Consider the following 57671-nt stretch of genomic DNA (forward strand, 5'->3'; position numbering starts at 1 on the left):
TAGCTATGCAACAACACAGCTCATGAATCCATAGACAAGCGAAAGCTACGCCAGCGAAAGCACAGAAATTCATAAGTCCATAGACAAGCGGCAGAAACGCCAGCGATAGCCAACAAATCCAAAAATCTATAGCCAAACGACCCCACGCCAGCGATAACTGACAAAAGCAACAGCCCTTGGCCAAACGGCAAACCGCCACTTACAGCAAAAAATCAAGCTACTTTTCAGGCTAGAATAAAAAAGCTTCCACGAAGTCTCCATCAGCTAAGCCCAAGACTTAAATCCTATTTAAACGTCTGTAAGTACGCTAAGGCCTTCTCCACATCACCAGGCGTATCAATCCCAATGGTCTCCAACTCCGTCACAGCCGTGACAATCGTAAACCCGTGTTCCAGCCATCTAAGCTGCTCCAGCGACTCTGCTTTCTCCAGGGCCGAAGGCTGTAGCTGCGTCAATTCTGCCAGCACCGCGCGGCGGTAGCCGTAGATGCCGATGTGTTTGTAGAACGGGTGCTGCCCCAGCCAGGCCTGCTGCTCCACGCCCCGGAGGTACGGAATAGGATGCCGGCTGAAGTAAAGGGCCTGCTGCTGCGCGCCGATCACTACCTTGGGGCTGTTGGGGTTAAACAGTTCCTCCTCCGACTGTACCGGTTTAATGAGCGTGGCAATCTGCGCCTGGGGTTGGGCAAAGCAGCCGATAACCTTGTTTATCTGCTCGGGCTGGATAAAAGGCTCATCGCCCTGGATGTTCACCACCACGTCAAAAGCCTCCGGAAGTTGGGAACATGCCTCCTGGCACCGGTCGGTGCCGCTTTGGTGGTGCGGGGCGGTCATCACCACCTTGCCCCCAAACGCCAGCACGTGCTGGTAGATGCGTTCATCATCGGTAGCCACTACTACCTCCTGAAGCTGGGCCTGTTGGGCTTGCGCATACACCCGCTCAATCATGGATTTCCCGTCTAGCATCACCAGCGGCTTGCCAGGGAAACGGGTTGAGGCGAAACGGGCAGGAATGATACCAACGGCTTTCATAGGGCAAAGGAGTGAGGTGGAGAATAGATTGCTTGGGGTACTTTTGATTGCGCGGTAAAGGTATTTAATTTTCAGATGTACGGGGCAAAACCCATCAACCCGCACCCCCGATTTTAGGCTGTTTTGCAGGAAATGCTTTAGAAACGTAAGGTGTGCCAATCAGCAACGATAGGCTTACTTACGCGGATGGCCCGCTAAAAAGGAGCGACCGGGTTGGGTGGCTTCGCGTAAAAGCAGCAAGTATCGTATCTATCGTTCACCTAACCTGATTGCGCAGATGCAGCCCATAGGAAAGTTTTTGGTAGTGCTGGGAGTACTCATAGCCGTTGTTGGCCTGGTGATCTGGCTGGCTGGTCCCCGGTTAGACTGGTTTGGCCGTTTGCCCGGCGATGTGCGGGTAGAACGCCCGGGGTTCAAGGTCTTCGCCCCGTTCACCACCATGCTGCTGCTTAGCCTGCTGCTCAGTTTGGTGCTTTGGGTTATCCGGCGTTTCTTTGGGTAGTTGTTTGCCCTTAACCTTCTTCCACCAACGCCTGCCCGGGCCGGAGCCGTGGGGTTCTTGTTCCGGCGCTCTGGTGGCTTGTGCCTGCTATGTTCTTTCTGCTGTCTAAACTGCTCCAGTACCTCATTTCCCCCTTGCTGTGGATCATAGCCCTGCTTGTTTTGGGGCTGGTTTTCAAAAATCCCGCTAAAAAGCGGAAGGCCTACGCGGCCGGCATCCTGCTGCTCCTGTTCTTCACCAATCCGTTCCTGGTCAACGAGGCCTGGCTGGCCTGGGAGCCCGCGCCGGTCTTAATGCGGCAAGTGCAACAGTATGACGCGGTCATTGTGCTCACCGGCGTCACAGAGCCCAACAAATCGCCGCACGACCGGGTGCATTACGGCGAAGGGGCCGAGCGCATCCTGGACGCCATCCAGCTCTACAAAATGGGCAAGCTGCAGAAGATCATCATCTCGGGCGGGTCGGGGGCCATCAAAGACGTAGCCAGGACCGAAGCCCGCCACCTGCAGCAAACGGCCCTGTACGCAGGGGTTCCCCGGCACGCTATTCTGCTGGAGGAGCGCAGCCGCAACACCCGCGAGAACGCCTTGTTTACCAAAGAGCTGCTGGGCACCCAACCGCAGGGCCAAAGGCTGCTGCTCATTACCTCGGCGTTTCACCTGCGGCGGGCCCAGGGTTGCTTTGAGAAAGCCGGCCTGCCGGTAGACCCCTTTCCCGCCGATTTCCAGACGCACGACCGCAGCTTCTACCCCGATGATCTGCTCATCCCCGATGCGGAGGCCCTCTGGAAGTGGTCGCGCCTGATCCATGAGTGGGTGGGCTACCTCACCTACAAGGTGTTGGGCTACGCCTGAGGCCTGCCCTGCCAAAGACCGCTAACCTGTTGGGGTTAGTTGCGTAGAATACGGAGTTTCGGGTGGGCCTTGAATGGTGAAAACTCTCAAAACAATCGGCCCACGGGCTTGTTATGAGTAACGCAAAGCCCCGAAACGGCGAGTTCCCCCGGCTTAGTCTCCACGGCTTGCGCTGCAATGTGTATGCCTTAACGCCTATATTTGTTGGATACAACCTCACATCTTTCATCGGAAGAGAAGCTGGTGGCCCAGTTGCGGGCCCAGGACCAGAAAGCAATCACTCTTCTCTATCGCAACTACTCGGCCGCGCTGTACGGGGTCATCCTTCGTATTGTCAAGCAGGAAGAGGTAGCCGAGGACGTGTTGCAGGAAAGCTTCGTGAAAATCTGGTCTGCTTTCTCCACCTATGATGAGCAGAAGGGTCGCCTGTTCACCTGGATGCTCAACATCGCCCGCAATCTGGCCATTGACAAAATCCGCTCCAAGCAGTACCGCGTAAGTTCCAGGACACAGCCCATGGAGAATACCGTTACGCGCCACCTGGAGAGCAGCGAGGGAATCAGGCCAGACCACATAGGCGTGCAGGAAATGACCGAACAATTGAACCCAGATCAAAAAGTAATCATAGATTTGATGTACTTTAACGGATTCACGCAGAGCGAAGTGGCCGAGGAGCTGAATATCCCGCTGGGTACGGTGAAAACCCGCGCCCGCATGGCCCTTAAATTCTTGAGCAAACTAATTAAATAGCGTTGAACATACAGGAGTACATAGACTCAGGAGTGCTGGAACTCTACGCGGCTGGTGGGCTAACCCCCGCCGAAAGCGCAGAGGTAGACCAGATGGCCGCGCAACATCCGCAGGTGCGCCTGGCGCTGGAGGAGTGCCTGCGCGCCATGGAGGCGTATGCCTTAACCCACGCCAAAGCCCCGCGCCCTGAACTGGAAGACCATATCATCCGGCAGATGGAGGCCGTGACAGCCCCGCGCCCGGAAACAGCGCATCCGCAAGGGCGGGTGCTGCCCTTTGATTCCCCCGTGGCGGGGCCCACCAACCTGCAGCCTGCCAACCGCTGGTGGCAGATGGCGGCGGCGGTTTTGCTGGTGCTGAGCGTGGGTGCCAATGTGTTCCTGTACAGCACCCTGCAGAACACCCGCTCTGCGCTGGCCCTGGCCCGCCAGGACTCTCGCCAGTATGCCCTGCAGGTGCACCAACTGGAGCAGCGCAACCTTCAGTCAGAGAATTTGCTGGGCGTGCTCCGTAACCCCAATACGCTGGCCGTGCCGCTGAAAGGCGTGGAGCAGCACCCCGGGGCCCAGGCCACCGTGTTCTGGAACCAAGAGACCAAGGAAGTGTACTTTGACGCCTCTGGCCTGCCCCAGGCGCCCACCGGCCGGCAGTACCAGCTTTGGGCCCTGGCGAAGGGCAAACCCGTGGATGCCGGCCTGGTGAAACCGGCCGACAGCACCCTGCAGCGCATGAAAACCGTGGCCGAAGCTCAGGCTTTTGCCGTGACCCTGGAGCCCGAGGGCGGCAGCGTGAACCCTACCCTGGAGCAGATGTACGTGATGGGTACCAGCCCTGGCAGGTAACAGGCCTCAGGGAAGAAGGCCGGCCTGAGGTTCGTTTTAGCTCGGTTTTCCTGAAAAGTGCCCCAAAACAGACTTTCCATCCGCCCCGGGCGTTATCTCCTGGAAACCTGCGGGACGAACTTACTTTTGCGCCCGCGTGTTCTTCCGCCGGCGTTTGCCAGCCAAAGCGATCTACATGAAAAAATACCTAGACCAATCTACCCTGGACTTTATCCGGGACCTGCGCGAGAACAACCACCGGGAGTGGTTTGAGAAGAACCGCAACCGGTACGAGGCCGCCCGCCAGGACTTTATCCTTTTCCTCAAAACCCTGCTGCAGGGCGCCGTGCAGTTTGAGCCGGCCCTGGAAGGGCAGGAGGCCAAAGACCTGCTGTTCCGCATTTACCGCGACGTGCGGTTCTCCAAAGACAAGCGGCCCTACAAAGAGCACATCTGCGCGTACATGGCCGAAGGCGGCCGCAAGACCATCAACCCGGGCTTCTACCTGCACATCAGCCCCAACGACGGGTCTTTCCTGGCCGGTGGTGTCTGGATGCCGCCCGCCCCGGAGCTGAAGGCTATCCGCCAGGAAATTGATTACAATTACGAGGAGCTGAAGGCAATCCTGAACGCCCCGGCGTTCAAGAAGTACTACGGCGGCCTGAGCGGGGAGAAGCTCAAAACCAACCCCAAAGGCTACGACGGCGAGAACCCGGCCATTGACCTGCTTCGGCATAAAAGCTGGAACACCACCTACCTGCTCCCCGATGACGTGGTAACCAGTGAACGCCTCTACGACGAGTGCCTGGGAGCCATGAAGGCCGTAAAGCCGCTCAACGACTTCTTCCTGCGCCCCATGCAGGACCTGAAGGCCGAAGAAGTGTAAGCGTTTCTGGCTGGTTTTCCTTAAAACGGCCCTAAAACCCACCAGGGCAAAGCGCCTCCTTTCTTAAAAGGGAGGCGCTTTGTTTTTACGGCGGTCCTGGCAGCGATCTCGCAACGACCAGGGGGGCGCTACCCGCCACAACTATGGGATAATTCAGGCCGAAGTGCTAATTTACTGCTAGGCTGAGTTCGCCATAAAGGGGGAAGAGCCACCAAGGTCCGTTGTAGCTTTTGGAACACTTCGGTCTAAAAGCAAGCTCGGGCTACCGGCGGGGGATGGTTGCTGTTCTTAGCTCAAATAATATGTTAAATTAAGCAGCTTGTCTGCATACCAAAGCCATGAGAAAAATCAAAAAGAGTGCGCTGCTGCTGGGGCTAGGGTTGATGGTGGGGAACGCCTGGGGGCAGGCCATGCCCGATACCGAGATCTTCCTGGTGCCGGTGAAAAAGCAGAAGCAAGGCCTGCAGGTAGGAACGCCCCTGAACATCACCCAACGGCCGGGCTATGACAACCAGCCCAGTTTTACCCCAGACGGCAAGTCTATTTTGTACACCTCGCAGCAAGACGGGCAGCAGACCGATATTTACCGGTACTCCCTGGCCAGCAAAAAGACCGAGCAACTAACCGCCACGCCGGAGGCCGAGTACTCGCCTTTGGTGACCCCAGACGGCAAAACCTTCTCCGTGGTGCGCGGCAAAGAGCAGCATCTCTGGCGTTTCCCCCTGCAACCGGGCACCGGTGAACCTGCTGTACTGGTGCAAATGCCCCAGCTGATTGGCTACCATGCCTGGTACAGCCCCGACACCCTGGTGGTGGCCGCCTTTCCCCGCCAGCCGCCAATGGGCATGTACCTGGTGAGGCCCTCGGGCGGAGCGCCGGTGAAACTGGAAGAATCCATTGGCCGCAGCCTGCAGAAGGTGCCCCGCCGGCCGGTCATGAGCTACCTGGTGCCCTTGTCAGACTCCATTGCCCAGATTAAGCAGGTAGACCTGAGGACCGGAGACCAGCAGACCTTGATCCAGGCCCTGCCCGGCAGTCAGGATTTTGCCTGGCTCCCCGATGGAAGGCTCTTGATGGCCCAGGGCGCCAGGCTGTTTACTTACCGGCCGGGCCAGGATCCCCGCTGGGAAGAGTTCGCCGACCTGAGCAAGCATGGCATCAGGAACATTACCCGCTTGGCCGTTAGCCCCGCCGGTACGCATCTGGCGCTGGTGGTTCAGTAAGGGCTGATTCTAGACCGCAGAAGCCGTTTCGGGGCTGAATCTTGAAATTCGGCTCCAAAACGGCTTCTGCTTTTGAACTGCTAGGTTGGGTTAGGGCTGCCGGTAAAGCTGGCCGCCTTTCATCACCAGCCGTATCTGCCGCAGGGCGGAGATGTCTTTGGTGGGGTCTCCGGCTACGGAAATCAGATCCGCCAGCAAGCCTTCTTTTACGTTGCCCAGGCGGTTGTCTAAGTGAAATATCCTGGCGTTGCCGGAGGTGGCGGCCCGGAGTACGTCCAGGGCGGGCATGCCGTAGGCCACCAGCAGTTCCAGCTCGCGGGCATTGTCGCCGTGGGGGAAAACTCCCACGTCACCGCCCACGCTGAGGGGCACCTTGGCGGCCAGGGCTGCCTTGAAACTGGCCCGTTTCTGGATGATGCGGGCGGGCTCGGGGTCTATCCCTTTGCGCCAGCCGTTGTACTGCAGAAGGGCATCGCCGGCGGCCAGGGTGGGGCAGAGGGCCACGCCTTTTCTGGCCATCAGTTTAAACACCTGGGGAGTGCCGCCGTCGCCGTGTTCAATGGTTTCTACCCCCGCCTCTGCCGCGCGGCGCATGCCCTCGGGCGTGCTGGCGTGCGCCACTACCGGTCGGCCGCTGCTGCCGGCAATCTCCACAATCAGTTTCAGCTCGGTCAGGGTAAAGGTGGGCATGGCTTCGCCGTTGGGGCCCCAGCGGTAATCGGCGTAAACCTTGATCAGGTCGGCGCCCTTGCCTATCTGGTCCCGCACCACCCGGGTGATGTTGTCTATGCCATCGGCGGCCTCGGCGCCCTGGGGCACCTCAAACGCGGGGTCAAAGCCTTTGGGTCCGTAGCTGCCCGTGGCAATGATGGCCTTGCCGGCCACCAGCATGCGCGGACCTGGAATAATGCCCTGGTCAATGGCTTGCTTCAGCCCCACATCGGCGTACTCGGCGCCTTCAGAGCCCAGGTCACGCACCGTGGTGAAGCCGGCCAGCAGCGTGTTGCGGGCGTGCACGGTGGCGCGGGCCACGCGCAGGGCATCGGCCTCCTTCAGGACCTGGTCGTTCCAGGAAGTTTCGTTGTAGGGGTGCAGCAGCAGGTGGGCGTGCCCCTCAATTAGCCCCGGTAAGAGTGTTTGGCCGGGCAGGGCAATGGTGCGGGCCCCAGGGGGAACCGATACCCTGGCGGCAGGGCCGGCGGCAGTGATCCTTTCGCCCTGTACCACCACTACCCAGTCCTGGTGCAGGTCCTGGCCGTCAAACACCTGACTTGGCCTGAGCACGTACACCGAGTCTGTTTTAGGGCTGTTTTGCGCGAAACTGCCCCTAAACGGGAAAATACCTACCCAGAGGATACAGAGGAGCTTCCACCCGGTTACCCGAAGGGGGCTAAGGATCTTACCGTACATACCATTCTCCTTTCGCGATGAGTTGCACCTGGCCGCCGACCAGGAGTTCATACTGGTGCTCACCGGTTTTCTGGCCTTTCAGTTTGATGGTGGCATTGCGGTTGATCTCGTAGCCCTGCTCTACCAGCAGCTCTACCGCTTCTGAGGCATAGTACCGGTGTTTGAGCAGGTAGGCCAGCAGGCAGCCGTTGGCGCTGCCGGTGGCGGCATCTTCAATAAGGCGGCCGTTCTCCAGGGCCAGCATGCGCGCGTTGAGCTGATGCTCGGGGGCGTAGGTTTGGGGGCAGAAGAAGTAAAAGGCCACCGAAAGCCCATCTGCGCGTTGCGTTTTGTACAGGCCGTGCTTTTCCAGGAAGGCTTGCACCTGCTGTGGCTCGGCTTGGAGTTGCCGCACCTGCGCCAGGCTCTGGAGCGGGATAAGGAGGAAGGGCAGCCCGGTGGACACTTCCTGCACGGGAAAGTGGGGGTGCAGGGCCGCCGGGGGAAGGTGAAAAAGGGCCGCCAGTTCCTCTTTGGGCAAGGGTTCCCCGAACGTTGGGTTGATCTGCCGCATGGACAGAAAGTGGGGGGAAGTGCCTTCATACCCAATAGACACCGGAATCTGGCCTACTTTTAACCGCAGGTTTACCTCAGCCACAGGCTCCCGCACCAGGAACTGCTGAATGACGAAGGCGGTACCCAGGGTAGGATGCCCCGCGAAGGGAACCTCGTACTCCACGGTGAAATACCGGGCCTCAAAGCCTGCTGGAGTAGGTTGGTCTTCAAGAATGAAGGAGGACTCAGCGAAGCCAATCTCCTGGGCAATCTGCTGCATCTGGTGGGTGGAAAGCCCCTGGGCCTGCCGGAAAACGGCCAACTGATTTCCCTTGTAGGGAGCATTGGCAAATACATCTACAATATAGAACGGTAAGGTGTGCATGCCCAAAAGATAGCAAGTATCTGGCACATGCGCGGCGTTGGGCAGCGGCCAGGCCGAAGTTTTGCAGGCTCGGGTTTGAAGCAGGTGCCTTCTCTAGGGGCCGGAAGGTACGCTGTGGGAGGCAGCGGGGCAGGGGGAAGTCAGCAGCAGGGATCCGGGGTGGCCTCAGTCAATGGATATGTCACTGTATCTGGCTTGCACAAACATGAACACGCCGTACCCAATCAGACCCAGGGAAACGATGCCCAGGAGCAGGTCACCGAAGGGGGAGGTCTGCAGAAAAGTAAAGGCTCCTTTGGTGCCTTCTGCCTCCTGGGGGCGCTGCAGCCACGCTGCCCGTACAAACAAAAAACCAATAATGCTGAACACAATTCCGCGGGAGGCAAACCCCGCTTGGCCGGCTCTTTTTAATAAATTAAACTGTCCGGCAGGTAAATGCCTGACCTCTTTCATGAAGGAACCAGTGATGGCCTTTTTTAACTGGTAGGCTCCGTTTCCAATGGTAATTAAGCCTATCAAGATGGCCAGATACTTGCCCATTGGTTTGTCCAGTAGTTCGGCTATTACCATTTTCTCTTTGCTGCCTCCACTGGTATTTCCCCCATTGCCCATGCCAATTCTGAGGGCCAGAAACGCCAACGAACCATACAATAATCCGCTGAACGCATAGGCCACTCTTCTGCCAATGCCCTTCGCCGAAGTTCCTTTTTGTTCGGTGTCTTTTATAGCCTGAATCAATCTCCATACGCTATAGCCTGCTAGTCCTGCCGCTAAAATTCCCAGCAGGAAACCACCCCCGGGTAGTTCTTTCACTTGTACGAGCGCCTCTGAATTAGAGGATTTCTGTCCGCCTAACCCAAACGCAGCCATGGCGGTTAACACGCCCACCAAAATATATACCACGCCCTTGGCTACGTACCCGGCCTTTGCAAATGATTCAATTCTACGCTTATTCTGTTGATCCATGAGTTGGTTATAACGGGTGCTTTTATCCAGATAGATTGAGCTCTTGTTGTATGTTGTGCTTGAACGGATATGTGGTAGTCTTGTTAAAATAAATGGCTAGTTAATGGATTTTGTATCTTTGGTTCTGGCTCGCTTTTAGCACGTTTGAAATTGATGTTAAAACTAGAGTAATTGTTGACCTGTTTTCAGAATTAAATATTTAAGCAAAAACAAAAGCCAGATAACTTATATAGAACAAGGAGATTGATAAAAATATTAGCATTGGGGTGTGCCATCATGCTCTCACTTACCAGCTAGCCAACTCAACCTGCTTGGGCATGTGTAAACTCTGCTTGAAGCTCCCTTTAAGGTAAAGTCATATAATCAACTGAAGACCTTTATTGTATTGCAGTCTATGATAAATTCTGCTTTAAGATAAATCTAAAGGAAGCTTAGGTTTTGGATGGTGCATGAAACTGAATGACTTTTTCCTGTTGGTTGAGACCTACCGAAGGTGTAGAAGACCCATACACGGACATGCTTAGGTAATACGAAGTTTGTAAGGGATAGGTTTACTTTGTTTGACGGGTATAAGTTTTAGCAGTTATGAAAAGCATTTTTACTGTATTTCTGGTAAATGTGCCATAAAGCTTGGTGGTGATTTGTTATGTTATAGGTGTTATTTTGATGCATATATGTTGAATGGAACAGAACGTTTATGAGCTTCTTTTTACAATTTTGTTGTAATTATTAAAACAATATATAGTTAAGTGTTTGTAAAAACACGGATATTGAACCAATACTTGTATGAAAATAAGTTGATGTGTTAGTAGATTGAATAAAGTGTATGGCTTGTTGGATTACTAGTATGTTAATATAAGAGACTCCTTTTTGTGCATGGTTGAGTTATGAGAATGAAATAGTGATTTGAATCGAAATTAGAATAACAAGGATTCTATTTTATGCATGGTTACCCTTAATTAAGTAATGCTTCCTGTATTTGGTTGGATTAAGTATAATGATATATAGTTTGTTGTGATTGATTGTATTTTCTTAATGAAGTGGTGAAAATTATTTGAAATATCAATTGCTGTTTTATGAACTAGATAGTAGTGTTTGTTCCTTATTGTAAGGATTAATGTTTTATGTATGTGTTAAGTAATTATGAATTTTGAGTTGATATAATGTTAAGATGGGAAATTGAATAATTGTGTACGTGGTGAAGGTAAGCTTAGTTGATGCTTCTAATTTCTGGTAGGGTTTTGTGCTTATGTTTTGGATGTGATTCAAAATTAAATCAGTGTAAATTAGGCCTGAGAATCTCAATTTAGTAGATATAAAAAGTAATATAGTTTACCATTGTAAGTCGCCTAGGTTGGCTAATTTAATGCGGTATGAATAGTTACCTCGTAATACATATTCAGGGAAAGTAATGGGGGGACGAGCGTACGACTGGGCCGGCCAGTCTCAAAAGGCGGAAAAGTTTTGAAAAGCATTTGCAGAAAATAAAAGGATGCAATACATTTGTACCACCAATAAGGAAAAGCCTTGTTTGGAAACTGCGCACGTGGTGAAACTGGTAGACACGCCATCTTGAGGGGGTGGTGCCCTACGGGCGTGGGAGTTCGAATCTCCCCGCGCGCACTTAGTTGTGTTTGAAGCCTTGTAACTTTATGAGTTGCAAGGCTTTTTTCTTTTAGGTCCGTAATGCGCTCACTAGGGGTTTGCCTCAGAAATACATTAGAAGAATCTTTTTGCAACTCTCTCTAGCGTTTAGCCGCTAGTTTATCCTGGCAATAACGCTCTTACTAAAGGGGAAATGCCTAGCAGGACAAATGGGAGAGGGAGCTATTGGTTGGTGCCTGGTGAAGTTGAGTGTTTGTTCCTGGATGCCAACATTGCTTGGAAAAGCATGCACTATAGGCTTAAACTGCCCTAATCCAACCTAACCTGTCCCCATCCCTGTGGGGCGTTCGGTACCTTTTGCTACTTGCTAAGTTAAACTCCATTATCGGGTCTTTTAAGTTTGCCGGAGGACTACGGTAATTATTGTGGTAGGCGTTATGGTGTATGAAGATTAGCGCATGGTACCAGATATGAGCAGAGGGCGTTCTTAGCATCATGGAAAGGTCAAGGATACCTATTTCTGGGTATAGCCTGCGGGGCAGAATAGCTATATCTTTGGAGCCTTTACAATCACTCCTAATTGTATTTCTATGAATAATCGCTTCTACTCCCTCAAGTGCTTTTGCCTTGCTGTCTTGGCAGGCTTTACGTTTGTCTCCTGCTCTGACGACGACGAAGAAGAGGTTTCCCCTAACACCGATAACAAGGTGGTCTATAACGGAACGACCTACTCTATGAAAAGTGGTTTGGTGGAAGATTATGGTCCTAGTGACAATCACTATAACTATGACTTCTATATAACTGACGGAACAATCACAACCAGCAACAACGATTTTGAAGTAGTAAATAGCAAAATTGTATTGTTTGCGGAACTCTTGTCACCAGGTACTTCAGAATTCAAAACCGGCACTTTCAGCTTCGTTCAGAACTATAATGATGCGGGGAACGAGAATAAGCATGTATTTGAAGATGCCCTTGTTGTGACAGACACCAACAATGACAATATCTTAGATGAGCAGGATGAGGAGTTAGGAGTGACCGGCGGAACCGTAAAGGTGTCGGGAGGTAACAACAGAAACTATACCGTAGAATTTGATGTAACCCTTGAAAACGGGAAGACCGCGAAAGGGGGGTATTCTGGTACCTTTACTTACCGAGACGAGAGAGATTAGAAATCATTACTAAAGGAAAGCCCCACCTGCTCACAGCAGGTGGGGCTTTCCTTTAGGGTATTACCCAGTAGAGGCTGTAGACCTGAAATTCAAACAGCCTTGACAATAGAAGCGCCATTTTCAATATAGCCGCTCTAGTTAGGGAGAAGAAACATGAGGGTTCACCCTATTTTTAGGCTGATTTCGCAAAAAGAAGCCTAAAACAGGCGCCGCCCCCTACACGTCCAAAGATTACCTGAACGGGTTTTCGGGCTTTACCAGCAGCACTTTCTCGCGCTCCACAATCACCGACCCAGGGGCCGCACCTTTGGCCTTCCTGACGTACTTTTTAGGCGTGTACAGCACCGGACAGAGGCTGTCATTCCGGCGCTTGGAGTAAAAGGCCGCCAGTTGGGCGGCGGCCTCCAGTACCGGCGCAGGGAACGCTTTGCCCGCCTGATACTTAATAACCACGTGCGAGCCGGGCACATCCTTGGCGTGCAGCCAGAGGTCGTCTTTGTGGGTATGCTTCAGGGTGAGCTTGTCGTTGGCCTTCGAATTTTTGCCCACCAGGATCTTGAAGCCCATCAGCTCAAACGTGTGGTAGGGGAGATCTACCTGCGTCACCGCCTGGCTGGGGGCGTTCTGCTTCAGGAACGTCCTGAGTTGTGGGGCCGTCTCTATGCTTTCCAGTTGCTGAAGCAGGGCGCTCAGGCGGGTAACCTCCTGCTCCTTGCGGGCGGCCCTTTCTTCTAAGAGCCGGTGCTCAATCTTCTGGTTCTTGGCTTTCTTGTACAGCCGCTCGGCCGTTTTCTGGGGCGTTTCGGTAGATTTGAGCGAAACCAGCCGGTGGGTGTCATGGTAGAAGTCATACAGCTCCACCTCTTTGCTGCCCGGCGGGATATTGGTCAGGTTGGCCATGATGATATCCGCGGTTTGGGCGTAGGGCGTGCCGTGGTCCCACTTTTCCAGCTGTTCCTGTATTTGCCACCAGATCTTCTGCGCGCCGTCCAGTTGCTTGCTGAGTTGCCGGTGAACGGCGGAGTAGTTCTTCTGAAAGTACTCCTGCGCCCTGTACTGCGGCACAAAGGCATTCAGCGCCGAGATAGGATCGGCCCACGTTTCCTGGATTTCCCCCACGGGCAGCAGAGAAAGCCGGAACTGTTTGTGGAGATAAGTGAGGTAATAGGCGGTGGGGTTTTCCAGCAGGGCTACCATCTCCTGCACCTGTTCCCACTGTTCCTCCGGCGAGAGCGTGTCATAGCCCTTCTCCTGCAGGTAAAGCCCCGGCACCTCGCCCAGGGTGGGCAGCAGTTTCCGGAGATTTTGGGGCTGCTCCAGAAACAGCTCCTTGTCCAGTAGAACATCTCTGTCCATCTGCCGGTAATCCAGCTCCAGGTCCTTGGAAAGCTTCCGGTGGAAGAGCTCGGTGGCTTCGCCGTCCACAAACAAGACCACGTTGGAGCGGTTACCGAACAGCTTGAACAGCAAGACCCGTTCCTGGGTGAACCTGATGTAAAAGCTGCGCTCCTGCCGGTGGGCCCTTACTTCCAGCACTTGCTGGTGCAGCAGGTCGGGGAAAAGGTCTACCGAGTTTTGTTTGGCCCTGTGGAACGTTCTGGGAAACTGCAGGCTGGAAAACGTAGACGTCTGGATGGCCTTCAGGTAAAATTCTTCCTCCCCCTTGTAGAAAGCCAGCATGAGCTCATCCTTTTCCTGGCTGAAGGCAGCCTGCAGGGTGTAGCCCCGCAGGTGGCTGTCCAGTTGCCGGGCCAGCTGACGAAGAAAATAGTAATTCTGGTGCACGGTTATAGCGTAAGGACAAGCCCGTCATATGCCAGGCTCACATTGGGCGGTAATTCTTTCTCCACCTCCTGGTGCCGGCCCAGCAGGTGACTGATGTGGGTGAGATACGCCTGCTCCGGTGCAATCTCCTCCAGCACCGCCAGGGCCTCAGACAAGGAAAAGTGGGAGATGTGCGGCTCTTTGCGCAGCGCGTTCAGGACCACCACCTTTGAGCCTTTGATCTTCTCCAGCTCTGCCTCTGAGATAAAGTTGGCATCGGTGATGTAGGTGAAATCCCCAATCCTGAACCCGAACACCGGCAGGCGGTGGTGCAGCACCTGGATGGGCGTCACGGAAATGCCGTGCACCTCAAAGGGCTGGTTCTGGATGGGGTTTAGTTCTACCTTGGGTACGCCCGGGTAAGTGGTGTTGGTGAAGATATAGCTGAACTCCTGCTGTAACTGGGTAAGCACGCGCGGGTCGGCGTACAGGGGCATGTCTATGTGCTGCAGGAAGTTGAAGGCCCTAATGTCGTCTAAGCCGGCGGTGTGGTCTTTGTGCTCATGGGTGAACAAGACCGCGTCTAACCGCTTTACCCGCTCGCGCAGCATCTGCTGCCTGAAATCAGGCCCCGAGTCAATGACCAGGGTTTTGCCCGCCGCTTCCACCAGAATGGAGACCCTGAGCCGTTTATCCCTGAAATCCAAGGAACGGCACACCTCACATTCGCACCCAATGACGGGTACGCCTTGTGAGGTGCCTGTTCCTAAGAATGTGATTTTCACGCAGAGGTTATGGTTTGGTCTTTAATGGCCAGGTACAGTTCCTGGCTTTCGGGGCGCAGGGCCTCGGGGTTAATGTCAACCGCCCGCAGAATCTCCACCAGGCAATTGATTCTTCCCTCCAGGGGGAAGTATTTGTTCACTACCGCTACTTTGGTGTCCTTCAAGATGCAGAAGCCCGACTTGAAAGTCCCTTTCTCGTACCGCAGCATATACTCAGACTCCGCAAAAATATCTTCTAACCGGTTTAAAAAGGGCCGGGTGTACTTCAGCTGCATACTACAGAAAAATTATAATCTTAGCGCACGTACTCTTTTACGGTCTGCACCAACATGTCAAAATCCAGCGGTTTGGGCAGGTACGCGTTAATGCCCGCTTCTTTGAATTGTTCTAGAGTGTAGTTGTTGGCATTGCCCGTAACGGCAATGATAGGAATCTGGGAGATCTGCGGGTCTTCGTTGGCCCTGATCTCTTTGGTGCATTCCATCCCGTTCTTCACCGGAATGTTCAGGTCCATCAAGATAGCGTCAATCTTCTGGTCCTGCACTTTCTTGAGAACTTCCCCGCCGTTTTTAGCCGACACTACTTTGTAGTTCTGAAGTTCTAAAATTTTCTTGGTGAGGTTCAGAATTACTGAGCTATCCTCTGCAATTAAAATGGTTTTAGGCTCGGCCATGGTCAGTTCGATAAAATTTTATTTCGATAGTTTGCTCTAAAATTAGTAAAACTTGCTTCTAAATCAGAAAAGGTGGCGGTAACAAATGTTAATTTACCTTTTAATATGTCATGTTCCAGCTCTTTGGCGATGGTAGAAACCGTGTCAAGGCCCAAGGTGGAGGCAGTACCCTTGATTTGATGCAGTGTACCTAAAATACCCTCATAATGTTGTGCGGCTACTTCTTTTTTAGCCTCGGCCAGCAGTTCAGAGGTCTCTTCCTCAAACTCTACGTAGAGCTGCAGCGCAAAGTCATCGCCCCCAAGACTCCTCAGTTGGTCCACTACGTTCATGTCCAGCGAAAACTCCCGTTTGCCAGCTGAAGTCTGGGGGGTAGGCGAGGCGGCAGTTTCCTGGGCGGGGGCTTCCGCCGTTGAGACCACCGTGGTGGTGCCGTTGCCAAACCACTTCAAGATTCGGCTGTGCAGGTCGGTGATCTTCACCGGTTTGGAGATGTAGTCGTCCAGTCCTTTCCCAATGAATTTTTCCGCATCGTCTTTCATGGAGTAGGCGGTCATGGCGATGATGGGCGGACAATTCTCTGCCAGGCGCTTCTTCAGTTCCTGTGTAGCGGTAACCCCGTCCATCTCGGGCATCTGGATGTCCATGAAAATTAAGTCGTAGTCCTGCTGGCAGGCTTTGTCAATGGCCTCATACCCGTTAGAGGCCACATCGGCGTAGCAACCCATGCGCTCCAGCAGCTTCACGGCCACTTTCTGGTTGATCTGGTTGTCATCTACCAGCAGCAGCTTGGGGGCGGGGTTAAAGGACCCAATAGCTTCCTGCTCCTTGGCCGCATGCAGCTGCTCGTGAATCTGCTGGATGTTGTCGGCCTCGCGGCAATGGATGGTGAACCAGAAAGTGCTTCCCTTGCCCGGCACCGACTCTACCCCAATCTCGCCGCCCAGCAGTTCGCTCAGTTGCTTGGAGATTGCCAGCCCCAGGCCAGTACCGCCAAACGTCTTGGAAGAGGAGTTGTCCAACTGTGTGAAATTGGTGAAGAGCAGCTGAATGTCTTCCTCGCTGATGCCAATGCCCGAGTCGTTCACCCTGAACATGAGCAGCGGCTGGCCTTCGTTGCCTTTCACGGGGCTTACCTCCAGGCTTACCGCGCCCTCGTTGGTGAACTTGATGGCGTTGGAGGTAAGGTTAGACAGTACCTGCAACAAACGGGTTTCGTCGGTGATGATGTAGCGGGGCGTTTCCGGGGCAATGGTGTAGGTAAAGGTGAGGTCTTTCTGCTGGGCCCGGTTGGCAAACAGCGAGTGGATCTTCTCCAGCGCGTAGAACAGGTCAATGCCGGTCTCATGCAGCTGCAGCTTGCCCGCCTGTATCTTGGAAAGGTCAAGGATGTCGTTGAGGATGTCCAGCAGGGCGTCTGAGGACTTGCGCAGCGTATCAATGTAGTCTAGCTGCTCGTCATTGCCCGCCGAGTGGTACAGCAGGTCAATCATGCCAATGATGCCGTTCATGGGCGTGCGCAGCTCATGGCTCATGTTGGCCAGGAACTGGTTTTTGACCTGCAGGGAGTTTTCGGCTACTTCCTTGGCCCTGATGAGTTCGCGCTGGGTGTCCTTCAGCTCGGTGATGTCGCGGCAGATGCCTTCAATGGCCACAGGTTGCTGGTCGGCGTTCAGGATCAGGCGCGAGTTCATGAGCACCTCAATCTCCTGGTTCTGGCTGGTGCGCAGGGTGGTCTCAAAGTTGCGCACGCTCTTGCGCTCAAAGAGCATGCGCAGCAGGGCGTCTCTGTCTTGCGGGTACACATACAGCTGGCTCACGTTCATGCCCATGGCCTCGCTCTGGGAGTAGCCCAGCACTTCCTGCACCGAGGGGCTGATCAGCTGGAAGTCTCCCTCAATGCCGGTCTTGTAGTACAGGTCCTGGAACGATTCAAAGATCTGGCGGAACTTCTCCTCGTTCTCAGCCAGGGCCAGCTGGGAGATTTTCTTGTCGGTGATGTCCAGGGCAATCGCCGAGACGTCCTCAAAGCTGCCGTCTTGCAGGTAAATGGGGTTCAGGAGCACCTCGCGCCACTCGCTGGTGCCGTCGGGGTGGTGCAGCTCAATCTCAAACTGCTGCGGCTGTCCGGCAAAGGCGGCCTCGTAAGTTTCTTTCAGCAATCTCACGTAATCTTCCCGGAAGAACGAGCCCACCAGATCGCTGAGCTTCAGGCCCAGCGTAGGCTGGTTTCCCGTTAAATTCTGAATTTCACCGTAGAAATTCTGATTGAAGGAGGTGAGCTGGTACTGCCGGTTAATGGACCACATTAAGTGGTTTCCACTCTCAAAGATGGCTTGCAGCCGCGCGTTCTGTAGCGTGATCTGCTCTTCGTTGCGTTTCCGCTCAATGGCCAGGGCTACCTGGTTAGAGATAAAGTGCAGGATCTCAATGTCGGTGCTCACGTAAGCCTCGGGGTTTTTGTAATCGCGCACGGCAATCACCCCAATAATGCGCTCGCCAATGGAGAGGGGAGAGGAAAGCATCACCTCCGGCACCACGCCGTTCAGCTCCACCTTGCCTTCGTCTACCAGGCGCATAAAGTCGGCTTTGGTGGCGTACAAAGGCTTGCCGGTCTTAATGATGTACTCGGTCATGCCCATGGAGAAAGGCCGGGGGGCAGCGGGCACGCTGGACAGCTGGTCTACGTAATACACAAAGTTGATGAGGTCTTTCTCCTCATCAAACAGCGCGATGTAGAAGTTGTGGGTCTCAATGATCTTGCTCAGCTCGCGGTGGATGGCGCTGTACAAAGAGGGTAAATCTTTGGAGCTGATGGCCAGGTTGGCAATGCTGTAATACACCTTCTGCAGGCGCTCGGCCTTGATGCGGTCGGTGATGTCGTGCAGGATGGCGCGGGTGGCAATGGGCTTGCCGTCTTGCCAACTGCAGTTGATACTGCCAATGAGGTGAATGGGCTTGCCGCTCTTGGTAAGGAAAACCGTCTCAATCTTGTTCACATCTTCGCCTTTGTACAGGTTGCGCAGCTGGTAAATTAGCTTGGCCTTGTAGTAAGGGTGCACAATGTCATTGAGGGTAAGATTCTCAATGTCAAAGTCATTGTAGCCCAGCTTTTCCTTCCAGGCCCGGTTCACGAAGATGAATTTATTGTCGGTGGAAATGTTCTGGATCAGGTCATGGGCGTTGTCAAACAAGTCCTGCAGCCTGATCTTGTTGTCTTTGAGCGCTTCCATGGCAATGCGCTTGTCGGTCATGTCCTTGCCCACGGCGGTGATGCCAATTACCAGGCCCTCGGCGTCCATCTCAAACATGATGTTCCAGCGCAGGATCTTCACCGACTGGGACTTGGTGATCAGGTCCCACTCATAGTAGCTGCGCAGCGATTGGTTCTGCACGGCTTTCTTGATCTCCTGAATGCGCATGGCCCGCTCTTTTTCGGGCACAAACAGGTCATAGTAGTTCTGGCCCACCACCTCCTCGCGTTTGTAGCCGGTGTACTGCAGGAAATAGTCGTTCACGTACACCACCCGCAGGTCCAGGTCCATGCTCACGTAGGCCAGGTTCACCTGGCTCAGGAACGTGCGGAACTGGTGCATGGACTCGCGGAGTACCTCCTGGCGGCGGATCAGGGCCTGGGCTTCTTTGCGCGAGGTGATGTCGCGCACAATGCACTGCACAAAGCTCACGCCCTCCAGCTGGATGGCGCTGAAGCTGATCTCGCTGTCTATGATGGTGCCGTCTGTCTTCTCTATGCGCCACTCCAGGCTACGGGGCTGGCCGTCCAGCACGGTGTTCTCAATGATCTGCAGCGATTTTTCCACCGAGGAGGAGTTGTCGGCCTGCAGGCCGGGCGAGAAGTCGGCCAGGCGCTTGCCAATGATGTGGGGCTTGTCGCAGTCCAGCAAAACCGTGGCCTGGAAGTTACAGTCGGCAATCTGGGTGTTGTTGAGCAGGAAGATGGCGTCGTTGGAAGACTCAAACAAAGTCTTGTATTTGCCTTCTGAGTAATGCAGCTCCTGGCGCAGCTCAAACCGGGACAGGTAAGAGCTTACCTCAAAGGCCACGTGGTTCAGGAACTCGGCCAGCGTGGTGGTCATGTGCTGCGCATCGTCTACCAGCAGCAGCAGGGTGGCCAGGTAGTGCTTGTCGGTGGAGATGGGCAGGGCCAGCAGTTCCCGTTTATTGAACAGATTCTGGAAATTGCGCGAAATCCCCAGAATGGGTCTGTGTTTGCTCTTGTTCTCCAGCTGCTGCAGAAACTCCGGCGAGAGGGCCAGCACGCTTTTTTCCTGCAGCAGGATAGATTCCTGGCCCTTGCTGGTGACCAGCTGCACCATGCGGGTGGCTGGTTGGTACACGTACAGGCCACCGCCGCAGATGGCGGGCAGTTTGATGAGCTCCTGCAACACCACCTGCAGGATGTCCTCGGGAGATTTCAGGTTGGCGAACTGCGGGAACAGGTGGTTCAGGAACTCCTGCTGCTCCTGGCGCTGGCGTCCTTTCTCCAGCTGCAGGGGCGTGTCTTCCACAAATTTGGCCGAGCCCAGCACCACCGCCTGCCCAAAGTACTTGCCGCTCTTGAGGCAAATGGACAGCGGGAAAACGGTATCGTCCTTGGTTTTGAGCCACCAGACAAACTGCTGCGGCTTTCCCTCGGTTAGCTGCTGCACCTGCCGTTTAAAGCCTATCTTTTCGGCATGGTTTAGGTCAAACACCTGAAAAACGCTCCTGCCAATGAGCCGTTCCTTTTCCAGCTGGGCAATCTGCAGGGCCTCTTTGTTAATGTCAATGAACATGCCCCGCTTGTCAAGGATGAAGAGCGCGTCACTGCTTTCCTCAAACAGGCTGCGGTAGCTGGACTCAGACGCAAACATGTCGCCCACGGGCATGACCTCGGCCGTGGCCGACCGCAGCGCGATGTACAGCAGCTCAACCCCATCCTGTTTCACCAGGCTTGATTTGAAATACAGCAGGGTGCTGTCCAGGGTCTTGTCTTTTGACCGGATAAAGCCGCTCACGTTCTTTCTATTCCGCAGCAGGCGCACGTTTCTTTCAAAGGTAGTCTGGTACTCCTCCTCCAGCAGTTCCTTGATGTTGAGGCCCTCCGCGAAGCCGCCGCCCCCGAAGAAAGAGTCCCTGGCCTGTTGGTTGGCCGCCAGCAGCGTACCCTCTGGCAAACAGACAAAGATGCACTTCCGGCTGCCGCTCACATGCTCCGCAAAGTCAATCAAGTGTTCTGCCGCCGCAACCTGCGCTTGCTGTTCTACAGTTGTATTCAATGTTGTCATACCCAGTGAGTCTGCTGTGTCTGGTGATTATTGGCCCGCAGTTTTTAAGACAGTTGGCTGGATTTACCCTATTTTAGCAAAAATAACTTAAAAATCCATTATACAGAAAGGAAGGAGCGGGCTTGACAGCATGGCCCGGGTTCCTTGCCTGGCAGGCAGCAACATGGGCAAATCCATTGTCTTTACGGTTACCACCCACCTGAGCCACGACCAGCGGATGCAGCGGATTGCCGGTACCCTGGCCCAGGCGGGCTTTGACGTGACCCTGGTGGGCCGGGAGTTACCCCATTCGCCCGCCCTGCAGCCGGCCCCCTACAGGCAGCACCGCCTCCGGTGCTTTTTCCTGAAAGGCCCCTTCTTTTACCTGGAGTACAACCTGCGGCTGCTCTGGTGGCTGCTCTTTCAGCCCTACGACCTGATTGGAACCGTAGACGCCGACACGGCCCTGGCCGGGGTTTTCGCGTCCCGCGTACGCAGAAAACCGCTGGTGTATGACGCCCACGAGCTGTTCCCCGAGATGCCCGAAGTGGTGCACCGGCCGCTGGTAAAAAAGGTCTGGGCGTACTGGGAGCGGCAGGCCTTTGCCCAGGCCCAACTGGCCTACACCGTGAGCGAATCCCTGGCCCAGTATTTTCAGGAGCGCTACCGCCGCAAGGTAGGCCTGGTAAGGAACATGCCCCGGCGCCAGACCACTGTCGTTACAGAGGGGCAGGAGCCGCCTTACTTTATTTACCAGGGAGCCCTCAACGAGGGCCGGGGCCTGGAAATTACCCTGGAAGCCCTGCAGCAGGTGCCCGCCCGCCTCATGATCTGCGGGGCAGGCCCTTTAGAAGAGCGGTTGCAGGCCCTTGCCCGGCAACTGGGGGTGGAGGACAAGGTCACGTTCACGGGCAACGTGCTTCCCGCCGAACTGGCCCGGCTCACGGCGGCGGCCCGGGCGGGCATCATGCTGCTGGAGCACCAGGGCCTCAGCTACTACTACTCCCTGGCCAACAAATTCTTTGACTACGTACAAGCTGGTATTCCGCAGGTGTGTGTCTCTTTCCCCGAGTACCAACGGTTCAATGCCCGGCACCGGGTGGCCCTGCTCACTCCCCTACGTGTGGAGGAAGTGCGCGCCGCCCTGCTAACGTTGCTCCACAACCCCGAAACCTACCACCAACTGCGGCAAAACTGCCTGCTGGCCCGCGAAGAATGGTGCTGGGAGCAGGAGGCGCACCGGCTGGTAGACCTTTACGCACAATTTACATGAACAAAAGAAACTTCTTAGTGGTGGTGGTGGGCCCCACGGCCGTGGGCAAAACCGATTTCTGCGTGCAGCTGGCGCGCCACTTCCAGACCCAGATCATCTCCATGGACTCCCGGCAGTTCTTCCGGGAAATGAGCATTGGCACGGCCAAACCCAGCCCCCAGGAGCAGGGTGGCGTGGTGCACCATTTCATTGACTCGCATTCTATTCTGGAAGAGTATAACGCCGGAGCCTTTGAGGCCGATGCCCTGCGCCTGCTCCAGGAATTGTTCCAGACGCACGAGGTGGTCATCGCCACGGGCGGCTCGGGCTTGTACGTGCGGGCGCTGTGCGAAGGCCTGGACGAGATGCCGGAGATCTTGCCCGGCATCCGGGAGGAGCTGACCTGGCGCTTGGCGCAGGAGGGCTTGCCCAGTCTGGTGGCCCAATTGCAGCAACTTGACCCGGAGTACGCCGGTCAGGTAGACCCGCAGAATCCGCAGCGGGTGGTGCGCGCCCTGGAGGTGTGCCTGAGCAGCGGACAGCCTTACTCCAGCTTCAGAACCAAAAGTGCCGAACGGGAGCGGGACTTCCAACTCATAAAAATCGGGCTGAACCGCGACCGGGCTGAACTCTATGACCGCATCAACCAACGCATGGACCTCATGCTGGAGCAGGGGCTGCTGGAAGAAGTGAAGCGCCTGCTGCCCTACCGACAACACCAGGCCCTGCAGACCGTGGGGTACTCTGAGCTGTTTGCGTATCTAGACGGGGCGTACCCTTTTGAGGAGGCGGTGCGGCTGCTTAAGCGCAACAGCCGGCGCTACGCCAAGCGGCAACTCACCTGGTTCACCCGCGACCAGGACATCCGCTGGTTTCACCCGGAGCAGTTTGATGAGGTGCTCGCCTACATCCGGCAGGAAATGGCCCAAAAGGGGTAGTTGCTCCCAACCTCTTCCCATGAAAAAAAGGTGTTTAGGGGCCGTTTTGCAGAAAACGGCCCCTAAACACCTTTCAGGTTCTTAACGGAAGTGGGGAAGCTTACACGCTCAGCACTTCTACCAAACGCAGGAAGCTTTCGCTGATGGGTTTCTTTTTGGTGATGGTGTCATGGAAAGGGGTGTACACCAGCTCACCGTTGATCACGCCCACCATCTCGTTGGTGCGGCCGGCAATCAGGCCCTCTACGGCGGCCATGCCCATCTGGCTGCTCAGCAGGCGGTCGGCGGCGGTGGGGCGGCCCCCGCGCTGCACGTGCCCAATGATGGTTACCTTAGCGTCCATCTGCGGCAGCGCCTCTTTCACCTTGGCGGCAATCTCGGTGGCGCCGCCTTCGTCATCGCCCTCGGCCACAATAATGATGAACGAGGTCTTGGACCGGCGCCAGCCTTGCTGCAGGGTCTCAATCACCTCAGCCATAGACGTGATGGTCTCGGGGATCATCACCATCTCGGCCCCGCCGCCAATGGCGCAGGGCAGGGCAATGTAGCCAGAGTCGCGGCCCATCACCTCCACAAAGAACACGCGCTCGTGGCTGTCGGCGGTGTCTCTGATCTTGTCAATGGCGTCTAGGGCGGTGTTCACGGCGGTGTCATAACCAATGGTATAGTCGGTGCCGTAAAGGTCGTTGTCAATGGTGCCGGGGCAGCCGATGATGGGAATGCCGTACTCCTCGTAGAAAATCTGCGCCCCGGTGAAGGTACCGTTTCCGCCAATGGCCACAATGCCCTCAATCCCGAACTTGGAGATTTGTTCAAAGGCCCGCTTGCGGCCCTCGGGCGTCTGGAACTCCATGCAGCGGGCCGACTTAAGGATGGTGCCGCCCTTCTGGATGATATTGCTCACGGAATGGGAGAACAGCCGGTAGATCTCTCCCTGGATCATGCCGTTGTACCCACGGCCAATTCCGTACACTTCTAATTTATGGTAAACTGCCGTCCGCACCACGGCGCGGATACAGGCATTCATGCCGGGAGCATCTCCCCCAGACGTAAAAACAGCTATTTTCTTCATCTTAACTTCTTATACGGAGCCACAAAGTAATGTAATACCATACAATTCCCAAGTTTTTGTGGCGGCTAGTTCCCGCTGGGCGGGCCCGCTGAATTGCCGGGGGCAATCTCTAAAACAAGGCTTTTTTTAGAAAAACGGCAGAAAAACGGGCGTCCAGAAAAATTTCTATAGTTTTCTGGCAAGGGTGCAGCGAATTCCTGCGGTTTCCGTAAATTATACGGTGCAATTTTCCTTGTGCAACAATTCGTGCAAAGGTAATGCAACCGGGGGAAATTTATCTGATCATCACCAATTCAGTTACTCTATGTTTTCAATTTTTGAGAGTGAGGAGACAAAACGGCTCAAGAGCCATATTGTTAATCTTGGGGCTTTGGCTAAAATTGACGGGCATATTGATGCAGCCGAAATGGAACACATTGTCTCTATTGGCGAGCGCAAGGGCATGCGGGCCCAGGACGTGAAAGCCCTGCTGGCCGACTGCCACAACGTGAAACTGAGCATGCCCAACAATGATCTGGACCGCTTTGACCAGATCTACGACCTGGTGGAGATGATGCTGGCCGATGGCATTGTGGACGACAGCGAGATGGACTTCTGCATTGACATTGCCACCAAGATGGGGTTCAGGAAGGCGGTGGTGGGCGTGTTGGTGAAAAAGATCACCACCGGCGTAAAAGACGGCCTGAGCCGCGAAGAAATCAAGAACGAAGCTATCAGTTTCCTGGAGCTTTAACCCCCAGCGCCTCCCAGTTTTTGCACTCCGGGCGCAGGCCGTTGCCGGCTCGTCCGTTTAAGGGCTACTTTTCAGAGACTTCTGCCAAACCGCGCCGGAGCGGGCCAGCAGCCCTTATGGCCCGGCGCGCCGCCCATCCCAACAAGCTTGCCAGGGAGTACAGATCAGTCTCCCGTCTCAAACTTCCGGAAACCACTCTTTTCCCAGACATAGGTGGCGGTGTAGTTCTCGGCTCCCACTGAGATGCCGTCCTGCGGAATGGTCATGGACTTGCGGGTGGTGTAATCATAGTACTTGCCGTTCTTTTTGGCCAGAGTCAGGTACCTGATGCTGCGTTGTTTGCCTGCAATGTCAAAGAGCTGGTGCCGCTCCAGCAGGTACTCTTTGAAATCATCCTTTTCCTTGATAAACGCATACACAAAGGCGGAGTCCCGCTCCAGCAACTGAATGGCGTAGTCTTTCTGGCGGTCGCCGTTGAAATCAGCCTCCAGGTAGTAGGGGCCCTGCTCTTCGGGGGGCACGCGCTGTATGTCTTGGTCGGTGAGCACGGGCAGTTGCCACAGGCCGTGGGTGCGGTCCAGGTGCACTTCCAGCTCGGCGGGCAGCTGCTGCTTCACGTCAAGGGGCGGGGTGGAGGCGGTGGCGGTGCCGTCTTCGCGCACGTTGGCCACCGAATCCACTACTTCTTCCAGGGAGTCGGCCGTGACCGGCACCACCGCCAGGTCTTCGGGGTCTTTTTTGGGGGAACAACTCAAAAGGGCTAGGCAAAGGCTTACACTCAGAACACGGGTCATACGCATGCTACATGGTTTACCTAGCAGTACGCAATGTTGGGGAGGCCGTTGGCATTGGCGCTGTTTTGGGCCTGTTTTAAGGAAATTAGCTCCAAATCAGGCTTCCAGGGGCCAGAACATGGGCACCAGGAACAGGATGATGAGCACCAGGAGCAGCGTGAGCCCAGAGCCAATCTTGAGGAAGTCCCGGAAGGAGTATTTGCCGGGGCTGTACACCAAAATGCAGGAAGGCTCAAACGGAGTAATGAGCGATACCGAGGCCGAGAGCATGATGGCAATGGCGAAGGTGCGGGGGTTGGCATCTAACTGAACGGCGGTCTGCAGGGCCACCGGCAGCACCACCAGCGCGGCAGCGGCGTTGGACATGGGCTGCGTGAGGAACACCGTGAGCAAGATAAAGCCGGCCAGGATCACCAGAATGCCCATGGGCTCCAGTAGGTCCACAATAAACTGGGCCAGGAACTTGTCTGCGCCTGAATTTTCCATGGCCATGCCAAAGGCCGTCATGCCGCCAATGAGAATGAGCAAGCGCCAGTCAATGACCTGGTAGGCCCGCTCCGTGGAGATGCACTTGAACAGGACGCTGAGCACCGCGGCGCTCAGGAAGCAGATAGACAGCGGCAGCACGTTAAAGCTGCCCAGGGCAATGGCCGCAATAAAGAACACCAGCGTGAGAATGCCTTTGCGCTCTTTGAAGAAAATCGGCTTGAATTCGTCCAATACGGCCAGGTGCTGGTTCATCTTCAGGTACTCCAGCCGTTCGGCGGAGCCCTGCACCAGCAGCAGGTCACCCAGCTGCAGCTGCACGTCACCAATCTTGGTGCGGATGGTTTCGCCCTGGCGCGACACGGCCAGCACCACCAGCCCGAACCGGCGCAGGAACTCTACCTGTTTTACGGTGCGGGTAAGGAGGTCAGACTTGCCGGTGATCAGGATCTCGGCCAGCCTGATGTCACCGCCCACCAGGTCGTCTTCCACAATCACATCGGCCAGGATCTGGATGCCCTTGGTTTCCTTCACCCTGATGAGGTCCTCAATTTCGCCCTCCACCAGCAGCACATCCTGCGGCCGGATGCGGGTGCGGTAATCGGGCAGGAAGTTCTCCTTGTTCCGGATGATGTTGAGGATGCGGAACCCCATCTTGGAAAGGTCTGAGGCGAAGGCGATCTGCCCGATGAGGGGTGAGTCCTCTTCCACCACAATCTCCGTGAGGTAGGTCTTGATGTTGTACTTGGAGGTAAGCCCCTGCGACGTGCTGGCCGGCAGCATGCGCCGCCCAATGGTCATCATGTAGGCAATGCCCACCGCGAAGATGATGAGCCCAATGCCCGAAAACTCAAAGAACCCGAACGGCTCAAACCCGGCCTTGCTCATGTACCCGCTCACGGCCACGTTGGTGGAGGTGCCAATAAGGGTACAGGTGCCGCCCAGAATAGAGGCATAGGCCAGCGGCATGAGGTATTTAGAGCTGCTGGTGCCCATTTTCTTGGCCACGCCCACAATGGGCGTCACAAACAGGGCTGTCACCGTGGTGTTGTTCATGAACGCCGAGATGATGCCCGGAATGACCATGATGAACAGCAGCAAGGCGGTGGGGCGGTGCCCGGTATGGCGCATGAGCCAGTTCACCAGAAAGTCCAGGATGCCCGTGTCTTCCAGCGCCGCGCTGAGCACGAAGATAGAGGCCAGAATGATGATAAAGTCACTGCTGAAACCCGCAAACGCTTCCTCAGGGGTAATGATCTGGGTGCCCGTCAGGATGATGAGCAAGATGAGCGTGATCACATCCACCGAGAGTTTCTCAGAGGCAAACAGCCCAATGGCCACCAGTAGCAGGGTGAGGACTAAGGCAATCTCCATGCAGAAGCGAAGGGTTATGGTGGGGAGTCTATTTCTTTAGGCACGAAAGACCGGGACGGAAGAGCTGCCCGGCTTTGATTCGTGTCTTGTACTGGTAGTGGGGTTAAAAGGTTCAAAAAAATAATGGGGTGCCGTTTTTGCCGGGTTTTGGCAAAAACAGGCTAGAAATGGACTTCTTCGGCAATGGCCGCCAGGATAATGTTGCAGGCCTCGTCAATCTCCTGGAACGTGATGGTGAGCGGCGGGGCCACCCGCATGGAATTGTCACAAAACAGGAACCAATCTGTGAGCACCCCTTTGAGGATGGCCCGGTCAATAATGGCCTTCAACACCTCAAATGAGCCAAACTCCACGGCCATCATGAGGCCCTGGTTCCTGATCTCCTTAATGGCCGGGTGCACCAGGCGCTCCTTGAACCGGGCCGCCTTAGCCGGCACCTGCGCCAGCAACCCTTCCTCCTGGATCACCTGCAGCGTGGCCAGGGAGGCAGCGCAGGAGACCGGGTGCCCCCCAAAGGTGGTGATGTGGCCCAGCATGGGATCATTCTTGAGGGAGTGCATCACCTCCTGGCGCGAGATGAACGCCCCAATGGGCATGCCGCCGCCCATGCCTTTGGCGCAGGTGACAATGTCTGGCACTACCCCAAATTGTTCAAAAGCCCAGAAAGTACCGGTTCTGCCAAAGCCGCTTTGGATTTCGTCCAGAATGAGCAGGGCGCCCACCTGCGTGCAGCGCTCCCGCAGGGCCTGCAGGTACTCCTGGGTGGGTACGCGGACCCCGGCTTCGCCCTGCACGGTTTCCAGGATCACGGCGGCGGTGCGTGCGGTGATCAGTTCCAGGTCCTCAGGCTCGTTGTGCCGGATGTGGCGCACGTCGGGCAGCAGGGGCCTGAACGCCCGCTTGAAGTTTTCTGAGCCGTTCAGGGAAAGGGAGCCCTGGGTTGAGCCGTGGTACGCCCTGTCAAATGCCACCAGCTCAGTGCGGCCGGTAAAGCGCTTGGCCAGCTTGCAGGCGCCTTCCACCGCCTCACTGCCCGAGGAAACAAAGTACACGTTGTCCAGCCCGGCCGGGAGGGTTTGCGCCAGGGCGTGCGCCAGCTGGGCGGGCGGGGCCTGCACAATCTCGCCGTACACCATCAGGTGCAGGTACTTGTCCAGTTGCTCGCGGATGGCCTGCAGCACCCGTGGATGCCGGTGCCCTACGTTGCTCACCCCAATGCCCGAGATCATGTCCAGGTACCGCTCGCCGTTGGGACCGTACATGTACACGCCCTCGGCCCGCTCCACTTCCAGGAGCAGGGGAAAATCGGTGGTCTGGGCTTGGTGCTGCAGAAAGAGTTGGCGGGGTGAGAGCATGTTGTGGTTCGTTGATTCCTCGGCAAAGATACGAAGAATGCCGGTAGCCGTGGACTCCTTTGGGAAGTTCAGGTCAATGGTGTATACCTGTTTCCCTCGCTCGCCTCAGGCGAGTGTGAGCTGTTTTGCGGCGTCCCGCCGCTATGTTGAGAAATTGGGTGGCCTCTGGCCGCTATGTGGAGATTTGAGTACACAGCGGCCAGAGGCCGCACGATAGCTCACACTCGCCAGAGGCGAGCGAGGAAAAAATGGAGGAGGTAGCTAAGGGGGGAAAATAAGCCGTTGTTCTTCCTCAACGCGGCCATAGGCCGCCCAATAACTCACACGCGTCCGAGAGGCCAGCGTGAGAAGGTAGCAACCGTTTTCATCCCCTTTTAGCAGAAACAGCCCCAAAATAAAAAGGGAGACTCGCGTCTCCCTCTCTACACTAAAACCAAAAGGTTACTTGCTGGCGGTTTGCAGGCGTTCCAGCAGTAGTTTCGTGAATTCCCGGTCGGCCCGGTAAAAAGTGGCCAGTTGCCGGGCACTGATGATGCGCAGGTAGCGGTCCATGTATTCTTTGTCCAGGTCCAGCTCGCGCTGCCGAAGGGCCAGGCGGCTCTCCAGCTTGTCCTGGATCTGCTCATCGGTGAGGTTGCTCAGGTTGACGTCGCGGATAGACCGGCTCTTTTGCCTCAGCTCGTTCTTGCGGCTCTCGTGCTCTTTGTACACCGGCCAGAACCGCTGGGCCTGCTCCGTGGTGAACTTCACCTTGTCGGTGATAAAGGCGATTTTGGCGGTTTCAATCTTTTCCATGCGGGCTTTGCGCTCCTCAGGGGTTTCCTTCTTCTGGGCCTGGGCCGCGGAGGCGGTGCCCAGAAGAATCAGAAACAGAAACAAGATTCTAGTGATCTTCATTCTTGGTTTATTAACGGTACTCATACGCCTCTTCCAACAGCTCTTTGCTTTGCTCTTCAGTGAAATCTGAGGAACGCACATCCAGGAACTCCAACGACTGGCGCGGCTTCACGGCGGGCACTTCGGCCAGGTCTGCCGTTTCCAGCTCCACGCGGGTGGTCAGGTACTGGTAAATGTCTTTCTGCGACACCTGCGCCATGACCTCTTCTGAGGATGGGGTGGAGTCAAAGTAGTGGGTAGCCAGGAACGACACCGCAAACACCACCCCCATGGCGGCGCCAGCCACCGCGGTCTTAAACTGCCAGAGCCAGGAGGCCGTTAGGGCCGGTTTGGCGGGGGCATAGGCCGTGCGCTGCATAATGCGCGTGGGCAGGGCGTCAAAGTAACGCTCCGGCACCGCAAAGCCCGGGTCTTTGGGTAGTTCTGTCATGTCAAGCTCCTTTCTCATGTCCATCTGTTGGTTAGATGCGGGATTGCCCCAGAGGTTTAATCTTTTTTTAAATAATCTTCAATTTTTTTTACCGCAATGTGGTAAGAGGCTTTGAGGGCACCCACCGAGGTACCCAGAATCTCAGAGATCTCCTCGTACTTCATTTCATCAAAGTACTTCATGTTAAAGACCAGCCGCTGCTTGTCGGGCAGACGCAAGAGGGCCTTCTGAAGTTTCAGCTGGATCTCGTCGCCGGAGAAAGAATCAGAGGAATCCAGTTTCTCAGAGAGCTCGGCGGCCACGTCGTGGAGGGGCAGGAAAAAGCGTTTCTTTTTGGCGCTCAGGAAGTTGAGGCACTCGTTGGTGGCAATGCGGTAGATCCAGGTGTAGAGCTGGGAATCTTTGCGGAAATTTTCCAGGTGGGTCCACACTTTCACAAACACCTCCTGGGTGAGGTCATCGGCGTCATCATGGTCAATCACCATTTTGCGCACGTGCCAATACACCTTCTGCTGGTATTTGCGCACCAGTTGGTTAAAGGCCAGGTTGCGGGAAGCTGGGTCTTGAAACTTGTCTAAAATCTCTTTGTCTTCCAAGGGAAGTTGGCGGTTCAGAGGTGAGAATAAGGGATTAGTAGACGTTTCTTCAAATTATTACTCTAAAGACAGGGGCAAGCGGAAAATAGCCAGGGTTTTGGGGCCGTTTTACCAGAAACAGCCCCAAAACCTTAGCAATAGTTTTTAAAGTATCAGGGAAACCGATTAGGCCTTACGGGCCATCACGCGCTTCACGGCGTCTACAATGCTCTGCTCATTGAGGCCGTATTTCTCCATGAGTTGCTCGGGGGTACCGCTCTCGCCGAAGGTGTCCTGCACGGCCACAAACTCCTGCGGGGTAGGCAACTGCTGCGCCAGCACCCGGGCCACCGACTCGCCCAGGCCGCCCAGGTAGTTGTGCTCCTCGGCGGTGACCACGCAACCCGTTTTGCGCACCGAGGCCAGGATGGCTTCGGTATCTAACGGCTTAATGGTGTGGATGTTGATGATCTCGGCGTCAATGCCTTGCTCTTCCAGCAGCTTGCCCGCCAGGATGGCTTTCCACACCAGGTGGCCGGTGGCCAGAATGGTCACGTCCTTGCCTTCGTTCAGCAGCAGGGCCTTGCCGATTTCGAATTTCTGGTCGGCGGGGGTGAAGTTAGGCACCACCGGGCGGCCGAAGCGCAGGTACACCGGGCCCTCGTGGTCGGCGATGGCGATGGTGGCCGCTTTGGTCTGGTTAAAGTCACAGGGGTTGATCACCGTCATGTGCGGCAACATCTTCATCATGCCCAGGTCTTCCAAGATCTGGTGCGTGGCACCGTCCTCGCCCAGGGTGAGGCCCGCGTGCGAGGCGCAGATCTTCACGTTCTTGCCCGAGTAGGCCACCGACTGCCGGATCTGGTCATACACGCGGCCGGTGGAGAAATTGGCGAAGGTGCCCGTGAACGGAATCTTGCCGCCAATGGTGAGGCCCGCGGCAATCCCGATCATGTTGGCCTCGGCAATGCCCACCTGGAAGAAGCGCTCGGGAAACTCCTTGATAAAGTCTCCCATTTTGAGGGAGCCTACCAGGTCGGCGCACAGCGCCACCACGTTGGGGTTGGTGCGGCCTAATTCCAGCAAACCGGCCCCAAAACCGGAGCGTGTATCTTTTGATTCTGAGTAAGGAAAATCCTTCATCGTATTAGTTGAAAAGTTTTATCGTAGTGGTCAAATTTGATTTAATACTGAAATCCTTCACGTCGGTGAATTTGCTGCCCTTGGCGGTCTTCATCCGGAACACCACCCGGTAGCGGCCCGGCTGCAGCGGAAGGCTGATCTTGCTGCTGCCCCCGGGCAGGTTCCAGACCCACTGCTGGCGTCCGTCTGCAAACAGCTGGTACACGCTGCCGTAGCCCTGCAGGTCTTGCGTAATGTTCAGGGCCCCGGGCGGCGGAAAGGTCACCTGCGTGGCCTGCCCCGCCCTGATGGTTACCGTTTGCCTGATGCGCGGCAGGGTGAGGAGCTCCACGTCATAGGTGCCGGCCAGGTACTTCTGCTGACTGGGGAACCGCTGGGTCTCCAGGATGTAGGGGCTGCCTTTTTCCCGCACCAGGGCCGTCATGGAGCCGTAGCCCGTGGGCGCATCTTGCCGCAGGTACAGGTAACCCTGGGGCGCCTTCACCCGGAACACGTTGTGCTGGCCCGGCTTGATGTTGAGGTTCTTGAGCTGCACCGCGGGCAAGGTGTTCACCACCAGGTCATACGAGAGCAGGGCGTCAATCTCCAGCGCATCGGGCTTGCCCGTGGCATCCAGGTAGTGCACAAAGTTGTACTCGGGCTGGTCAGTGACGTTGTTCAGGAACGTCATGTTCACATTGGTCTCCACCGGGCGGCCCGCGTCATCCAGGAGCTCCACCGAAACCGTAGTTTTCTTGAGCGCAATGCTGATCACGTTGTCCAGCACCCGCTGGAAGGTCTTGATGTCTGAGGCATTGTAGTACTGCCCCATGCACCCAAACTGCTGCGCATAGCCCGGGTCATCGCCCAGGCCAATGATGAACGGCTTCAGGAACACCCGCTTTTTCTGCAGCGCCAAGGACGTGGCACACGGGTCACCGCCGCAACTCTCCAGGCCATCGGTGATGATGACGATCACGTTACGGGCGTTGGGGTCCCGCGGAAAGTCATTCGCCGATTGTTCCAGCGAGTAGGTGATGGGCGTGTTGCCTTTGGGCGTGATCTGCTGCAGCCGCTTCTTGATGTTGGCCGCATTGTGCGCCGCAAACGGAACCTCCAGCTTGGTGTCTTTGCAGTTCTTCTGGTTCACGGGCGTTTGGTGGCCGTACACGCGCAGGGCAATCTCGAGGTTGGCGTAGGCGTCCAGCGAGTCGGCCATGCGGGCCAGCATGCGTTGGGCCACTTTCCAGCGGTCACTGGTTTCCCAGGTGGCCATCATGGAGCCTGAAGCGTCCAGCAGGAACAGCAGGCGGGTTTTCTTGGGCGGTGGGGCCGGTCTGTTCTGGGCCAGGGCAGGCAGGGCCAGCAAGCCTCCCAGCAGGAGGCAGACCAACCACACACAAACAGACCGCATGCTCTTCATACCGCGCAAAACACCGGGCCAGGGGCCGCCGCCCCCAACCGCCAGCCAGGATTAATAATCGTTGAGGGTTTCTTTCAGTTGCACCAGGGCTTGCTCCAGCTGGGCATCGTTGGGTGCCACGCCGTGCCATTTGTGCGAGCCCATCATGAAGTCCACGCCGTAGCCCATTTGGGTATTCATGAGGATACAGATAGGCTGACCCTGACCGGTGAGCGCTTTGGCCTCGTCCAGCACCGGCACCAGGCTAGCAAAGTTGTTGCCGTTGTCGCAGTTAAGGACTTTCCAGCCGAAGGCCTCAAACTTGGCCCGCAGGTTGCCCAGGCTCATGACCGCGTCAACAGGACCGTCAATCTGCTGGCCGTTGTAGTCTACGGTCCAGATGAGGTTGTCTACTTTGTGGTGGGCGGCGTACATGGCGGCTTCCCATACCTGACCTTCCTCCAACTCGCCGTCGCCGGTGAGCACGTACACCAGTTTATCGTCCTGGTTCAGTTTCTTGGCCTGGGCAGCGCCAATGGCCACCGAGGGGCCCTGACCCAGCGACCCAGACGCGATGCGGATGCCCGGCAAGCCTTCCTCCGTGGCGGGGTGGCCCTGCAGACGCGAGTTGAGTTTGCGGAACGTAGCCAATTCCTTCGGCTCAAAGTAACCGGCTCTGGCCAGCACGCTGTACCACACCGGTGAGATGTGCCCGTTAGACAGGAAGAACAGGTCTTCGCCCACGCCGTTCATGTTGAATTTAGGGTCATGGGTCATCTGCCGGAAGTACAGGGTAACCAGGAACTCGGTGCAGCCCAGCGAGCCGCCCGGGTGGCCGGAGTTTACCGCATGCACCATGCGTACAATGTCACGGCGAACCTGGTGCGCCACGTTCAGCAGTTGATCAGCGTCGTAATTGAATGGGTTCATATGGATGATGTGAAGATTAGACGATGTGAAAATTTGAAAATGGTGATGGCTATTCATTTTTCCTGTTTTTGGGTAATTTTTTTTAAAACAGGCCTAAAAAGAAATGGTGTGACTAAGTAAAGGAGCGAGCGAAGGACCCGATATTCCTTCTTATTTAAGCAGTTGGGCGGTGTGGTTCTTGGTGTCTACCTTGGTGATGAGGTCTTCAATGGTGCCTTGCTCATCAATGACAAAAGTGTAGCGCATGGTGCCCATGTACTTGCGGCCGTACATGCTTTTCTCCTGCCATACGCCGTATTTCTCCACAATTTGCTTGTCGGTATCGGCCAGGAGGGGGAAGGGCAGGTTGAACTTCTGGATGAACTTCTGGTGCGATTTCTCATCGTCTACGCTCACGCCCAGCACCACGTAGCCTTTGGCCAGCAGGGCCTTATGGTTGTCGCGCAGGTTGCAGGCCTGCGCCGTGCAGCCGGGGGTGTCATCTTTGGGGTAGAAGTAAAGCACTACCTTTTTGCCCCGGAAATCGCTCAATTTCACCAGGTGACCGTTCTGGTCTTTCGCCTCAAAGTCTGGGGCAGCATCACCTATCTTTAGCATGTTGTGTTGTGGTTGGTTGTTAGTAAGTAGTTGTGAGTGGTAAGTTATAGGTTGTCAGTCGTGCTTTATTCGTTTTCAGGCTAATTATATGAAAAAAGCCCCAAAGCAAACGGGGAGTTGTCAAGAAACTAACAATTAACAACTGACAACCAACCACTAAGCCCTAGATTTTGGTGGTGTACACGGCTTCGTTGCCCATGGCGTCTTTCACGCGCAGCACCACATCGCCCTTCAAAGGTACGGTTTTATCCAGTTTCTCCGAGGTGAGCATAGAGGCCTTGTGTTCCCACTTGAGGAGCAGCCACTGGCCGTTCACCTCGCAGGACCAGGACGCGATGCCCGACAGGTTGTCGCGGATGCGGAAGCTGATCTGGTTGGCCGATTTGCTGTTGAGCTTGATGGTAGGGGCCACGGTGTCGGTGAGCACTTTGAACTTGCCCAGGTCACGGGCCGAGAACGTGATGGCGTCGCCGTTCCAGGTGCCTCCCAGGAAACCGGCGCCCCGGCCCCAGCCCAGCGCGTACACCGCCGCCTTAGACTTGTCTGGGGGCAGCTTGGAAGGCCTGATGGTGACCTTGGCGGGTTGGAACAGCGTGGTCAAGGGGTTGTTGATGCTGAACACGTCCTGGGCGTCGCGCGAGACCTGCAGGATCAGGGTGTCGTACAGTGATTTTTCGGCGAAGGTGATGTCCAGGTACCGGTTAGAATACAGGTACTCGGTATTGGGCGGCACCAGGTGGCTGAACGGGAAACGGGCTTTGATGCCGGCCACCTCGGCCGAGTCTGGCAGGCCCCCGATCATGTTGTACAGGTACACCGAGCCCGCGCTGGTGGTGTAGGAGGGAATCACAGCGTATTTGTAATTGCCGATGTACAGGTCAAGGTTGCGTGCTTCTTTGGCCGTGTCGGCCACCGTGATCTTCAGAATACTCTCCATTACTTCATGGCCTATCTTGGGGGTGGTTACCTTAGGCTGGGCCAGCACCTTGTAGGCACTGCTTTCGCCCTTGATGAAGAAGCGCACCTGCGACAGGTTCTTGTAAGAATCCACCAGATCGGCCACCACTTCATAGACCTGGCCTTCCTCCACCCTGAAGCGCCCGCGGTTCGCGTCAATCTCGTAAATGGGCAGGGTGTTGCCGTCGGCGACGTACAGCCGCTGGAACGCCCGGTTGTTGAGTTTGAGCACCGGGAAGTTGATGTGCGCCGACACCTGCCGTTGCTTGTCAAAGGGCACCCCGTCAATGTTGTGGCGGTACACGGTTTCGCCGTTGATGCGCAGTTCCATGGCCTGCACGCCGTTGGAGTTGGCGGCGCCGTTGTACTGGTCAATGGCCTGAATCTCCAGCCCCAGCATACCCGCCGCCTGAATGGTATCAGCAATGGTATAGGTGCTGCCTTGCTTTACCGGGGTAAATTCGCGCCGCGCGTACTCGCCCTTCACGCGGGCATCAAGGCTCTGGGGGGTTAAGGCGAAGTTGTACACCGTGGGCGGAATCTGGTCCACCACCTCGGCGAAGCCGTAGCGCAGCGGGTTCAGGAGGTTGTCTTTGGTGTCACGTACCTCAAAGTGCAGGTGTGGGCCGCCAGAGCCGCCTGTGTTGCCGGAGAAAGCGATCACATCGCCCTTCTTCACCGGAAACTGGTTCTCGGTGAAGTACGCGTCCACGTCAAAGGCCTTTTTCTGGTACTGCAGCTGCAGCATGTAGTCGGCCAGGGCCGGGGCGAACTGGCTCAGGTGGGCGTACGTGGTCACCAAGCCGTTGGGGTGCGTCACATAGATGAGGTAGCCGTAGCCGTAGCTGGAAACCTTCACGCGCGAGATATAGCCATCGCCGGCGGCGTACACCGGCAGGCCTATCTTGCCCTCGGTTTTGATGTCAATGCCGCCGTGGAAGTGGTTGGGCCTGATCTCGCCCATGCTGCCCGATAGAAAGTTCTGGGTGCCGGGTTTTATGGGAAATACAAACGGGTTGGCGGCAAACGGGGCCTGCTGGGTGGGCGGCGCCTGGGCGACCGCTAACCCGCTGCTCCCCAGGAAAAAAGCCGCCAGGTACAGGCTGAAACTACTTAACTTCAAAATTCAACAGGGTTTTGTCTTCAATAAACGCCTCTAACCGGTCTCCTATTTTAACGGGGCCTACCCCGGCCGGTGTGCCGGTAAAGATAAGGTCGCCTTTTTTGAGGGTGATGAACCGGGACATATACGCCAGGATGGCGGAAAAGTCATGCAGCATCATGCCGGAATTTCCCTGTTGCTTCAGCTCGCCGTTCACCTTCAGCCCGAAATTGATGTTATCAAAGGCTGGGAACTCCTCTACGGGCAGGAAATCTGAGATAGGGGCGGAGCCGTTGAAGCCCTTGGCCAGGGTCCAGGGCAGGCCTTTGGCTTTGGCTTTGGATTGCAGGTCACGCGCGGTGAAGTCAATGCCAATGCCGATGGCGTCAAAATACTTGGCCGCAAACTTAGGTTGAATGTTCTTGCCTTCCTTGCTGATGCGCAGCACCAGTTCTACCTCGTAATGGATATCTGAGCTGTAGTCTGGGTAGTAGAAAGGCTCATTGTTGCGCAGCACTGCGGTATCGGGCTTGAAGAAAATCACGGGCTCCTCGGGTACCTCGTTTTTCAGCTCGGCAATGTGTTCTGCGTAGTTACGTCCTATGGCTAGTATTTTCATGCTGCTTTTTTGTTTTCAAAGATAGGGCTTTCTCTCTGCCGCCTCAAACCAGAAAAAGGCTTGGGCGCTTAAAAATAAAATTGGCATGGAATTGTATAGATATAAAAATAGATTTGCGCCCGGATGTCCGAAGGCCTGCACTTTGTCTTGCATTCTTCGTATAGGTCAACTGTCCTGTACAGCTGCAAGAGCTCCGGCGGAATCTAGTTTTTGTACCACTTAACCTATCTATGAAAATGAGTAAGTTTAAAAATGCCCTGTTTGCCTTCACCGTTGTGCTGTTGGCGGGGTGTACCACTGTTCCTATCACCGGGCGGCGGCAACTGTCGTTGGTAAGTGACCAGGAAGTGATTGCCATGTCTTTCCAGGCCTATAACGAGACCTTAAAACAAAGCAAATTGTCTACCAACGCCTCCCAGACCGCCATGGTGAAGCGGGTGGGCCAGCGCATTCAGAGCGCGGTGGAGCGCTACATGGCCCAGAACGGCCTTTCTTCTCAACTGGAAGGCTACCAGTGGGAATTCAACCTGATTGACGATCCTAACCAGCAGAACGCGTTTGCCATGGCGGGCGGGAAAACTGCCGTGTACACCGGTATTTTGCCCATTACGCAGAATGAGACCGGACTGGCCGTGGTCATGGGCCACGAGATTGCCCACGCCATTGCCAAGCACTCTAATGAGCGCATCAGCCAGCAGATGGCGCAGCAATACGGCGGGGCCGCCCTCGGGGCCGTGGTAGGCGCCCGGTCTGCCGCGGCCCAGGAGATTGCCAATACCGTCTACGGAATTGGAACCGGCGTAGGCTTACTGAAATACGGCCGCGACCAGGAATCGGAGGCCGATCACTTAGGCCTGATCTTCATGGCCATGGCTGGCTATAACCCCGAGAGTGCCATTTCCTTCTGGGAGCGCATGGCCGCTGCCGGCGGTGGTGGAACCCCTGAGTTCCTGAGCACCCACCCGTCCAACGAAACCCGCATCAACAACATCAGAAAGAACCTGCCTGAGGCGAAGAAATACTACGCAGCCCGTTAAGCCATGAAAGCAAGAACAAAATGGTTTGTGTTCGGTGCCGTTTTAATGGCCCTTTTGCTGAAATCTGATAAGGCCAGGTAAAAGGCCTCTCGCTTTAGTTTCTCACCTGTTTTTTGAAATTTAGGTCCAAAACAGGAACGCCCCTTCTCTTGAAGGGGCGTTCCTGTTTTGGACTTATTGGTTTTATTCATCTAAATGAAGGCTGCCCAGGGTGTCTCACGTGCGTGCTAAAGAAAAATGCATGCATTCAATGCTATATTTAAAAATAAAAATATATTTTAGTACAATACCATTTTAAATTTTCTTGTAAAATAGGCCAGTTTTGGCAGATTTATACGGAAAGTAGCGACTACTTTCCTTTAAGGGTTGTAATCGCCCTGAAACTGTTATAATATTGTGTTTGGATGTAACTCATCACATTCCTAGTGCTTTAAACTTTCCTTTTTAGATGTAAATGTTGCGTTTGTAAAGAAGAAAAGTGTGCCTAGGGTAATTCTATTGCAGTAAAATCAGTGTTTACCAACCTTAGATGGTGTTATTACTAGGTTTTGCTGTGATAAACCCATGTGTGCATTTGACCAACGGCACCATAGAACTTCAAAGAGTTAAGATAGAATGGACCTGAACCTCACTTAAAGCTTACCTCCCGGGCAGATACAAACAACAATTAATTTTAAACATAACTCATACTCTATGCAAATTTCTACTTCTAGTAAGACGCTGGTCACTAAAACCAGTTTGCTCTTTTTGCTTTTGCTATGTTCCTTTTCTTTTGCTGTATTCGGGCAAAATGGTGCGGTTTATTCCTACCATGGGCTTGAGCGGGATTACAGGGATATTTATAAGAATGACAAGTTTCCTGCATTTATCATCGTGGGGGACTTTACAACCTATGGCGGTAAACCACTAAAAGGGGTAGCTGTTTTAGGTAACTCTGCCGTTGATGAGCAACCTGTCTCTGACTTTAATCCCGGAACCGGGTTAAACGGGGCTGGTTATGCCGCCATTGAGTATAAGCAAGGCTTTTTGATTGCGGGTGATTTTACAGCCTATAATGATACCCTGGCAAACAGGTTGGTGGTTGTAAAAGCAAATGGAAGTATAGATAAATCATTCAATGCTGGTTCTGGTGCTAATGGGGCTATCAGAGATGTGGTTATACCCCCAGGTTCTTCTAAGGTCATCCTGGTAGGTGAATTTACTACCTATAATGGCAAGCCTGCCAAAGGGATTGCCCGGATCAACGCAGATGGTAGCCTGGATGAAACGTTTAATTCGGGTGAAGGCGCAAACGGAAGCATTTTCACCATAGAATACATTTCCGGCGAGAAACTTTATATCGGGGGTGACTTTACTTCTTATAATGGTACCAACATTAACCGTATTGCCAGAATAAATTTTGACGGAAGCTTAGATGGAACCTTTGATCCAGCAGGAGGCGCCAATGGACCAGTCTATGTAATAAAATCAGGAGGCGATGGACTGTTTGTAGGAGGTGACTTTACCACATTTAATGGTGAAAGTAGAAACAGATTCGCCAATATAAACAATCTGGGAGCACTGTCAGATAAATACGCAGGCACTGGATTCCAAAGTGCTGTCCGCGCGATCACTAACGGGTACTATACTACGTATGTAGGCGGTCATTTTGGTTTTGCTACCATTGAGGAAGGAGGTTTTGTAGGTAGTGCTGGAGGTCTAGGAGTAGAGTATGATGCAGTATACCAGTTAACTCCTTTTGGCTACTCTGGAGCCAGGGGGGCAGGGAAGCAGCATGGAAGCGCCTTCTTTGGCGTAATGGAAAGCGGTTTTTCTATTGAGCTAGACCAGGTTAGCCCATCTGTTGTAAAACCCGGAGATAAAGTTAAAGTCTGGATCTCATACGGAGGTCCTGCTGGACCAAACAATTATTTTGAAGTAAAGGTGAACGGCGCAATAGTTGCCTTTAAAAAGATAGCAGACTTACCAGAATCTTATGAGATTGAATTTGTGGCCCCCCTTGAAAATGGTTTTTATAACGTAACGGTAGATGCAGTAGAAAGCGCGTCTGGGAGTCCTGGCACTGGCTGGCCTGTGGCAAGCCAGAGAAACATTGATAGAGGGGAGGATAATTTACAAGTGGCGCCTACAGAGTGGACAGGTTCCAGGTCTACTGCTTTTGGAGACGCTGGCAACTGGTCCCTTGGGTTACCCAATGAGAATACAGACGTAATCATTAAAAGTGCTACAAGGTATCCGGTTTTAAACAGTGGAACCTTCAATGCCCGAAACTTCCTGATTAACCAGGGAGCATCCTTTACGCTTGCTACCGGAGGTACCTTAAACGTAAGAAAGAATTTTTCTAACAATGGTGTTTATGTAGATGAGAACGGAGTCTTAACGGTAGGTACCATAGGAGGAAGTTCTTTAACTCAGTTTAACAACTTCACTGTGAGCAGTACAGGAGCTGAGTTGGCGGGACCAGTCGCTATTGCAGGGGTGCTGACCTTGAAGGGAGATCTAAAAACCAACAACCAAACCCTGATGCTCCTTTCCAATGAGAATGGCACCGCGTATGTTAACAATGCCGGGGGGGAAGTAGAAGGAACTGCTTCCATGGAGCGCCAGATTGATGATAAATTCAACGTAGGGCCTGGCTATCGTCACTTCTCTTCGCCGGTTAAGAACACAACGGTTAGCAGCTTAGCGGCAGACGGTTACGCTCCAATGGTGAACCCCGCTTACAATACTGCCCCTAACCCCTATACAGTGAAGCCTTTCCCCACCATATTTGGCTATGATGAAAGCAGGTTGTCTTCTACAAACGCTACTACCAGCGCCTTTGATTTCGGTTGGAGTTCTCCAGCTTCGCTTTCCTCCGCTTTAGAACCAGGCAAAGGATATTCTGTTAATATTCCGGCCACGGCAAAAGTAACCCTTAGCGGAGAGTTAAACTCAGGCACTATCTCCGTATCTGGTCTCGGAAACCAGCAGGTTGGGTCTGCTTCTGGCTGGCACTTGCTGGGCAACCCTTACCCTTCCCCCATAGATTGGACAAAAATTATCCTCCCTTCAGGTATTGGCAATGCCGTTTACGTGTATAGGTCTTCTGGCCGATACATTGGATCGTATGCTACCTATGTTAATGGAGTAGGTGACGCTGATGCCCGGTACATTGCCCCTATGCAAGGCTTCTTTGTCCGTGCCACCGCAAACAACCAGACTTTTACCTTTAGTAACGATGCAAGGGTCTACAATGTCAAAACCAACCTTTATAGAACCGGCGGAGACCTGCGCCCTCAACTGCAGTTGAACCTGAAGAATTCTTCTGATCTGGCAGATGAACTGTATGTGTATTTTGAGGAGAATGTACCCGCCACGGTAGACGGGAAATATGATGCCTTTAAGGTATTGACCTATAACTTTGACCGACCCACCTTGTTTGCCCGGTTAGGCAAGGAGCCGCTCTCCATTAAAGGCCTGCCATTGAATAACGCCGTTCAGACATTGCCGCTTGAGTTGTATGTGCCGGCTAATGGAACGTACACCTTCTCGGTGGCTAAAATGGTCAATTTCTCTTCTAATGCGCAGGTGCAGTTAATTGACCTGGAAAAAAGCCAGACCTATGATTTGAGCAACGGTAAAGAGGTAAGTGTGCAGTTAACCACAACCACAACTCCTGGCCGCTATGTGCTGAGATTTACCGCCGTAAAAGGAGGACCTCTAAGCGCCGGAGAAGAGTTGGAGAGTGAGCAATTGCAAGTTTACCCTAACCCTGCCACTGGTGATGTAAACCTGTTGTATTCTAATGTTAAAGCTTCTTCTGAGCCGGTACAGGTAGTAATCTTTAATTCCCTGGGCCAACAGGTGTTAACCAGAACCCTTAAAGGAGCCGAAGTGCAAGCAGGAGTTAAGTTAGCAACCGCAGGTTTTGCCCCGGGCGTTTACCACGTGAAAGTCAGCTCACAGGGTAAAATCCACACCAAAAAATTAGTGCTTCAATAGTAAAGTAAAGCAGGCGCATCCGTGCGATGGGTGCGCCTGCCATACCTTTTAGTAAATCATAAGAACTACTCTTACATGAAAAAATATACTTCTACACTAGTGAAATCATGCTGCCTGGCCGCAGCATACATCTTATTTGCTGCATCCATAGCTTTTGCGCAGTTGCCAGGAAGTGGAGGGCCCCAACCTCAGGAGGAAGAGGAGGAAGATAACACCCCTCCGCCTACCGGCGTACCCATTGATGGCGGGGCTAGTTTACTCCTGGCTGCCGGTGCCGGGTATGGCATTAAAATGTTGCGCGATAGACGGAACGCCCGAAAGCAATAAGTCACAAAGCAAAGGCTTTTGAGTTTGTAATCCTTTATGTCTATCGTTTCAACCATACAAGGCAAAGAAGAAAAGACCGATAAAAGCGTGATGGTGTGGGCCGCCCTGAATGGGTGGTCCATGTTCATTTTAAGCTACCTCGGTATTTACCTGCTTGCCCAGGCAGCCTCTGTTTTGGTGGCCAGTCTCGCCTTCGGGATTAATACCACGTTGCATTTTGACCAATTGGAGTTTCTACTGCAGGGAAAGACCTGGACCCCACGTAGTGTGGTTCCGGTCTTTCTTGCTTCCCCTGTTCTGGCCTTTGTGCTGGGCATGATTTCGCTTAGATGCTTGGTGAGCCTAGAGACAAAGGGCACTGTCTGGAAACAGTTCTTCTTTTGGGGTTTTCTGCATGGAATGAACCTAAGCATAGGCACGCTTATCAGTGGGGCAGTCACGAATGACGGAATCTGGTACTCCCTGCGCTGGCTATCTTTCCCTGACCCCCTGATCTACGGGTTAGCTGGTCTCGCATTTTTCATCCTTTTAGGAATTGGGTACTTGGGTTGTGTCTTGCTTTTCATGAGCTGTGATTCCCTTACCCTTATGAAGGAGAGCAACCGGCCGCTTTTGTTGAAGGGCATGTTATTGCTCCCTTGGTTCTTTGGGTCTGTTGCTATCTTTTTATTGAAAGACTCACTCTCCAACTATGATGCAGTGCTTTTAGGGAGTTTTTTATTGCTGCTGCTGCCTATCTATTCCAGAGGAAAGACCATGTTGGTGAATGACAACGTGATCGCCCCGCGCAGAACTTTTATTGCGTGGGAAATAGTGATTGCGGTGGTGGTATTAAGCCTCATGATAAAAATCTTCCTTTAAGTAGGAGAGAAGGCCGTACAGCGCCCACCCTAAGGTGTAGAGAAATCACCCACCTAACTAGTAAGAACGATACTTGAATACAACACTTGCAGTAGAATGTGGACTGGAGTGACTTAAGGCCATGAGAGCTTTATCAGGCCAAAGCGAGACAGAAGCATTTAACTAAATTGAATACAGAAAATGTTTGAACTATATCATCAACAAAAGAGCCTGTTTAAGTTCTTAGGCACAATACTAGGCTTATATGGGATCTGGTTTCTGGTGTATGAGTGTTGGGTAGGGCCAAACGATTACGTAGATACCTGGTTGTCTGAGCAGGTTGCCCAAGCCGGGGCCTGGTCCCTGAGTTTACTGGGTTATTCAACCCAAGCGCAGAAGATTATGATTCTGGTGGATGGCAGGCCTACCGTTTTTATAGGAAATCCTTGTAATAGCCTGGCCCTGATGGCCACTTTCACGGGGCTCATCGGAGCTTTTCCGGGCGACCTCAAAAAGAAGTTATTCTTTATTCCGGTAGGCATCGTCGCGATTTACCTGATCAACGTGTTGCGGGTGGCAGCTCTGTCACTTAACCATATATACAGCCATGGCACGGTAGACTTCAACCACAAGTATACGTTTTCGTTTGTGGTGTATGCGTTTATCTTCGGCATGTGGGTGATCTGGGTAAAAAAGTACTCAAGCCTCACTTTTGAAGGACAAGCAGCCAATTCCCATGCGTGACAACAGGCCCATAATAATCCTACCTTCTTTCCAGTCCTTAATCTTGCCCCTGAGCTTGGCTTTGGCGCTCCTGGTGCTGGGTACAGCTGTAGATTTTCTGTTTGACCGATTGGAGGTATTTTACCGGGAAGCATTTAAGGTCATCGGGTTTCCCAAGCTGTATGATCAGCTGTCCGAAAAAGTATTTGACGTGAAGGTGCTTACCCTGATCCTGCTGAACGCTGCTTTTTGCCTCATGATCCTGTTATCCCTGTTTAGGGATTGGTCCAGGCGTAGGATTACCCTGTGGGTGTACGGCGGCCTTTTTTTCCTGCCCTTGCTTTTCGCCCTGGCAGTGAAACTGGCGGGAGACGACCCTGCCCTCCGGCATCGGTCCCGGGCCATCATCGACTATGTGCTCTTGACACCGCTGCCCGTGGTGTTCCTTACCCCTTTACTAGTACTCTTTAAGGTGCCGGAATCTGGTAATAAAAAGGTCAGCCAACTGAAAGCAGGGTGAAAAGATTGAACACCCTGTAAACAGCAATGCCTCCGTCTGGAAACGGAGGCATTGCTGTTTACAGGGTGTTTTCAGGAAAATAGCCCTAAAACAAATATCTACTATGGCTACTATGGCGCGGAAGTTACTTCCGTGACTTCCCTTATTATGTACACAAGGCACGGAAGTAACTTCCGCACCATATAGGGTTTCAAGGGTGTTTCAGGAAAACAGCCCTAAAACACAAGATCGTGCTACTTGATACGCGTTACCTGCTACCAACTACAGTTTCATGGCCGTCTGCTGCAGGGCTCCGCGGAGTTTGATACGGGTCAACACTTTCTTGGTGTAGAGCGGGAAGTTGCCTTTCATCATCCAGTCATAGTAGCTAGGCTCTTTCTTGAGCACTTCTTCCACCACTGAGTTTTTGTGCTTCCCGAAATTAAAGACTTCCACGCCCTGGGCATTGTACACGATGCAGCCAGACAAGTCGGCGGTTTTCTGGAAGGTGAACTTGTGCAGAGCCTGCATGTCGTTCTGAACGGGAAAATGAGACTGGTCCTCTGCGCCGGGAAGCGGCACATTGGCATAAAGGCTCACCTGGCTTTTCAGGATCTCGTACGTGGCGATGGTGTCGGCCTCGGCGGAGTGGGCGTTCTCCAGGGTTTTATCGCAGTAGAACTTGTAGGCCGCCGAAAGGGTGCGCTGCTCCATCTGGTGGAAAATACGGCACACGTCCACAATGGCGCGGTTCTCAATGTCAAAATCGATGTTCACGCGCAGAAACTCCTCGGCCAACAACGGAATATCGAACCGGATCAGGTTAAAACCGCCTAGGTCACAGCCCCGCAGGAACTCATCCAGCGATTTGGCCAACTGCGCAAAGGTGGGGCAATCGGCCACGTCATCGTCATAGATCTTGTGGATCATGCTGGACTCAATGGGGATGGGAATGGTGGGGTTGACGCGCCGGGTCTTGAGGATTTCCTCGCCGTTGGGCATCACCTTCAACATACTGATCTCCACAATACGGTCTTTGCAGATGTCCACGCCCGTGGTTTCCAGGTCAAAGAAGACGATGGGCTTGCGTAGATGTAATTTCATGCGGCAGAGGTTAAGAAGCGGTGATTTTATTGGCCAGTTCCTGCAGATCCAGGTTCCCGAAGTTACCCGAGGTCATCATGAGCAGGTTCTTGTCTTTCCAGTTGGTGTTGAGCAGGTACTCCTGCAGGGCCTGGTTATCGGTATACACTTCTATCGCTTCATCGCCAAAGGCAGCCTTCAGATCTGCGGGATCCAACGGAGGCATGCGTTTGTGCTCCAGGGTCTTGGGGTTGAAGTAGACAATCTTCACATCGGGCGCCAGGAAGGTGCCTTTGTACTGCGGCAGAAAGTCTTTGTTCAGGCTGCTGAAGGTGTGCAGCTCCAGGCAGGCAATGAGTTCGCGCTCCGGGAACTGCTTTTTCAAAGCCTCGGAGGTAGCTTTCAGCTTAGATGGTGCATGGGCGAAGTCTTTGTACACCAGGGTGCTTTCGCTTTCGCCAATCTTCTCCAGGCGGCGGGCGGCTCCTTTGAAGGTAGCCAGCGCCTCATAGAACGCTTGACCTTTGATACCGATCTGCTTGCAGACTTCCTTGGCCGCAGAGATGTTGCGCAGGTTGTGCTCACCAAACAGTTGGATCTCTACATCGTCCTTCTTGGTTTTGAGCCAAGTTTTGCCATTCTTCTTGATTTTGTGCTCATGGATGGTGTAGCCAATGTAATTCACGTCTGAATTGTTGGGCACGCATACTTCCAGCACCTGCTCATCGTCCTGGTTGTAGATCAGGGTACCGGCTTTTGGCGTCATGTCCACGAAAATGCGGAACTGCTCGCGGTAGTTCTCCTCGGTTGGGAACACATTGATGTGGTCCCAGCTGATGCCGCTGATCACGCCAATGTGGTGGTGGTACTTATGGATTTTTGGTACCCGTTGAATTGGCGAAGACAGGTATTCATCACCCTCAATTACAATGATGGGAGCCTCCTCGGTGAGTTTCACCATCAGGTCAAAGCCTTCCAGTTGGGCACCCACTGCGTAGTCAAACAGGCGGTTGTGGTATTTGAGCACGTGCAGGATGATGGACGTGATGGATGTCTTGCCGTGGCTACCGGCAATCACAATGCGTTGCTTGTTCCTGGACTGCTCGTAGATGAACTCCGGGAAAGAGAAAATGGGAATGTTGTTCTCCTGTGCGAAGAGCAGCTCGGGATTATCGGGTCGGGCGTGCATGCCCACAATGACGGCATCGGGGAGGGGAGAGAGTTTCTCCGGGAACCAGCCTTCGGCTTCGGGGAGTAACCCGTCCGCTGCCAATCGGCTTTTGGCCGGTTCAAAAATCTCATCGTCAGAACCGGTGACTTTCAGGCCTTTCCGGTGCAATGCCAATGCCAGGTTATGCATAATGCTTCCCCCAATGGCAATCATGTGGATGTGTTGATACGCCGCTGTACTCATGTAATCTCGTTCAAAGAGAGCAAATGTAGTTAAATTCCCCTACGCACTACTGCTACGCACCAAACGGATTTGTGGATATCTGCCCGGAAATTTGTGGATAGGTGAAAGAGCCTCGCAGGAAGGAGACCAGAAAAGCGCCGGGTTATCTTTTCCGTAGCGGCGTTACCCTGTAACGCCGTGGTGGTTCAAAGAGATACCAGCTGAAAGCGAGAGGATCGTTTCTCCAGGGCATTGCCCAAAGCCAGAGCCGTTCCCTATGATTTGTAGCGGTTCCGTTTCATAGAGGCTCGGCGTTACAGGGTAACGCCGCTACAATGAACGCCAAGGCAAGCTTATAAGTGGATTTAGGCCCGTTTTCCAGGAAACAGGCGCGAAACGGCAGTCAACTCGGCTAAACAGATTTCCTTTGTGCATCCGAAAATTGTGGAAATGTAGCCCTGTTTTGTGGATTACCTGAGACCCTTATTCCCTTACATTTGCTCTTATGGAGGAGACGAAATTAAAAGCGACGCGAGGTAAGGCTGCCTGGAACCCCAAGCAGACCGTATCTCCGGGATTAGGGAAGCTTCCGCCCCAGGCTTTGGAGCTGGAGGAAGCGGTGTTGGGTGCGCTCATGTTGGAGAAAGACGCCCTCACGGCGGTCATTGACCTTTTAAAACCACAAAGTTTTTACAAAGATGCCCACCAGCGCATCTTCAAGGCGATTCTGAGCCTGTTTGACAAATCAGAGCCAATAGATATTTTAACGGTTACCCAGGAGTTGCGGCAACAAGGCGAGCTGGAGTTTGTGGGCGGTGCCTACTACATTACGCAGCTCACCACCCGCATCAACTCGGCGGCCAACATTGAATTTCACGCCCGTATCATCACCGAGGCGGCCATTAAGCGGGATCTTATCAGCATTTCTTCTGAAGTGCTGGGCCGCGCCTACGAAGACACCACCGACGTTTTTGAGCTGCTGGACTCCACTGAGGCCAAGCTGTTTGAAGTGTCTGAGAGCAACATCCGGAAGAACTTTGACGACATGCAGTCGTTGATGCACAAGGCCATCAAAGAACTGGAAGCCAAGAAAAGCCAGAAAGAAGGCTTGACCGGGGTGCCCAGCGGCTTTACTGCCCTGGACCGCGTTACCTCCGGCTGGCAGCCTTCCGACTTGATCATCCTGGCGGCCCGTCCGGCCATGGGTAAGACGGCGTTCGTAGTGTCAGCGATGCGGAACGCGGCGGTAGATTTCAACAAAGGAGTGGCTATCTTCTCCCTGGAGATGTCGTCCATTCAGCTGGTGAATCGTCTGATCTCCGCGGAGGCCGAGCTGGATTCTGAGAAAATCAAGAAAGGAAACCTGGCCGAGTACGAGTGGGCGCAGCTGAACCACAAAATCTCCCGCCTGAGCCAGGCACCCATCTTTATTGACGATACGCCGGGTCTTTCTATCCGGGAATTGCGCACCAAGTGCCGTCGTCTGAAAGCGCAGCATGACATCCAGATGGTCATCATTGACTACCTGCAGCTCATGAGCGGAAACGCCGAGGGCAGTAAAGGCGGCGGGAACCGTGAGCAGGAAATCGCGTCTATCTCCCGGGCCCTGAAGCAGCTGGCCAAGGAACTAAACGTGCCGGTGATCGCGCTTTCGCAGTTGAGCCGGGCCGTGGAAACCCGCGGGGGCGACAAGAAACCAATGCTCTCCGACTTGCGTGAATCTGGTTCCATTGAGCAGGACGCCGACATGGTAGTGTTCCTGTACCGTCCGGAATACTACGGCATCACCGAGGATGAGATGGGGAACCCCACCATTGGCGTGGGTGAGGTGATCATTGCCAAGCACCGGAACGGTGAGGTGGGCAGCGTGAACCTGAAATTCATTGGTAAGTTCACCAAGTTCGGGAACCTGGAAGACGGTTTCGGGCCGGGCAGCAATCCGTTTGAAGGCGGAGCCGGTTTCCCAACCTCAGACTTTGACGGCCCCGCCGCGGGCGCAGGTCCTAACACCATCCGGTTAGGCAGCAAAATGAACGACGGCGGTGGGTTCCCGGCCTCTTCGTTTGATGATGCCCCTCCGTTCTAAGCAATCTACCACAAGGTATAAAAGGCCATTCCTCCACCAGGAATGGCCTTCTTGTTTTGGGGCTGTTTTATAGAAAAGGGCCTTAAAAGAGAAAGCTGGTGCAGGTGTTTCTTTCAGCACATTCCTTATCTTGTGGTTTCTGGCCAGGCATCTGAATGAGCAAACCTTTCCGTAATGGGGCAATCGCAATGGGAGCAACCCTGCTCACCCTGGCTTTGAATTATTTCGTGGCTGATAGCTTTGGAGAAACAAGCTTTGTTTTCAGTTGGACCCTCCATTTTACCTTGATGGCCTGGTACACCGCCTTGGTGGCATTGTCTGTGCCCAAGCTGAATTCCCGTTACTTCAACTCCTACAGGTTTGAGCAGGAAGGAAGAATCTATGAGTACCTGGGAGTACACTTTTACCGGAAGTTGCTGGTGTGGACAGGCTGGGAGAAGGTAAGCCGAAAAGCCAATCCTATCAGGAAAGACCTTGCCTCCCTCACCACGGCTGACCGCAACAGCCGCACCTCAGAGGCAGGCCATCTTGTCATTGCGGTGATTGTGTTCGCAGTGGCTGGGCTGGTAATGCGTTCCTGGAGTGAGGCCAGGTGGCTCCTGGTGTTGAATGTAGTTTTGAATATCTATCCGGTGCTGCTGCAGCGCTTTAACCGGCCCAGGTACCGGAGAGTTCTTGTGGCGTTACAGAAGAATGCTGCTGTTCAGAATAAGCACGGCAGCCTAATTAAATGATACTAGAAGAAGTGAAAATGACTTTTCGGGAAGCAACCCTCCGGGATATCCCTCAAATCCAGCAGGTAAGACACTCTGTAAAGGAAAATGTGTTGTCTGATCCCAGCCTGGTTACCGATGCCGATTGTGCCGAGTACCTGACCCAACGGGGCAAGGGCTGGGTGTGCGAGGTAGAAGGAGTAATAGTAGGCTTTTCCATCGCGGACTTGAAAGACCACAACATCTGGGCTTTGTTTGTTCAGCCCGAATTTGAAGGGAAAGGCATAGGACGAACATTACACGACCTTATGTTGGACTGGTACTTTGCGCAAACCCAGGAGCCGGTGTGGTTAGGCACCCAACCCCAATCCAGGGCCGACGCTTTCTACCGCAGGACGGGCTGGCAGGAGGTAGGCACCCACGGCAAAGGAGAAACCAAGTTTGAGATGACCTTTGAGCGCTGGGCAAACAGATTGTCCTAACCTTACACGTCCATCTGGACACGTATAGAGAAAGGTGTTTGAAGAAGGTGATTTTGGCCTGTTTTCCGGAAAATAGACCGAAAACAAAGATGGCTTCTACTCCGCGGGGTTTTTAGCCGTAATGTAAGGTGATACGTGGTTTGGTCTTTGCGGTGGTTTTGGCAAATCCGGAGCTAGACCTCTTTATCTTTGCGCACGCAGAGGCACCCTTATATAGTAATGGCTAAAAAGCAGGAACATTCTTCTTTCACCTACTACCAAAGATTCATCCTTGTCTGGCTGCAACGTCACCTGAACCGGAATCAACTTTTACTGGTGTTCAGTGTGCTGGTGGGTTTCTCGGCGGGAATTGCTGCCGCGGTGCTCAAGACCCTGGTGCACTACATCCGGCAGGAACTGGTTACCAACCGGTCCATCGCTTTCCAGAACCAGATTTTCCTCATCTTTCCGCTCGTCGGGATTCTGTTCACCCTGCTGGTAGTCAAGATTTTCCTGAAAGGGAAACTGGAGCGGGGCGTGGCCAGTGTGCTGGTAGCCATTTCCCAGCGGTCCAGCAGGCTTAGGCGCACCCAGATGTTCTCCAACATCATCACCAGCGGCATCACGGTGGGGTTTGGCGGATCGGCGGGTCTGGAGTCTCCCATCGTGGTCACGGGTGCGGCCATTGGGTCAAATTACGGGAAAGCCTCTTTTTTTAGCTACAAAGACCGTACGGTGCTGCTGGCCTGCGGCGCCTCGGCGGGTATTGCGGCCGTGTTCAATGCGCCGGTGGCGGGCCTGCTGTTTTCGCTGGAAGTGCTGCTCACCGAGGTGGCCATCTCCTCGGCCATTCCCTTGATCATGGCCTCGGTGGCGGGCGTGCTGTGTTCCAAGATCATCATGCGCGAAGAGGTGCTGTTCAACTTCAGGGCTCTGCAGCCTTTTGATTACCATAATGTGTTCTTCTATATCATGCTGGGGCTGTTGTGCGGACTGGTGTCCATTTACTACGCGCAGGTCACCCTGAAAGTGGAGCGGACCTTCCATAGGCTGGGACAGGAACACAAATGGGCGACGGCAATCCTGGGCGGTCTGATTTTAGGCTTGCTGGTCTTCATTTTCCCGCCGCTTTTTGGCGAGGGCTACGAAAGTATCAAGAACTTATCTCAGGGAAACGTGGGAGCGCTTTTCCAGCAAAGCCTCTATGAACAGGTGCAGCACAATGAATGGTTTGTGTTGCTGTTCATTGGGGCCATTGGCCTGGTGAAAGTGGTGGCCACCTCGGTGACGCTGAGCAGCGGCGGCAACGGTGGCAATTTTGCGCCTTCCTTGTTTGTGGGCGGGTACGTGGGGTTCTTTTTTAGTCGATTGGTGAACATGGTGTCCTCTTACCGCCTGCCCGAGGACAACTTCACCGTGGTGGGTATGGCGGGCATTCTGGCGGGCGTAATGTATGCTCCCTTGACCGGCGTGTTCCTCATCGCGGAGATTACGCAGGGGTATGACCTTATTGTGCCACTCATGCTGGTGGCAGCCTCCAGTTACACGTTGGTGCGGCGCTATGACCTATTCTCCATGGATACCCGGGAGCTGGCCCGCAAAGGGCAGATCCACACCCACGACCGGGACCTGAACATCTTGCGTTCCCTATCGGTGGCGGAGTTGGTGGAGAAGAACTTTCAGGTGCTGTATCCGGCCACGCCCCTCCGGCAGATTGTGGAAGCCATAGAAGCCTCGCAACGGAACTTGTTTCCCGTGGTGGAAAAGGAAACCAATCAATTGCTGGGCATTCTGGTGCTGGATGACCTGAAAGAAGTGATGTTCAAACCTGACCTGTACGATACCCTCTCGGCGCAGAATTTAATGAAAGCCCCTCCGCAGCAAGTGGAACTCACCGAGACCATGCCCCAGGTCATGCGCAAGTTTGATCTTACCGGTGCCTGGAACCTGCCGGTGGTGGAAAATGGCGTGTACCTTGGGTTTATTTCCAAGTCCAGCATCTTTATGAAATACCGTCGGTTTTTGAAGCTGTTTTCAGAGAAATAAGCTTAAAACGCAGTGTACGACGGCCAACAATAAGCCATTTTGTTTGCATTCCCCTTTACATTAACCTTGTAAGGGTTAAGTTTGATCAAGCGGATTCCCCTCTGATGGGGGCTAGGGGGATATTTCCACTAGCTGTTTCTTCTTTTCTTTTTTGCCTGGTTCACTTTTCTTTCTTGCTGGTTCAAGTCTGCGACTTGAACCTATAATGATCTGAAGTTTGCAAATCAGTGAGGCGACAGCCTCACCTTCTATGGCGCGGAAGTTACTTACGTGCCTTTTTTTAATTGCTGCTTCGCCCTTCGCCGTTGTTGGTGTTTTCACCAACAACCCAAACTGCCCCTCAAGCCGCTACTTCCTACTTCCTGACTCAGAACTCGAGACTCCAGACTCGCTCTGCAAGCGTTCGTCACGTTTCTCCTTGATGTTCAACCTAACCAATAGAAACAAGAAGAAAAGAAACTCGCTGACGCTCAGGCAGTCTTTTCTTCCTTGCCCGTGACACCGGGCAGCCGTACTCTGTTCTACAGGGAGCGCGGGCCACTGCCACTTGTGGAGCACTGCTTGCCCCAAATCCCAGATTGGGGTACGCAGGCGCCCAACTTGGGCTTGGAGGCATTCAAGTAATTACTACTTGAGGACGTTGCAATACCTCCATCGTCCTGCGGACGTGACTGAAACCTCTTACTGTTTTGAAGCCCATTTTCTGAAAACTGCTCCAAAACAAAAAAACTTAGATGTATAAATCCCTGTTGCCTTTCTTGTGGTCTTCTCCGTTGAGTTGGCGGTTGAGTTGGTAGGCGGCACTGATGAGGGCCAGGTGCGTGAAGGCTTGGGGGAAGTTGCCCAGTTGTTCGCCTTGTTTGCCTATCTGCTCAGAATAGAGGCCCAGGTGGTTGGCGTAGCCCAGCATGGTCTCAAACTGCAGGCGGGCTTTGTCGTGCTGGCCGGCTTTGGAGAGGTTCTCGGCGTACCAGAACGAGCACATGCTGAAGGTGCCCTCGTCGCCGGTGAGGCCGTCCTCAGCACCCTGCTGGAGGTTGTAGCGGTACACCATGGCGCCAGCCATCAGGTCTTCCTCAATGGCTTTCAGGGTAGAGAGCCACTTGGGGTCCACGGGGCTGATCATGCGCACCAGGGGCATGAGGAGCACGGCGGCGTCCAGGGTGGAGGCGCCTTTGAACTGCACAAAGGCTTGTTTTTCCTCGTTCCAGTGCTTTTCATAGACTTCCTCAAAGATGGCGTTGCGCACCGAGATCCAGCGTTCCAGCGGGGCCGGGAAGGAGCGGTCCTGCGCAATCCGGACGCCACGGTCCAGGGCTACCCAGGCCATGATCTTGGAGTACGTAAACTCCTGCCGCTCGCTGCGCACCTCCCAGATGCCGTGGTCGGGGCGCTGCCAGTTCTCGGCCACGAAGTCAATGAGGGCGCACAGGTCTTTCCAGAAGGAATAGGTGATGGGGCCGCCGTACTTGTTGTAGAGGTAGATGGTGTCAATGAGTTCGCCGTAAATGTCTAGCTGGAACTGCTCGGTGGCCTGGTTGCCAATGCGCACCGGGCCGGTCTGGTGGTAGCCCTCCAGGTGGTCCAGGGTGGTCTCGTGCAGGTCGGTGGAACCGTCTACGGCGTACATGAGCTGCAAGTGGGCGGCGCTGGGCATTTCGCGGCACCGGTCCATTACCCAGAGGCAAAACTGCCGGGCTTCCTCCATGTAGCCCAGCCGCAGGAAGGCGTAGATGGTGAAGGCCGCGTCCCTGATCCAGGTGAAGCGGTAGTCCCAGTTGCGGGGACCGCCAATGTCCTCGGGCAGGCTGAAGGTGGCCGCCGCCACGGTGGAGCCGTAGGTGCTGGAGGTGAGCAGTTTCAGGGTAATGGCCGACCGCATGACCATTTCGCGCCAGTAGCCCTGGTACGAGGACTTGGCCACCCAGGCGTGCCAGTACCGGTAGGTGCGGCGCAGGCAGCCCTCAAAGTAGGTGCGCAGGTTGGGGATGGGTTCACCGGCGGCAGTAGACTGGCCGGCCAGCACAAAGCAGACGGTCTCATGCTTGTGCAGGGTCCAGGTGCCCCGAATGGTGTTCCGGCGCACGGTGCAGGGTTGGTCGGTGGAGAACTGCAGCAGGGTGCCGTCGGGGCCCTGGCTCTGCAGCAGAAAAGTGTGGGGGCCTTTGCGCGTGACCGTGTGGGGCGAGCGGGCATAGTTGAAGCAAGGCGCCAGTTCCATCCGGAACGACATCTGGCCTTTCACCACCTTGAGCATGCGCACCACCACGCCGCTTTCCTCCTGGCCCTTGAGCGGCATGAAATCGGTGAGTTCGGCCATGCCGTCCTGGGTGTAGAAGCGGGTGTGCAGAATGGCCGTGTCTGGGATGTACTGCTGCCGGCTGCGGAACTGGCTGGTAGCGGGTTTAATGGACCAAAAGCCCCCTTTTTTGTGGTCCAGCAGCCGGGCGAACACCGTGGGCGCATCAAACCTGGGGAAGGGGAGGTAATCTAGCGAACCGTATTTAGACACCAGCGCCGTGGTGTGCAGATTGCCAATAAGGCCGTATTTTTCAATGGGAAGGTAGTGTGGCATGCCGTTTATCGTAGTTATACTGTAACGGGCAAGGGTACCGGGTGGTTAGGCAAGCGGCGGCGGGGCACGCCGGGAGCTGGCGTTTAGGGCCTGTTTCTAAAAAATCAGCCCAAAAATAGCCGGGAGTCCCAGCCTCCCGGCCTGGTTTGCGTATAGCAGGTGCCGGTAGGTTTTCGTTTTTGCCGCCGTTGTGGTAAGTTCGTGGTTGAAGGGCTTAGTTACATCCAATGAATACGTTTCAGTTAAAAAAAGGGAGCCTGCGCATAGAGGGCGACCGCATCTTCATCAGTGGTGACCAGGCCTGGTTTGTGAAGGCGTTGCACCTGGTTGCGGCCGTGTGCTGGAGTGTGTTTTTCGCGCTGCAGGCCCAGAAGCATTACAAGACCTTCCTGCTCACCCGCGACCTGGCCCAGCTGGCCTTTCTCTTGATTTCGGCCCTGGCGGTGGGGTTCTGGGTGTACGTGGGCTTTACCCGGGGCCTCCGAGGCACGGGCCGCGACGAGATCCACGTCAGGCAGATTGTGAAGGCCCAGAAAGAACTGCGCGCCTCAGATGCCGCCCCCCTGGTAACGCTGTTCTTGCGCAACAACCGCCGCCGCACCCTGGAGTTCACCAACCTGGATGACCTGCACTTCACAGATTCGCTGGCCGGCAAAGGCGTTTTGGTGGAAGAGTAGGAAAATAAGCCGGCTCCGGGCGGCGTTCTCTGTACAACTGATTCAGGGCTGTTTTCCCTAAAACGGGGCCAAAACAGCCGGGCGGCCCGGCGGCTTGGGCCGCGCTGCCGCTCACCGGAAACACAGCAGGGGGTGGCTTGCGTACACCCCCCTGAAGCCCCGCCCAGCCTTGTTCCACCATCTGCCACAGACGCCTTCCGTATGCCACACCACTACCACCTTCTTTCATTGAGTACCCGCGGGTCTGGTACCCGCCGGGTGGGGCCCTGGCTGGCCTGGCTCTTTTTCTGGCTGCTTACGGCTGTTCCGGCCCGGGCCCAGGAAGACTTTGACACCCAGAAGCGGCTGTACTTCTTCCACATCTGGGGGCACGTGAAGTACTTCCACCCGGCCTCGGCCATGGGCAAACTCAACGCCGACTCGCTTTTCCTGCACCACTTGCCCAAGGTAGACTCTGCCCAGAACCAGAAGCAGGTGAACGCCGTGTTCAAACAACTGCTCAGGGACGTGGGCGTGCCCGCCAGCGACAAGGTGGGGCCGCAGAAAGACCACCCCAAGGGCGCATTCCTGGTGAAGAACCTGGACGACACCTGGCGCACCAAGTCTAAGTTCCTCAGTTCTGACAACCGCAGGCAACTGGCCCGCATCTTTGAGCGGCGCTACACAGGCGACAAGCACCATTACCTGTATGTGCGCAACAACCCGTACGGGGGCACCCTGCCAAACGAACCCGCCTATGCCCTTAGCCCCAAAGAGAACCTGCCGTACCCCTTGCGGCTGCTGGCCCTGGCCCGGTTCAAGGCCTTTGTAGACTACCTGTACCCGTACAAGCACCTCATGGACCAGAACTGGAACCAGGTGATGGAGCAGGCCCTTCCGCAGTTTGCCCAGTGCGAGACCCGCGAGCAGTATGAGCGCCTGCTGCTGGGCGTGAACGCGCGGTTAGATGACACCCAGGCTTATTCCTTCTTCCGGCAGTTGCACCACAAAGAGCAGGTGTTCAAGAACCGGTACTACCCGCCCTTTGATTACCAGGTGGTAGAGAAGAAGATAGTGGTAACGGGCCTCATTGATCCGGCGCTGTGTGCCCGCTCCAACATTAAGCGCGGCGATGTGATTGAACTGCTGGACAGCGTGGCGGTGCACGAGTGGGTGAGCGCCCTGGACGCGCTGCTCTCGGTCTCAAACCAGCAGGCGCTGTGGGCCAGGGTAGGGGAATGGGGCGATAACCTGCTGTTCCGGTCAGAAGACCCCGTGCTGCAGGTGCACCTTTCGCGCAGGGGGGAGCCCGTGGCTACCACGCTCCGGCTCCTGAACCCCTCCGTTCCCGCCAAAGCCAAGCTCATTGATGCCTACTTCAAAAAGAAACAGGCGGCCCCGGCCAAGGTAAACCGGGGGCTGGTGTACGCCGCCAAAGGCATCGTGCACTTTAAGATCAATGATACGTTCCGGATGATCAGGGACGAGTCTTCTGAGGAGGACTTCCACCTGATGGATTCGCTCCTGACCCGGGCCCTTAAAGCCAAGGGCCTCATCTTTGACATGCGCGGGGAGCCAGATAACAGCGACTTTGTGTTTTATTACCTCTACCGGAAGTTTGGGAAGAAAGACCACCATTTTGCCCGCTACTACCAGCTAAACCCCTACCAGGTAGGTACGTTCCGGCTGCTTACCCAACCCGATGTCTATTACCCCACCGACGTTACCCCCCAGGAGACCGAGTATCCCGGCAAAGTGGTGATTCTGGTGAACGGGGCTACCCATACCATTGCAGAGTGGCATACCATGAGCCTGCAACGGCTGTTCCCGACCAGCATTACCCTGGGTGAGCAAACGGCGGGCGCCGACGGCGACGCCAAGAAAATGGTCTTGCCGGGCAACTACGTGGTCACGCTCTCCGGAAACGGGGTGTATTACCCCAACAATGCGGTGACGCAACGCCTGGGCGTGCGCCTGGACCAGGA

47 protein-coding genes and 1 tRNA gene (1 of these 48 running past the window's edge) are annotated in these 57671 nt (G+C 54.5%); 23 read left to right on the forward strand and 25 right to left on the reverse strand.

The genetic code is table 11. The features are described from left to right. Window positions 1-284: 284 nt before the first annotated feature. On the reverse strand, window positions 285-1031 hold the full coding sequence (gene kdsB, locus JT718_RS10755; protein WP_205502554.1) for a 3-deoxy-manno-octulosonate cytidylyltransferase: 747 nt from the start codon (window positions 1029-1031) through the stop codon (window positions 285-287). 277 nt (window positions 1032-1308) lie between these two features. Between kdsB and JT718_RS10760 the strand changes: the two genes are divergently transcribed. The 6 genes from JT718_RS10760 (at window position 1309) to JT718_RS10785 (ending at window position 6067) form a co-directional block, all read left to right on the forward strand. Further along, the gene (locus JT718_RS10760) at window positions 1309-1533 is read left to right on the forward strand and encodes a DUF2905 domain-containing protein (RefSeq protein ID WP_205502556.1); all 225 of its coding nucleotides are present in this window, start codon (window positions 1309-1311) and stop codon (window positions 1531-1533) included. An 89-nt stretch (window positions 1534-1622) separates the two neighbouring features. Next, entirely contained in the window at window positions 1623-2387 is a 765-nt protein-coding gene (locus tag JT718_RS10765) for a YdcF family protein (RefSeq protein ID WP_205502558.1), read from the forward strand. 204 nt (window positions 2388-2591) lie between these two features. Continuing rightward, window positions 2592-3137, forward strand: a complete 546-nt coding sequence (locus JT718_RS10770; protein ID WP_240337037.1) for an RNA polymerase sigma factor — start codon at window positions 2592-2594, stop codon at window positions 3135-3137. A gap of 2 nt (window positions 3138-3139) precedes the next feature. Continuing rightward, a complete protein-coding gene (locus JT718_RS10775) occupies window positions 3140-3979 on the forward strand; it encodes an anti-sigma factor (protein WP_205502560.1) in 840 nt (279 codons plus the stop codon). 175 nt (window positions 3980-4154) lie between these two features. Continuing rightward, window positions 4155-4844, forward strand: a complete 690-nt coding sequence (locus JT718_RS10780; protein ID WP_205502562.1) for a DUF2461 domain-containing protein — start codon at window positions 4155-4157, stop codon at window positions 4842-4844. A 338-nt stretch (window positions 4845-5182) separates the two neighbouring features. Next, complete coding sequence (locus tag JT718_RS10785) at window positions 5183-6067, forward strand: hypothetical protein (protein ID WP_240337038.1); 885 nt, start codon at window positions 5183-5185, stop codon at window positions 6065-6067. Window positions 6068-6157: 90 nt separating this feature from the next. Here JT718_RS10785 and JT718_RS10790 read toward each other — a convergent pair whose 3' ends face one another. The 3 genes from JT718_RS10790 to JT718_RS10800 all read right to left on the reverse strand — a co-directional run bounded on the left by JT718_RS10790 (window position 6158) and on the right by JT718_RS10800 (window position 9362). Beyond that, window positions 6158-7477, reverse strand: a complete 1320-nt coding sequence (locus JT718_RS10790; RefSeq protein WP_205502563.1) for a metal-dependent hydrolase family protein — start codon at window positions 7475-7477, stop codon at window positions 6158-6160. Next, complete coding sequence (locus JT718_RS10795) at window positions 7467-8396, reverse strand: PhzF family protein (RefSeq protein ID WP_205502565.1); 930 nt, start codon at window positions 8394-8396, stop codon at window positions 7467-7469. Before JT718_RS10795 ends, JT718_RS10790 begins: the two co-directional genes overlap by 11 nt. Window positions 8397-8561: 165 nt before the next feature. Beyond that, window positions 8562-9362 (reverse strand): DUF1206 domain-containing protein, encoded by an 801-nt coding sequence (locus JT718_RS10800; RefSeq protein WP_240337039.1) that lies wholly within the window; start codon window positions 9360-9362, stop codon window positions 8562-8564. Window positions 9363-10902: 1540 nt separating this feature from the next. Between JT718_RS10800 and JT718_RS10805 the strand changes: the two genes are divergently transcribed. Both JT718_RS10805 and JT718_RS10810 read left to right on the forward strand, forming a co-directional pair. Further along, a tRNA-Leu gene (locus JT718_RS10805) sits at window positions 10903-10985 on the forward strand. 572 nt (window positions 10986-11557) lie between these two features. After that, the gene (locus JT718_RS10810) at window positions 11558-12139 is read left to right on the forward strand and encodes a hypothetical protein (RefSeq protein WP_205502567.1); all 582 of its coding nucleotides are present in this window, start codon (window positions 11558-11560) and stop codon (window positions 12137-12139) included. A 231-nt stretch (window positions 12140-12370) separates the two neighbouring features. Here JT718_RS10810 and JT718_RS10815 read toward each other — a convergent pair whose 3' ends face one another. The 5 genes from JT718_RS10815 to JT718_RS10835 are packed head-to-tail and all read right to left on the reverse strand — an operon-like array spanning window position 12371 to window position 20649. Then, window positions 12371-13924, reverse strand: a complete 1554-nt coding sequence (locus JT718_RS10815; RefSeq protein ID WP_205502569.1) for an NFACT RNA binding domain-containing protein — start codon at window positions 13922-13924, stop codon at window positions 12371-12373. 2 nt (window positions 13925-13926) lie between these two features. Continuing rightward, complete coding sequence (locus JT718_RS10820; RefSeq protein ID WP_205502570.1) at window positions 13927-14688, reverse strand: MBL fold metallo-hydrolase; 762 nt, start codon at window positions 14686-14688, stop codon at window positions 13927-13929. Next, on the reverse strand, window positions 14685-14963 hold the full coding sequence (locus tag JT718_RS10825; RefSeq protein ID WP_205502572.1) for a hypothetical protein: 279 nt from the start codon (window positions 14961-14963) through the stop codon (window positions 14685-14687). The genes JT718_RS10820 and JT718_RS10825 overlap by 4 nt, the downstream gene beginning before the upstream one ends. 20 nt (window positions 14964-14983) lie before the next feature. Then, the gene (locus JT718_RS10830) at window positions 14984-15361 is read right to left on the reverse strand and encodes a response regulator (RefSeq protein ID WP_205502574.1); all 378 of its coding nucleotides are present in this window, start codon (window positions 15359-15361) and stop codon (window positions 14984-14986) included. 2 nt (window positions 15362-15363) lie between these two features. Continuing rightward, window positions 15364-20649, reverse strand: a complete 5286-nt coding sequence (locus JT718_RS10835) for a PAS domain S-box protein (RefSeq protein WP_205502575.1) — start codon at window positions 20647-20649, stop codon at window positions 15364-15366. Window positions 20650-20779: 130 nt separating this feature from the next. Here JT718_RS10835 and JT718_RS10840 point away from each other — a divergent pair, with 130 nt between their 5' ends. Continuing rightward, window positions 20780-21901, forward strand: a complete 1122-nt coding sequence (locus JT718_RS10840; protein ID WP_205502577.1) for a glycosyltransferase — start codon at window positions 20780-20782, stop codon at window positions 21899-21901. Further along, on the forward strand, window positions 21898-22818 hold the full coding sequence (miaA, locus tag JT718_RS10845) for a tRNA (adenosine(37)-N6)-dimethylallyltransferase MiaA (protein ID WP_205502579.1): 921 nt from the start codon (window positions 21898-21900) through the stop codon (window positions 22816-22818). Before JT718_RS10840 ends, miaA begins: the two co-directional genes overlap by 4 nt. Window positions 22819-22918: 100 nt before the next feature. On the opposite strand, the gene pfkA is transcribed toward miaA, so the two are convergent. Further along, window positions 22919-23890 (reverse strand): 6-phosphofructokinase, encoded by a 972-nt coding sequence (pfkA, locus tag JT718_RS10850; RefSeq protein WP_205502581.1) that lies wholly within the window; start codon window positions 23888-23890, stop codon window positions 22919-22921. Between the two features lie 370 nt (window positions 23891-24260). Here pfkA and JT718_RS10855 point away from each other — a divergent pair, with 370 nt between their 5' ends. Next, window positions 24261-24623, forward strand: coding sequence for a tellurite resistance TerB family protein (locus JT718_RS10855; RefSeq protein ID WP_240337040.1), 363 nt, complete (start codon window positions 24261-24263; stop codon window positions 24621-24623). A 164-nt stretch (window positions 24624-24787) separates the two neighbouring features. Here JT718_RS10855 and JT718_RS10860 read toward each other — a convergent pair whose 3' ends face one another. The 12 genes from JT718_RS10860 to JT718_RS10915 all read right to left on the reverse strand — a co-directional run bounded on the left by JT718_RS10860 (window position 24788) and on the right by JT718_RS10915 (window position 37263). Next, window positions 24788-25378 carry a hypothetical protein gene (locus tag JT718_RS10860; protein ID WP_205502584.1) on the reverse strand — a complete coding sequence of 197 codons (591 nt, stop codon included), beginning with the start codon at window positions 25376-25378 and terminating at the stop codon, window positions 24788-24790. A gap of 135 nt (window positions 25379-25513) precedes the next feature. Continuing rightward, window positions 25514-27277 (reverse strand): SLC13 family permease, encoded by a 1764-nt coding sequence (locus tag JT718_RS10865; protein ID WP_205502586.1) that lies wholly within the window; start codon window positions 27275-27277, stop codon window positions 25514-25516. 161 nt (window positions 27278-27438) lie between these two features. Then, window positions 27439-28632 carry an aspartate aminotransferase family protein gene (locus tag JT718_RS10870; RefSeq protein WP_205502588.1) on the reverse strand — a complete coding sequence of 398 codons (1194 nt, stop codon included), beginning with the start codon at window positions 28630-28632 and terminating at the stop codon, window positions 27439-27441. Window positions 28633-29073: 441 nt separating this feature from the next. Next, window positions 29074-29529, reverse strand: a complete 456-nt coding sequence (locus JT718_RS10875; RefSeq protein ID WP_205502590.1) for a hypothetical protein — start codon at window positions 29527-29529, stop codon at window positions 29074-29076. Between the two features lie 10 nt (window positions 29530-29539). Beyond that, window positions 29540-29977 carry a hypothetical protein gene (locus tag JT718_RS10880; RefSeq protein ID WP_205502592.1) on the reverse strand — a complete coding sequence of 146 codons (438 nt, stop codon included), beginning with the start codon at window positions 29975-29977 and terminating at the stop codon, window positions 29540-29542. Between the two features lie 38 nt (window positions 29978-30015). Next, entirely contained in the window at window positions 30016-30555 is a 540-nt protein-coding gene (locus tag JT718_RS10885; protein WP_205502594.1) for an RNA polymerase sigma factor, read from the reverse strand. Between the two features lie 165 nt (window positions 30556-30720). Further along, entirely contained in the window at window positions 30721-31677 is a 957-nt protein-coding gene (locus JT718_RS10890) for a transketolase family protein (protein WP_205502596.1), read from the reverse strand. 4 nt (window positions 31678-31681) lie between these two features. Next, on the reverse strand, window positions 31682-33070 hold the full coding sequence (locus JT718_RS10895; protein WP_240337041.1) for a vWA domain-containing protein: 1389 nt from the start codon (window positions 33068-33070) through the stop codon (window positions 31682-31684). Window positions 33071-33130: 60 nt separating this feature from the next. Continuing rightward, window positions 33131-33988, reverse strand: coding sequence for a transketolase (locus JT718_RS10900; RefSeq protein ID WP_205502600.1), 858 nt, complete (start codon window positions 33986-33988; stop codon window positions 33131-33133). A 150-nt stretch (window positions 33989-34138) separates the two neighbouring features. Continuing rightward, entirely contained in the window at window positions 34139-34585 is a 447-nt protein-coding gene (gene bcp, locus JT718_RS10905; protein WP_205502602.1) for a thioredoxin-dependent thiol peroxidase, read from the reverse strand. Window positions 34586-34748: 163 nt separating this feature from the next. Further along, complete coding sequence (locus JT718_RS10910) at window positions 34749-36665, reverse strand: M23 family metallopeptidase (RefSeq protein ID WP_240337042.1); 1917 nt, start codon at window positions 36663-36665, stop codon at window positions 34749-34751. Beyond that, on the reverse strand, window positions 36652-37263 hold the full coding sequence (locus JT718_RS10915) for a fumarylacetoacetate hydrolase family protein (RefSeq protein WP_205502604.1): 612 nt from the start codon (window positions 37261-37263) through the stop codon (window positions 36652-36654). Before JT718_RS10915 ends, JT718_RS10910 begins: the two co-directional genes overlap by 14 nt. Before the next feature lie 236 nt (window positions 37264-37499). On the opposite strand from JT718_RS10915, the gene JT718_RS10920 reads away from it, so the two are divergent. The 6 genes from JT718_RS10920 (at window position 37500) to JT718_RS10940 (ending at window position 44694) form a co-directional block, all read left to right on the forward strand. Further along, on the forward strand, window positions 37500-38300 hold the full coding sequence (locus JT718_RS10920; RefSeq protein ID WP_317195502.1) for a M48 family metallopeptidase: 801 nt from the start codon (window positions 37500-37502) through the stop codon (window positions 38298-38300). Window positions 38301-38993: 693 nt separating this feature from the next. Next, on the forward strand, window positions 38994-42284 hold the full coding sequence (locus tag JT718_RS10925) for a T9SS type A sorting domain-containing protein (protein ID WP_205502609.1): 3291 nt from the start codon (window positions 38994-38996) through the stop codon (window positions 42282-42284). 75 nt (window positions 42285-42359) lie between these two features. Next, the gene (locus JT718_RS20800) at window positions 42360-42611 is read left to right on the forward strand and encodes an Fjoh_0651 family PID-CTERM protein (RefSeq protein WP_374729165.1); all 252 of its coding nucleotides are present in this window, start codon (window positions 42360-42362) and stop codon (window positions 42609-42611) included. Window positions 42612-42647: 36 nt separating this feature from the next. Then, window positions 42648-43472, forward strand: a complete 825-nt coding sequence (locus JT718_RS10930) for a hypothetical protein (RefSeq protein ID WP_205502611.1) — start codon at window positions 42648-42650, stop codon at window positions 43470-43472. Window positions 43473-43652: 180 nt separating this feature from the next. Further along, window positions 43653-44195 carry an exosortase X gene (xrtX, locus tag JT718_RS10935; protein WP_205502613.1) on the forward strand — a complete coding sequence of 181 codons (543 nt, stop codon included), beginning with the start codon at window positions 43653-43655 and terminating at the stop codon, window positions 44193-44195. Between the two features lie 43 nt (window positions 44196-44238). Beyond that, window positions 44239-44694, forward strand: a complete 456-nt coding sequence (locus JT718_RS10940; protein ID WP_205502615.1) for an XrtX-associated membrane protein — start codon at window positions 44239-44241, stop codon at window positions 44692-44694. Window positions 44695-44955: 261 nt separating this feature from the next. Here the strand turns inward: JT718_RS10940 and JT718_RS10945 are convergent, their stop codons facing one another. Together JT718_RS10945 and JT718_RS10950 are read right to left on the reverse strand one after the other, a co-directional pair. Next, complete coding sequence (locus JT718_RS10945) at window positions 44956-45777, reverse strand: 3'-5' exonuclease (protein ID WP_205502616.1); 822 nt, start codon at window positions 45775-45777, stop codon at window positions 44956-44958. Window positions 45778-45787: 10 nt separating this feature from the next. Then, complete coding sequence (locus JT718_RS10950) at window positions 45788-47170, reverse strand: UDP-N-acetylmuramate--L-alanine ligase (RefSeq protein WP_205502618.1); 1383 nt, start codon at window positions 47168-47170, stop codon at window positions 45788-45790. A gap of 484 nt (window positions 47171-47654) precedes the next feature. Here JT718_RS10950 and dnaB point away from each other — a divergent pair, with 484 nt between their 5' ends. The 4 genes from dnaB (at window position 47655) to JT718_RS10970 (ending at window position 52455) form a co-directional block, all read left to right on the forward strand. Continuing rightward, the gene (dnaB, locus tag JT718_RS10955) at window positions 47655-49235 is read left to right on the forward strand and encodes a replicative DNA helicase (RefSeq protein ID WP_205502620.1); all 1581 of its coding nucleotides are present in this window, start codon (window positions 47655-47657) and stop codon (window positions 49233-49235) included. Window positions 49236-49522: 287 nt separating this feature from the next. Then, window positions 49523-49969 (forward strand): glycosyl-4,4'-diaponeurosporenoate acyltransferase CrtO family protein, encoded by a 447-nt coding sequence (locus tag JT718_RS10960; protein WP_205502622.1) that lies wholly within the window; start codon window positions 49523-49525, stop codon window positions 49967-49969. Then, window positions 49966-50430 carry a GNAT family N-acetyltransferase gene (locus JT718_RS10965; protein WP_240337043.1) on the forward strand — a complete coding sequence of 155 codons (465 nt, stop codon included), beginning with the start codon at window positions 49966-49968 and terminating at the stop codon, window positions 50428-50430. Before JT718_RS10960 ends, JT718_RS10965 begins: the two co-directional genes overlap by 4 nt. A 219-nt stretch (window positions 50431-50649) precedes the next feature. Further along, entirely contained in the window at window positions 50650-52455 is a 1806-nt protein-coding gene (locus JT718_RS10970; RefSeq protein ID WP_205502623.1) for a chloride channel protein, read from the forward strand. Window positions 52456-53185: 730 nt separating this feature from the next. Here JT718_RS10970 and JT718_RS10975 read toward each other — a convergent pair. Further along, window positions 53186-55030: a glycoside hydrolase family 15 protein gene (locus JT718_RS10975; RefSeq protein ID WP_205502625.1), complete on the reverse strand. Its 1845-nt coding sequence runs from the start codon at window positions 55028-55030 to the stop codon at window positions 53186-53188. Between the two features lie 227 nt (window positions 55031-55257). Between JT718_RS10975 and JT718_RS10980 the strand changes: the two genes are divergently transcribed. Beyond that, complete coding sequence (locus tag JT718_RS10980) at window positions 55258-55707, forward strand: hypothetical protein (RefSeq protein ID WP_205502627.1); 450 nt, start codon at window positions 55258-55260, stop codon at window positions 55705-55707. 201 nt (window positions 55708-55908) lie between these two features. Next, window positions 55909-57671, forward strand: the 5' portion of a protein-coding gene (locus JT718_RS10985; protein ID WP_205502629.1) for a S41 family peptidase. The gene runs 106 nt beyond the window's last position; 1763 of the gene's 1869 nt are visible here — the first part of the coding sequence; its start codon is at window positions 55909-55911; its stop codon lies off the right edge, out of view.

Origin of the sequence: Rufibacter psychrotolerans, assembly GCF_016924645.1 — a bacterium.
Lineage (GTDB): Bacteria > Bacteroidota > Bacteroidia > Cytophagales > Hymenobacteraceae > Nibribacter > Nibribacter psychrotolerans.

Excerpts from the sequence above, each read along its gene's own strand:
- kdsB (WP_205502554.1), bottom strand. The coding sequence starts at position 1,031 with ATGAAAGCCGTTGGTATCATTCCTGCCCGTTTCGCCTCAACCCGTTTC.
- JT718_RS10760 (WP_205502556.1), top strand. The coding sequence starts at position 1,309 with ATGCAGCCCATAGGAAAGTTTTTGGTAGTGCTGGGAGTACTCATAGCC.
- JT718_RS10765 (WP_205502558.1), top strand. The coding sequence starts at position 1,623 with ATGTTCTTTCTGCTGTCTAAACTGCTCCAGTACCTCATTTCCCCCTTG.
- JT718_RS10780 (WP_205502562.1), top strand. The coding sequence starts at position 4,155 with ATGAAAAAATACCTAGACCAATCTACCCTGGACTTTATCCGGGACCTG.
- JT718_RS10785 (WP_240337038.1), top strand. The coding sequence starts at position 5,183 with ATGAGAAAAATCAAAAAGAGTGCGCTGCTGCTGGGGCTAGGGTTGATG.
- JT718_RS10790 (WP_205502563.1), bottom strand. The coding sequence starts at position 7,477 with ATGTACGGTAAGATCCTTAGCCCCCTTCGGGTAACCGGGTGGAAGCTC.
- JT718_RS10795 (WP_205502565.1), bottom strand. The coding sequence starts at position 8,396 with ATGCACACCTTACCGTTCTATATTGTAGATGTATTTGCCAATGCTCCC.
- JT718_RS10800 (WP_240337039.1), bottom strand. The coding sequence starts at position 9,362 with ATGGATCAACAGAATAAGCGTAGAATTGAATCATTTGCAAAGGCCGGG.
- JT718_RS10810 (WP_205502567.1), top strand. The coding sequence starts at position 11,558 with ATGAATAATCGCTTCTACTCCCTCAAGTGCTTTTGCCTTGCTGTCTTG.
- JT718_RS10825 (WP_205502572.1), bottom strand. The coding sequence starts at position 14,963 with ATGCAGCTGAAGTACACCCGGCCCTTTTTAAACCGGTTAGAAGATATT.
- JT718_RS10830 (WP_205502574.1), bottom strand. The coding sequence starts at position 15,361 with ATGGCCGAGCCTAAAACCATTTTAATTGCAGAGGATAGCTCAGTAATT.
- JT718_RS10835 (WP_205502575.1), bottom strand. The coding sequence starts at position 20,649 with ATGACAACATTGAATACAACTGTAGAACAGCAAGCGCAGGTTGCGGCG.
- JT718_RS10840 (WP_205502577.1), top strand. The coding sequence starts at position 20,780 with ATGGCCCGGGTTCCTTGCCTGGCAGGCAGCAACATGGGCAAATCCATT.
- miaA (WP_205502579.1), top strand. The coding sequence starts at position 21,898 with ATGAACAAAAGAAACTTCTTAGTGGTGGTGGTGGGCCCCACGGCCGTG.
- pfkA (WP_205502581.1), bottom strand. The coding sequence starts at position 23,890 with ATGAAGAAAATAGCTGTTTTTACGTCTGGGGGAGATGCTCCCGGCATG.
- JT718_RS10865 (WP_205502586.1), bottom strand. The coding sequence starts at position 27,277 with ATGGAGATTGCCTTAGTCCTCACCCTGCTACTGGTGGCCATTGGGCTG.
- JT718_RS10870 (WP_205502588.1), bottom strand. The coding sequence starts at position 28,632 with ATGCTCTCACCCCGCCAACTCTTTCTGCAGCACCAAGCCCAGACCACC.
- JT718_RS10875 (WP_205502590.1), bottom strand. The coding sequence starts at position 29,529 with ATGAAGATCACTAGAATCTTGTTTCTGTTTCTGATTCTTCTGGGCACC.
- JT718_RS10880 (WP_205502592.1), bottom strand. The coding sequence starts at position 29,977 with ATGAGAAAGGAGCTTGACATGACAGAACTACCCAAAGACCCGGGCTTT.
- JT718_RS10890 (WP_205502596.1), bottom strand. The coding sequence starts at position 31,677 with ATGAAGGATTTTCCTTACTCAGAATCAAAAGATACACGCTCCGGTTTT.
- JT718_RS10895 (WP_240337041.1), bottom strand. The coding sequence starts at position 33,070 with ATGCGGTCTGTTTGTGTGTGGTTGGTCTGCCTCCTGCTGGGAGGCTTG.
- JT718_RS10900 (WP_205502600.1), bottom strand. The coding sequence starts at position 33,988 with ATGAACCCATTCAATTACGACGCTGATCAACTGCTGAACGTGGCGCAC.
- bcp (WP_205502602.1), bottom strand. The coding sequence starts at position 34,585 with ATGCTAAAGATAGGTGATGCTGCCCCAGACTTTGAGGCGAAAGACCAG.
- JT718_RS10915 (WP_205502604.1), bottom strand. The coding sequence starts at position 37,263 with ATGAAAATACTAGCCATAGGACGTAACTACGCAGAACACATTGCCGAG.
- JT718_RS10920 (WP_317195502.1), top strand. The coding sequence starts at position 37,500 with ATGAGTAAGTTTAAAAATGCCCTGTTTGCCTTCACCGTTGTGCTGTTG.
- JT718_RS10925 (WP_205502609.1), top strand. The coding sequence starts at position 38,994 with ATGCAAATTTCTACTTCTAGTAAGACGCTGGTCACTAAAACCAGTTTG.
- JT718_RS20800 (WP_374729165.1), top strand. The coding sequence starts at position 42,360 with ATGAAAAAATATACTTCTACACTAGTGAAATCATGCTGCCTGGCCGCA.
- JT718_RS10930 (WP_205502611.1), top strand. The coding sequence starts at position 42,648 with ATGTCTATCGTTTCAACCATACAAGGCAAAGAAGAAAAGACCGATAAA.
- xrtX (WP_205502613.1), top strand. The coding sequence starts at position 43,653 with ATGTTTGAACTATATCATCAACAAAAGAGCCTGTTTAAGTTCTTAGGC.
- JT718_RS10945 (WP_205502616.1), bottom strand. The coding sequence starts at position 45,777 with ATGAAATTACATCTACGCAAGCCCATCGTCTTCTTTGACCTGGAAACC.
- JT718_RS10950 (WP_205502618.1), bottom strand. The coding sequence starts at position 47,170 with ATGAGTACAGCGGCGTATCAACACATCCACATGATTGCCATTGGGGGA.
- dnaB (WP_205502620.1), top strand. The coding sequence starts at position 47,655 with ATGGAGGAGACGAAATTAAAAGCGACGCGAGGTAAGGCTGCCTGGAAC.
- JT718_RS10960 (WP_205502622.1), top strand. The coding sequence starts at position 49,523 with ATGGCCTGGTACACCGCCTTGGTGGCATTGTCTGTGCCCAAGCTGAAT.
- JT718_RS10965 (WP_240337043.1), top strand. The coding sequence starts at position 49,966 with ATGATACTAGAAGAAGTGAAAATGACTTTTCGGGAAGCAACCCTCCGG.
- JT718_RS10970 (WP_205502623.1), top strand. The coding sequence starts at position 50,650 with ATGGCTAAAAAGCAGGAACATTCTTCTTTCACCTACTACCAAAGATTC.
- JT718_RS10975 (WP_205502625.1), bottom strand. The coding sequence starts at position 55,030 with ATGCCACACTACCTTCCCATTGAAAAATACGGCCTTATTGGCAATCTG.
- JT718_RS10980 (WP_205502627.1), top strand. The coding sequence starts at position 55,258 with ATGAATACGTTTCAGTTAAAAAAAGGGAGCCTGCGCATAGAGGGCGAC.